The organism is Actinoplanes couchii (assembly GCF_016862075.1).
Lineage (GTDB): Bacteria > Actinomycetota > Actinomycetes > Mycobacteriales > Micromonosporaceae > Actinoplanes > Actinoplanes couchii.
The window spans coordinates 1-56062 of record NZ_BOMG01000122.1; the positions used below are offsets into that span (position 1 = coordinate 1).

The 56062-nt window shown below is 69.8% G+C and carries 54 protein-coding genes and 1 pseudogene (1 of these 55 cut by a window edge); 37 read left to right on the top strand and 18 right to left on the bottom strand.

Annotated elements, in window-relative coordinates:
* The first annotated feature begins 254 nt into the window (after window positions 1-254).
* Both Aco03nite_RS47930 and Aco03nite_RS47935 read left to right on the top strand, forming a co-directional pair.
* Window positions 255-791 carry a transposase gene (locus tag Aco03nite_RS47930; protein ID WP_203809030.1) on the top strand — a complete coding sequence of 179 codons (537 nt, stop codon included), beginning with the start codon at window positions 255-257 and terminating at the stop codon, window positions 789-791.
* Between the two features lie 90 nt (window positions 792-881).
* Window positions 882-1037, top strand: a complete 156-nt coding sequence (locus tag Aco03nite_RS47935) for a hypothetical protein (RefSeq protein WP_203809032.1) — start codon at window positions 882-884, stop codon at window positions 1035-1037.
* Window positions 1038-1085: 48 nt separating this feature from the next.
* Here Aco03nite_RS47935 and Aco03nite_RS47940 read toward each other — a convergent pair whose 3' ends face one another.
* Window positions 1086-3602, bottom strand: a complete 2517-nt coding sequence (locus Aco03nite_RS47940) for a helix-turn-helix transcriptional regulator (protein ID WP_203809034.1) — start codon at window positions 3600-3602, stop codon at window positions 1086-1088.
* 64 nt (window positions 3603-3666) lie between these two features.
* Here Aco03nite_RS47940 and Aco03nite_RS47945 point away from each other — a divergent pair, with 64 nt between their 5' ends.
* Together Aco03nite_RS47945 and Aco03nite_RS47950 are read left to right on the top strand one after the other, a co-directional pair.
* Window positions 3667-4599, top strand: a complete 933-nt coding sequence (locus Aco03nite_RS47945) for an NADP-dependent oxidoreductase (protein WP_203809036.1) — start codon at window positions 3667-3669, stop codon at window positions 4597-4599.
* 13 nt (window positions 4600-4612) lie between these two features.
* Window positions 4613-5488, top strand: a complete 876-nt coding sequence (locus Aco03nite_RS47950) for a sulfotransferase domain-containing protein (RefSeq protein ID WP_203809038.1) — start codon at window positions 4613-4615, stop codon at window positions 5486-5488.
* Between the two features lie 59 nt (window positions 5489-5547).
* On the opposite strand, the gene Aco03nite_RS47955 is transcribed toward Aco03nite_RS47950, so the two are convergent.
* A complete protein-coding gene (locus tag Aco03nite_RS47955) occupies window positions 5548-6132 on the bottom strand; it encodes a TetR/AcrR family transcriptional regulator (protein ID WP_203809040.1) in 585 nt (194 codons plus the stop codon).
* An 86-nt stretch (window positions 6133-6218) separates the two neighbouring features.
* Between Aco03nite_RS47955 and Aco03nite_RS47960 the strand changes: the two genes are divergently transcribed.
* The gene (locus Aco03nite_RS47960; RefSeq protein ID WP_203809042.1) at window positions 6219-6800 is read left to right on the top strand and encodes an RBBP9/YdeN family alpha/beta hydrolase; all 582 of its coding nucleotides are present in this window, start codon (window positions 6219-6221) and stop codon (window positions 6798-6800) included.
* Window positions 6801-6851: 51 nt separating this feature from the next.
* Window positions 6852-7553 (top strand): type 1 glutamine amidotransferase domain-containing protein, encoded by a 702-nt coding sequence (locus Aco03nite_RS47965; RefSeq protein ID WP_203809044.1) that lies wholly within the window; start codon window positions 6852-6854, stop codon window positions 7551-7553.
* A gap of 388 nt (window positions 7554-7941) precedes the next feature.
* Here the strand turns inward: Aco03nite_RS47965 and Aco03nite_RS47970 are convergent, their stop codons facing one another.
* Genes Aco03nite_RS47970 through Aco03nite_RS47980 form a run of 3 tightly spaced genes read right to left on the bottom strand, consistent with a single transcriptional unit; the run spans window position 7942 to window position 9102 of the window.
* On the bottom strand, window positions 7942-8148 hold the full coding sequence (locus Aco03nite_RS47970) for a tautomerase family protein (RefSeq protein ID WP_203809046.1): 207 nt from the start codon (window positions 8146-8148) through the stop codon (window positions 7942-7944).
* 28 nt (window positions 8149-8176) lie between these two features.
* Window positions 8177-8368: a hypothetical protein gene (locus Aco03nite_RS47975; RefSeq protein WP_239146038.1), complete on the bottom strand. Its 192-nt coding sequence runs from the start codon at window positions 8366-8368 to the stop codon at window positions 8177-8179.
* Window positions 8368-9102, bottom strand: a complete 735-nt coding sequence (locus tag Aco03nite_RS47980; RefSeq protein ID WP_203809048.1) for an SDR family oxidoreductase — start codon at window positions 9100-9102, stop codon at window positions 8368-8370. The genes Aco03nite_RS47975 and Aco03nite_RS47980 overlap by 1 nt, the downstream gene beginning before the upstream one ends.
* Window positions 9103-9214: 112 nt before the next feature.
* On the opposite strand from Aco03nite_RS47980, the gene Aco03nite_RS47985 reads away from it, so the two are divergent.
* Window positions 9215-9982, top strand: coding sequence for a TetR/AcrR family transcriptional regulator (locus tag Aco03nite_RS47985; RefSeq protein ID WP_203809050.1), 768 nt, complete (start codon window positions 9215-9217; stop codon window positions 9980-9982).
* A 176-nt stretch (window positions 9983-10158) separates the two neighbouring features.
* Window positions 10159-10974, top strand: coding sequence for an SAM-dependent methyltransferase (locus Aco03nite_RS47990; RefSeq protein ID WP_239146039.1), 816 nt, complete (start codon window positions 10159-10161; stop codon window positions 10972-10974).
* Between the two features lie 737 nt (window positions 10975-11711).
* Here the strand turns inward: Aco03nite_RS47990 and Aco03nite_RS47995 are convergent.
* Window positions 11712-12941, bottom strand: coding sequence for a helix-turn-helix domain-containing protein (locus Aco03nite_RS47995; protein ID WP_239146040.1), 1230 nt, complete (start codon window positions 12939-12941; stop codon window positions 11712-11714).
* Window positions 12942-13152: 211 nt separating this feature from the next.
* Between Aco03nite_RS47995 and Aco03nite_RS48000 the strand changes: the two genes are divergently transcribed.
* The 4 genes and pseudogenes from Aco03nite_RS48000 to Aco03nite_RS48015 all read left to right on the top strand — a co-directional run bounded on the left by Aco03nite_RS48000 (window position 13153) and on the right by Aco03nite_RS48015 (window position 18688).
* On the top strand, window positions 13153-13464 hold the full coding sequence (locus tag Aco03nite_RS48000; protein WP_203809052.1) for a hypothetical protein: 312 nt from the start codon (window positions 13153-13155) through the stop codon (window positions 13462-13464).
* Between the two features lie 607 nt (window positions 13465-14071).
* Window positions 14072-17404: pseudogene (locus Aco03nite_RS53810) on the top strand (family 78 glycoside hydrolase catalytic domain); the annotation flags it as partial.
* Window positions 17405-17425: 21 nt separating this feature from the next.
* Complete coding sequence (locus tag Aco03nite_RS53815; RefSeq protein WP_275415992.1) at window positions 17426-17761, top strand: alpha-L-rhamnosidase C-terminal domain-containing protein; 336 nt, start codon at window positions 17426-17428, stop codon at window positions 17759-17761.
* Between the two features lie 51 nt (window positions 17762-17812).
* Window positions 17813-18688, top strand: coding sequence for a LysR family transcriptional regulator (locus tag Aco03nite_RS48015; protein ID WP_203809058.1), 876 nt, complete (start codon window positions 17813-17815; stop codon window positions 18686-18688).
* Here Aco03nite_RS48015 and Aco03nite_RS48020 read toward each other — a convergent pair.
* Window positions 18678-19286, bottom strand: coding sequence for a TetR/AcrR family transcriptional regulator (locus Aco03nite_RS48020; RefSeq protein WP_307837687.1), 609 nt, complete (start codon window positions 19284-19286; stop codon window positions 18678-18680). The genes Aco03nite_RS48015 and Aco03nite_RS48020 overlap by 11 nt on opposite strands.
* An 84-nt stretch (window positions 19287-19370) precedes the next feature.
* Between Aco03nite_RS48020 and Aco03nite_RS48025 the strand changes: the two genes are divergently transcribed.
* Window positions 19371-20924, top strand: a complete 1554-nt coding sequence (locus Aco03nite_RS48025; protein WP_203809062.1) for an MFS transporter — start codon at window positions 19371-19373, stop codon at window positions 20922-20924.
* Window positions 20925-20948: 24 nt separating this feature from the next.
* A complete protein-coding gene (locus Aco03nite_RS48030; protein ID WP_203809064.1) occupies window positions 20949-22079 on the top strand; it encodes an FAD-dependent monooxygenase in 1131 nt (376 codons plus the stop codon).
* A gap of 38 nt (window positions 22080-22117) precedes the next feature.
* On the opposite strand, the gene Aco03nite_RS48035 is transcribed toward Aco03nite_RS48030, so the two are convergent.
* Window positions 22118-23074 (bottom strand): AraC family transcriptional regulator, encoded by a 957-nt coding sequence (locus Aco03nite_RS48035; protein ID WP_203809066.1) that lies wholly within the window; start codon window positions 23072-23074, stop codon window positions 22118-22120.
* Between the two features lie 53 nt (window positions 23075-23127).
* Between Aco03nite_RS48035 and Aco03nite_RS48040 the strand changes: the two genes are divergently transcribed.
* Complete coding sequence (locus Aco03nite_RS48040) at window positions 23128-23985, top strand: NAD(P)H-binding protein (RefSeq protein WP_203809068.1); 858 nt, start codon at window positions 23128-23130, stop codon at window positions 23983-23985.
* A 184-nt stretch (window positions 23986-24169) separates the two neighbouring features.
* Here the strand turns inward: Aco03nite_RS48040 and Aco03nite_RS48045 are convergent, their stop codons facing one another.
* Window positions 24170-24850, bottom strand: coding sequence for a TetR/AcrR family transcriptional regulator (locus tag Aco03nite_RS48045; protein ID WP_203809070.1), 681 nt, complete (start codon window positions 24848-24850; stop codon window positions 24170-24172).
* A 102-nt stretch (window positions 24851-24952) separates the two neighbouring features.
* Here Aco03nite_RS48045 and Aco03nite_RS48050 point away from each other — a divergent pair, with 102 nt between their 5' ends.
* Together Aco03nite_RS48050 and Aco03nite_RS48055 are read left to right on the top strand one after the other, a co-directional pair.
* A complete protein-coding gene (locus Aco03nite_RS48050) occupies window positions 24953-26086 on the top strand; it encodes an FAD-dependent oxidoreductase (RefSeq protein WP_203809072.1) in 1134 nt (377 codons plus the stop codon).
* Between the two features lies 1 nt (window position 26087).
* On the top strand, window positions 26088-26924 hold the full coding sequence (locus tag Aco03nite_RS48055; RefSeq protein WP_203809074.1) for a VOC family protein: 837 nt from the start codon (window positions 26088-26090) through the stop codon (window positions 26922-26924).
* Between the two features lie 54 nt (window positions 26925-26978).
* Here Aco03nite_RS48055 and Aco03nite_RS48060 read toward each other — a convergent pair whose 3' ends face one another.
* Window positions 26979-30221 carry a S8 family serine peptidase gene (locus tag Aco03nite_RS48060; protein ID WP_203809076.1) on the bottom strand — a complete coding sequence of 1081 codons (3243 nt, stop codon included), beginning with the start codon at window positions 30219-30221 and terminating at the stop codon, window positions 26979-26981.
* 204 nt (window positions 30222-30425) lie between these two features.
* Between Aco03nite_RS48060 and Aco03nite_RS48065 the strand changes: the two genes are divergently transcribed.
* The 8 genes from Aco03nite_RS48065 to Aco03nite_RS48100 all read left to right on the top strand — a co-directional run bounded on the left by Aco03nite_RS48065 (window position 30426) and on the right by Aco03nite_RS48100 (window position 37530).
* Window positions 30426-31145: an FtsX-like permease family protein gene (locus tag Aco03nite_RS48065; protein WP_203809078.1), complete on the top strand. Its 720-nt coding sequence runs from the start codon at window positions 30426-30428 to the stop codon at window positions 31143-31145.
* A 135-nt stretch (window positions 31146-31280) separates the two neighbouring features.
* Window positions 31281-31802, top strand: coding sequence for an RNA polymerase sigma factor (locus tag Aco03nite_RS48070; RefSeq protein ID WP_203809080.1), 522 nt, complete (start codon window positions 31281-31283; stop codon window positions 31800-31802).
* Window positions 31795-32997: a sialidase family protein gene (locus Aco03nite_RS48075; protein ID WP_203809082.1), complete on the top strand. Its 1203-nt coding sequence runs from the start codon at window positions 31795-31797 to the stop codon at window positions 32995-32997. Before Aco03nite_RS48070 ends, Aco03nite_RS48075 begins: the two co-directional genes overlap by 8 nt.
* Window positions 32998-33067: 70 nt before the next feature.
* Window positions 33068-34126: an acyltransferase family protein gene (locus Aco03nite_RS48080; RefSeq protein ID WP_203809084.1), complete on the top strand. Its 1059-nt coding sequence runs from the start codon at window positions 33068-33070 to the stop codon at window positions 34124-34126.
* A 142-nt stretch (window positions 34127-34268) separates the two neighbouring features.
* Window positions 34269-35456: a cytochrome P450 family protein gene (locus Aco03nite_RS48085; RefSeq protein ID WP_203809086.1), complete on the top strand. Its 1188-nt coding sequence runs from the start codon at window positions 34269-34271 to the stop codon at window positions 35454-35456.
* A 93-nt stretch (window positions 35457-35549) separates the two neighbouring features.
* Window positions 35550-35747, top strand: a complete 198-nt coding sequence (locus tag Aco03nite_RS48090) for a hypothetical protein (protein WP_203809088.1) — start codon at window positions 35550-35552, stop codon at window positions 35745-35747.
* A 42-nt stretch (window positions 35748-35789) separates the two neighbouring features.
* Window positions 35790-36452 (top strand): response regulator transcription factor, encoded by a 663-nt coding sequence (locus Aco03nite_RS48095; protein WP_203809090.1) that lies wholly within the window; start codon window positions 35790-35792, stop codon window positions 36450-36452.
* Window positions 36439-37530 (top strand): sensor histidine kinase, encoded by a 1092-nt coding sequence (locus tag Aco03nite_RS48100; RefSeq protein WP_203809092.1) that lies wholly within the window; start codon window positions 36439-36441, stop codon window positions 37528-37530. The genes Aco03nite_RS48095 and Aco03nite_RS48100 overlap by 14 nt, the downstream gene beginning before the upstream one ends.
* Window position 37531: 1 nt before the next feature.
* Here Aco03nite_RS48100 and Aco03nite_RS48105 read toward each other — a convergent pair whose 3' ends face one another.
* A complete protein-coding gene (locus tag Aco03nite_RS48105) occupies window positions 37532-37687 on the bottom strand; it encodes a PNPOx family protein (RefSeq protein ID WP_203809094.1) in 156 nt (51 codons plus the stop codon).
* Between the two features lie 733 nt (window positions 37688-38420).
* Between Aco03nite_RS48105 and Aco03nite_RS48110 the strand changes: the two genes are divergently transcribed.
* The 6 genes from Aco03nite_RS48110 (at window position 38421) to Aco03nite_RS48135 (ending at window position 43231) form a co-directional block, all read left to right on the top strand.
* Window positions 38421-39335, top strand: a complete 915-nt coding sequence (locus tag Aco03nite_RS48110; RefSeq protein WP_203809096.1) for an ABC transporter ATP-binding protein — start codon at window positions 38421-38423, stop codon at window positions 39333-39335.
* Complete coding sequence (locus Aco03nite_RS48115) at window positions 39332-40087, top strand: ABC transporter permease (RefSeq protein WP_203809098.1); 756 nt, start codon at window positions 39332-39334, stop codon at window positions 40085-40087. Before Aco03nite_RS48110 ends, Aco03nite_RS48115 begins: the two co-directional genes overlap by 4 nt.
* Before the next feature lie 86 nt (window positions 40088-40173).
* Window positions 40174-40851: a response regulator transcription factor gene (locus Aco03nite_RS48120; protein WP_203809100.1), complete on the top strand. Its 678-nt coding sequence runs from the start codon at window positions 40174-40176 to the stop codon at window positions 40849-40851.
* Entirely contained in the window at window positions 40848-42275 is a 1428-nt protein-coding gene (locus Aco03nite_RS48125) for a HAMP domain-containing sensor histidine kinase (RefSeq protein WP_203809102.1), read from the top strand. Before Aco03nite_RS48120 ends, Aco03nite_RS48125 begins: the two co-directional genes overlap by 4 nt.
* 126 nt (window positions 42276-42401) lie before the next feature.
* On the top strand, window positions 42402-42806 hold the full coding sequence (locus Aco03nite_RS48130; RefSeq protein WP_203809104.1) for a heme biosynthesis HemY N-terminal domain-containing protein: 405 nt from the start codon (window positions 42402-42404) through the stop codon (window positions 42804-42806).
* A gap of 92 nt (window positions 42807-42898) precedes the next feature.
* The gene (locus Aco03nite_RS48135; protein ID WP_203809106.1) at window positions 42899-43231 is read left to right on the top strand and encodes a hypothetical protein; all 333 of its coding nucleotides are present in this window, start codon (window positions 42899-42901) and stop codon (window positions 43229-43231) included.
* A 370-nt stretch (window positions 43232-43601) separates the two neighbouring features.
* Here the strand turns inward: Aco03nite_RS48135 and Aco03nite_RS48140 are convergent, their stop codons facing one another.
* Both Aco03nite_RS48140 and Aco03nite_RS48145 read right to left on the bottom strand, forming a co-directional pair.
* Window positions 43602-43811 (bottom strand): hypothetical protein, encoded by a 210-nt coding sequence (locus Aco03nite_RS48140; protein WP_203809108.1) that lies wholly within the window; start codon window positions 43809-43811, stop codon window positions 43602-43604.
* 277 nt (window positions 43812-44088) lie between these two features.
* A complete protein-coding gene (locus tag Aco03nite_RS48145; RefSeq protein WP_239146042.1) occupies window positions 44089-44268 on the bottom strand; it encodes a hypothetical protein in 180 nt (59 codons plus the stop codon).
* A gap of 457 nt (window positions 44269-44725) precedes the next feature.
* Here Aco03nite_RS48145 and Aco03nite_RS48150 point away from each other — a divergent pair, with 457 nt between their 5' ends.
* Complete coding sequence (locus Aco03nite_RS48150) at window positions 44726-45580, top strand: helix-turn-helix domain-containing protein (RefSeq protein WP_203809112.1); 855 nt, start codon at window positions 44726-44728, stop codon at window positions 45578-45580.
* Window positions 45577-45798, top strand: coding sequence for a DUF397 domain-containing protein (locus Aco03nite_RS48155; RefSeq protein WP_203809114.1), 222 nt, complete (start codon window positions 45577-45579; stop codon window positions 45796-45798). Before Aco03nite_RS48150 ends, Aco03nite_RS48155 begins: the two co-directional genes overlap by 4 nt.
* A 97-nt stretch (window positions 45799-45895) precedes the next feature.
* On the opposite strand, the gene Aco03nite_RS48160 is transcribed toward Aco03nite_RS48155, so the two are convergent.
* Window positions 45896-47182 (bottom strand): MFS transporter, encoded by a 1287-nt coding sequence (locus tag Aco03nite_RS48160; RefSeq protein WP_203809116.1) that lies wholly within the window; start codon window positions 47180-47182, stop codon window positions 45896-45898.
* 28 nt (window positions 47183-47210) lie between these two features.
* On the bottom strand, window positions 47211-48722 hold the full coding sequence (locus Aco03nite_RS48165; RefSeq protein WP_203809118.1) for a family 20 glycosylhydrolase: 1512 nt from the start codon (window positions 48720-48722) through the stop codon (window positions 47211-47213).
* Window positions 48723-48872: 150 nt separating this feature from the next.
* Between Aco03nite_RS48165 and Aco03nite_RS48170 the strand changes: the two genes are divergently transcribed.
* Entirely contained in the window at window positions 48873-51275 is a 2403-nt protein-coding gene (locus Aco03nite_RS48170; RefSeq protein WP_203809120.1) for a glycoside hydrolase family 2 TIM barrel-domain containing protein, read from the top strand.
* Entirely contained in the window at window positions 51272-51835 is a 564-nt protein-coding gene (locus tag Aco03nite_RS48175; RefSeq protein ID WP_203809123.1) for a GNAT family N-acetyltransferase, read from the top strand. The genes Aco03nite_RS48170 and Aco03nite_RS48175 overlap by 4 nt, the downstream gene beginning before the upstream one ends.
* 13 nt (window positions 51836-51848) lie before the next feature.
* Here the strand turns inward: Aco03nite_RS48175 and Aco03nite_RS48180 are convergent, their stop codons facing one another.
* On the bottom strand, window positions 51849-52460 hold the full coding sequence (locus tag Aco03nite_RS48180) for a TetR/AcrR family transcriptional regulator (RefSeq protein ID WP_203809125.1): 612 nt from the start codon (window positions 52458-52460) through the stop codon (window positions 51849-51851).
* Between the two features lie 35 nt (window positions 52461-52495).
* The gene (locus Aco03nite_RS48185; RefSeq protein WP_203809127.1) at window positions 52496-53950 is read right to left on the bottom strand and encodes a glycoside hydrolase family 43 protein; all 1455 of its coding nucleotides are present in this window, start codon (window positions 53948-53950) and stop codon (window positions 52496-52498) included.
* 157 nt (window positions 53951-54107) lie between these two features.
* Here Aco03nite_RS48185 and Aco03nite_RS48190 point away from each other — a divergent pair, with 157 nt between their 5' ends.
* Entirely contained in the window at window positions 54108-54680 is a 573-nt protein-coding gene (locus Aco03nite_RS48190; protein ID WP_203809129.1) for a hypothetical protein, read from the top strand.
* Between the two features lie 70 nt (window positions 54681-54750).
* On the opposite strand, the gene Aco03nite_RS48195 is transcribed toward Aco03nite_RS48190, so the two are convergent.
* Window positions 54751-55314 carry a TetR/AcrR family transcriptional regulator gene (locus tag Aco03nite_RS48195; RefSeq protein WP_203809131.1) on the bottom strand — a complete coding sequence of 188 codons (564 nt, stop codon included), beginning with the start codon at window positions 55312-55314 and terminating at the stop codon, window positions 54751-54753.
* Window positions 55315-55379: 65 nt separating this feature from the next.
* Here Aco03nite_RS48195 and Aco03nite_RS48200 point away from each other — a divergent pair, with 65 nt between their 5' ends.
* Window positions 55380-56062: the start of an FAD-binding protein gene (locus Aco03nite_RS48200; RefSeq protein WP_203809133.1), read on the top strand. 946 nt of this gene lie beyond the right edge of the window; only the first 683 of its 1629 coding nucleotides appear in the window; it begins with the start codon at window positions 55380-55382; the stop codon falls past the right edge of the window.

Genomic DNA, 56062 nt, shown 5'->3' on the forward strand with positions numbered 1-56062 from the left:
GTCAGGGTGCACGCCGATCCGCCCTGACGGCGAATCAGCTATTCCTGACCTGCTCCGCAGGAGTTCGTTTCCTCTCCGGCCTGAAGGACTCCGTTGGCGAATGATCAAAGTGCCTGATTCCGCCTGTTGGCATGATTGTCGGGTTGATCGGGTGGAAAGGGTTGGGTGTGTCGCTGCAGTCGTGGGATGACCGTGGGGTGCCGGAGTGGACTGCGCGGGTGGTCCGGGCGTCGTTCCCGAAGGGAACTCTGGCCATGCGGATCCGTGACGCGCTGGGCCCGGTCTTCGTCGATGAGACGTTCGCGCAGGCGTTCCCGGCGGGTGGTCGTCCGGCGGCGTCGCCGGGGGCGTTGGCGCTGGTGTCGGTGTTGCAGTATGCCGAAGGGCTCAGTGATCGGCGGGCCGCTGACCAGGTTCGGGCCAGGATGGACTGGAAGTATCTGCTCGGGCTGGAGCTCGACGATCCCGGGTTTCGACTTCACGTTGCTCGGCGATTTCCGGGCCCGGCTGATCAAGCACGGTATCGAGGAGAGGGTCCTCGACGTCGTTCTGGACCGGTGCTCGCAGCACGGTCTGCTGCGGGCCGAGGGCCGGCAGCGCACCGATTCCACGCATGTTCTCGCGGCGGTGCGGGCGCTGAACCGGATGGAGTTCGTCGGCGAGACTCTGCGGGCGGCCCTGGAGGTCCTGGCCGCGGCCGCGCCGGGATGGCTGACACCGTTGATCGATGCCGGCTGGACCGAACGTTACGGCTCCCGTATCGATTCGTACCGGTTCCCGAAAGGCGATGACGTGCGGGCCCGCTGGGCCGAACAGGTCGGCCGGGACGGCTGGACCTGGAACAGGCGGCGGCCACCCTGATCGAGGGCCGCACGGCGGTGGTGGTCGCCCACCGCCTGAGCCAGGCCCGCGCCTGCGACCGCATCGCCGTGCTCGACGCGGGCACGATCGTCGAGACCGGAACACACGACGCGCTGATCGCCCACGGCGGCATCTACGCCGCGCTCTGGTCTGCCTGGTCACGCGCGGAACTCTGAGGTGGAGAACGCCGGCTGGCGTGCCCGCACCGTCTGCCGGCAGCTGCCTCACGCCCCCGGTGAATTGATCTCCAAGGACATGAGCTGCGTGCGGGTGGTGATGCCGAGCTTGGGGAAGCTGCGGTAGAGGTGTGACCCGACCGTGCGGGGCGAGAGGTAGAGGTGTTCGCCGATCTCGCGGTTGGACAGCCCTCGGGCCGCGAGCCGGACGACCTCGCGTTGCTGCGGAGTGAGCGTGTTCAGCGCCTCGCCGACGGCGGCGCCGGGACCTGCGGCCGGACCGCGCGGGTGGTCGGTGGTCAGTCCGGCGGCGCGGGCCTCGGCACGGGTACGGTCGGACCACGGGATGGCGCCGAGACGGTCGAAGAGGGCAAGGGCTTCGGTGAGCGGTGTGCGGGCCTCGGTGATCCGGCGCCGGCGGCGTAGCCATTCGGCGAGATCCAGGGTGGCCTGGGCGTACTCGAACGGCCAATGACGAACGGTGGGATCCGCGAGGGCCGCCCGCAGGTGTTTCTCCGCCTGTTCCGGACCGGCGAGCAGGCCCCGGGCCCGGTGCAGAATCGCCTGCAGACGTGGGCTGTCCATGCCCGGCGCGTTGCGCTCGACGATCCGTGCGGCTTCCTCGTGGTTGCCGGTGTGTGTGGCGGCCGCCGCCAGGTCGGCGAGCAGCGGAAAACTGACGTGGTAGTGCACGGGGGAGCCGTCGGCGGTGAAGGCGCCCCGCAACTGTTCCCACGCGCCGGCGAAGTCGCCGTCGGCGATGGCCGCGGTGCCGAGCGCGCGCCGGGCGGACACCGCGACGGCTCGGCTCTCCAACGGGTCGATCAGGGCGAGGCCGTCGGCGACACGGGCGCGGGCCTGATCGGTCCGGCCGCGCAGGGCCAGCACGGTCGCCTCGGCGACGGCCGCTGTGGCGACCGCGTGATCCAGGCCGAGGGCGTTCCCGGTCGCGGTGACGAGGTCGCAGGCGTCGAGGGCCTGCTGCCAGCGGCCTCGCTCCAGGTAGGCGTACGGCGCCGCGCCGCCCAGGCAGTCCACCGGGGAGCCGTGCGCCGGTGGCCTCTGCGCGACTTCGTCGAAGAGCCGTACGGCCACCGAGGTCTCGTCCAGCAGCCAGGCCATGACGGCGGAGTGGCTGAGCGACTCGGGCAGCGCACAGCCTTCCTCACCCGGACCGGGAAGCGCAGCGAGCAGGTCACCGCGCCCCGCGACGGGGTGCGGGTCACCGACAGCGGCGAGCCACTCGCGCAGGCCGGGACGGGTCGGGCCCAGGGCGGACACCAGCGCCTGCAGCCGGCGCCCCTGTTCGTCGTCACCGGACTGGTAACGCACGACGGTGGCCGCGGCCAGCAGGTCTCCGGCGACGACCGGATCGAGGTCGAGCAGCGGAACCGCGGCTCGGACCAGTCTTTGGAAGACGACCGGGTGCCGGTTCGTCATGCCGGCCAGCATGCCGACCCGGAGTGCGGCCTGGGCGAGCAGGTGCGGGTCGCCGGTCTGTTCCCGTACGGCATCGGCGAGGCTCTCCACCCAGATCAGATCCCCGGTGGCCACCGCCGCCTGCGCCGCCCGGATCAACAGCCGCACCCGCTCCGCCGGCTCCGGAGCGAGTGCGGCGGCGTGTTGCAGCGCCCTGGCCTTCGCCGCATGGCCGCCCTTGCGGCGGGCTTGGTCCGCGGTCTGCTCCAATGCTGCCGACACCGTCGCGTCAGGCCCGGGACTGGCGGCGGCCAGATGCCAGGCACGGCGGTCGGGTTCGAGCCCCGGCGTCGCGGCGAGCGCGGCATGCACGGCACGACGCTCCTGCGGGTCGGTGCCGTGATAGACGACGGATCTGGCCAGCGGGTGGTGTGCCCAGGCGGGGCCGGTCCTTTCCCCGTTCGCGTACGCGAGAAGCAGGGTCTCGCGCTCACGACCGGTGAGCTCCGCCACGCGCGGGGCGAAGTGCCGGTGCCACCGCTCGGAAACCGGCAACGGGCCCAGGGCGAGGACGGCCGGCGTACGGGCGAATTCGATCAGAGCCAGGGGGTTGCCGTCGGCCTGCGTGAGGATCTCGGACCGGTCCGGGCCGGTCGGGGCGGACGGCTGGCGGTCCAGAAGCTGCGCGGCCGCGCGCGGATCCAGCGGGCCGAGCGTGACAGCGGGGAATCCCTGAACCGGCGGCTCTCCGCTGTGCGCGATCACGATCCGCACCCGGGTGCCGCTCAGGCGCCGGCCGGCGAAGGCCAGGGCGTCGAGGGAGGCCCGGTCGATCCACTGCGCGTCGTCGACAGCGATCAGCACGGGCTGCAGCAGGGTCAGTGCATCCAGTACGGCGAGGCCGACGGCGAAGGGGTCCACCACGGACAGTGATTGCCGGAGCAACTGGTGCAGGGCCGCGTGCGGCAGGACCGACTCCGCCTCGCTGCCGACCGCACGGAGCACCCGGGTACCGGCGTCCTTCGCCGCGCGGATCGTGTGCTCCAGCATGGTGGTCCTGCCGGAGCCGAGGTCTCCGGTCACCAGCAGCAGCGGATCGGCGCCGGCCGTCAACCTGTGCAGCTCCGCGGCCCGCCCAATGATCATGACTGCATGATGCAGTCAGGCGACTGATACCTGCAAACGCCCGGTCTCCGTACGGTTTGATCCCGTGCGAGCGATCAGATACGACCGGTACGGCCCACCCGAGGTGCTGCGCCCCGTCGACATTCCCGAGCCGGTGGCACAGCGAGGGCAGGTGCTGGTGCGGGTGCATGCGGCCGGGGTGCACCCGGTCGAGCTCGACGTCCGTGCGGGAAAGCTCCGCCGGGTGTTGCGTGGCCCGTTGCCCCGCGGGATCGGCGCCGACTTCACCGGCGTGATCGAGGCGGTCGGTGACGGGGTCGACCCGGCGCGGGCCGGCGAACGGGCCTGGGGTGTGATGCCGCATCTGACGGTGGGCAGCACTGCCGAACTGGTCGCCGTGCCCGCACCTCTGGTGACACCCGCGCCCGCGTCCATCAGCCTGACCGAGGCGGCGGCGCTGCCCGCTGCCGGCACCACCATCCTGCGCGCGCTGACCGGGAAGATCCCGGTCGGTGAAGGCACCCGCCTGCTCGTTCGTGGTGCCGCCGGTGGCGCCGGCGTGCTGGCGGTGCAACTCGGCCGGAAACTCGGGGCGCACGTGACGGCGCTGGCCCGGGCCGAGCATCTCGGGCTCGTCTCCGGGCTCGGCGCCGACGTCGCCCTCGACTACCGGACGACGGAGGTGGCCGGGCTCGGCACCTTCGACGTCGTTCTCGACCTGGTGGGCAAGGACTTCGGGGCGTACCGCAAGGTCGTGAAGCCCGGGGGACGCCTGATCGCGCTCGCCATGGATCCCGACCACCTGGTGCGGTCGTTCGTCTCGACCCTCCGGCCGGGAATTGTGGCCTTCACCAACAACCCGGGAACGGCCGAGCTGACGGCCCTGACCCGGGCGGTCGACGACGGCGTGTTGCGGCCGGTCGTCGCGGAGGTGCTGGCGATGCAGGACGCGGCGCAGGCACACCGCCGACTCGAACACGGTGGCGTCGCCGGACGGATCGTTCTGGAACTGAGTTAGATATGGAGAAGAAGTGAACCTTGCTGTGTACGCGGATGTCACCTATGACAGCCGCCGCTGGGCCGCCCTGCCGTTGCGTGCCGACGACATCGTCATCTCGGCGCCGGTGAAGTCCGGGACCTCCTGGCTGCAGACGATCTGCACGTTGCTCCTCTTCCAGGATCGGGAACTGCCGGCCCGGCTGGGAGCACTGTCTCCCTGGCTGGAGTCGAACGACAGCCCGGTCGAGGACGTCGTCTCCGCGCTGGAGGCCCAGGAGCACCGGCGGGTCATCAAGTCGCACACGCCGATCGACGGCATCCCGGTCGTACCCGGGATGACCGTGGTGGCCGGGGTGCGACACCCCCTGGACGCGGCCGTCTCGTGGTACCACCACCTTCGCAACATCGACTTCCCCGCGCTGATGACCCGTCTCGGGCTGCCGCCGTCGTACGATCCCAGCCCGACCGGAAGCGCGCACGACTACCTGACGTCCTGGATCGCCGAGAACGACCCGTCGGCGCCGGAGCAGTCCACGCTGACCAGTCAGCTGCGCATGATCCGGACCGTCTGGGAGCGGCGCGACGACCCGGGTGTCGTCCTGGTGCACTACGCCGACCTGTCCGACGACCTCGAGCGGGAGATGCGCCGGATCGCCGAGCGCCTGGGTGTCGAGGTGCCGCAGAGTCGCTGGCCGGCCCTGGTCGAGGCGGCTTCCTTCAAGCGGATGGCCGAGCGGGCCGACGAGCTGGTTCCCAGTCAGCCGCTGAAGAGCAGCCAGGCCTTCTTCCGGGGCGGCCGGTCCGGTGACGGGACCGGCCTGCTCAGCGACGACGAGCTCGCTCGGTATCACGACCGGGCCCGCGCCGAGCTGCCCACCGAGCTCTACACCTGGTTGCACCGCCCTTAGCTGAGGATGCCGCGGTGGTCGGCCGGGCCGGTCCGGCCGACCACCGCATCCAGGCCCACCTACTTCTTGAAACCGGCGAGCAGCTGCTGTACGTGATCGGCGGCTGCTGATGCGTCCAGCGGCAGGTGTCCGACGAGCAACCGGTACCAGAAGACGCCGAAGATCTGGTCCACGGCGAGGTCGAGGTCGGCACCCGTGCGGATCTCGCCCCGTTCGCGGGCCCGCGTCAGCAGCCGTAGTACCACGTCACGGCGTGATTGCACCCAGGCCCGGAAGGGGTCTTCGAAGCCGGCGTCGAGCTGCGCCTCGGCCATCAACCCTCGCAGGGCGCGCACGCGCGGGGCGAAACGAGCCCCCTGGTACAGGTGCTCGACGAAGTCGGTCAGGTCACCGGCGAGAGATCCGGTGTCCGGCTCGGGCATGCGGCGCGCCACGGTGGTGGTGTACGCCTCCATGACCAGGGCGGGCTTGGAACTCCACCATCGGTAGATGGTGCTCTTCGCGACCCCCGCACGCTCGGCGATGCCCTCGATGGTGATTGCCTGGTAGCCGTGCTCCTCCAGTAGTTCCGTTGCCGCCGTCAGCACCGCGCCGTGCGCCTCGGTGCTGCGAACGCGCCCACCCGTACGTGCCAAAGCCCACATCCCCGCGTCGATCACGTCCTTGTCCGGGCTCCAACCTATGCTACGGTCAATCGAAACGCGACGTCGCGTTTCGATTGGAGAACCTCATGAGCACCATCGTCATCTCGCACGCCTACGGCAACGACGAGCACAGCGTCTGGTACCCGTACCTGCGCGAGCAGCTCCAGCAGCGCGGCCACACCGTCGAGGTTCCGAACCTGCCCGACGCGCAGACCCCACGGCTGCAGCCGTGGCGGACCGCATTCGCCGAGCGGGCACTGGCCACCCCGGCCGGCGAGACCGTGCTGGTCGGGCACAGCATCGGCGCGGTCAACATCCTGCGGTTCCTGGAGCAGCACGATCCCGAGCGCGACGGAGTCTTCGCTGGCGTGGTGCTCGTGGCGGCGCCCGCACACGAGGTCGGCTACGACGCCCTCGCCGAGTTCTTCACCGAGCCCTTCGACTGGGCGACGATCCGCCGGTCGGCCCGGCACTTCCACGTGCTGGCCGCCGCCGACGACCCGGTGCTGACGCCCGACCCGTTCGAGCACGTCGCCATCCACGTCACCGAGCTCGGCGCCACCGGCACCGTCCTGCCCGGCGGCAGCCACTTCGGTGCGGGCCCCGACGACCACATCGAGGTGCCCGAGGCCGTCCGTCTCGTCCTCGACATCACCGGCAAGAGCTGACGGCGACCCCCTGCCCGGTCGCATTCCCCTCATCTTCAGGAAAGACTCATCATGACCAAGAAGATCCTCTTCGTGATCAGCGCCGCCGACCACTGGACTCTCAAGGACGGCACCCGCCGCCCCTCCGGCTTCTGGGCGGAGGAGGTCGTCCTCCCGTACGAGAAGTTCAAGGCCGCCGGTTACGACATCGCCGCCGCAACCCCCGGTGGCGTGTCGCCGACCGTCGACGAACTGAGCCTCAGGCCCGAGTACGCCGGCGGCGAGGAGAACGCCATCCGGATGCGTGCCGCGCTCGCGGAAGCGGCCGAACTGGCGAAGCCGATGCCCATCGAGGACGTCGACCTCACCGAGTACGACGCCGTGTTCTACCCCGGCGGCTTCGGCCCCATGGAAGACCTGTCCTCCGACACCGCCTCCGCGAAGCTGCTCGCCGGCACCCTGAAATCCGGGAAGATCCTGGCCCTGGTCTGCCACGGCCCGGCCGCCCTGCTGGCCACCGTCGACACCCGGGGCGCCTCGCCGTTCCACGGGTACCGCCTCACCGGCTTCAGCAACGCCGAGGAGGCCCTCGGGGGAGTGTCCGACCAGGCCAAGTGGCTCCTACAGGACCGCCTGGAACAGGAACTGGCCGCCGATTACGTCGAAGGCGCCAGCTACCAGCCGCACACCGTCACCGACCGCAACCTCTACACCGGGCAGAACCCGGCCTCCGCGGCCCCGCTCGCGGACGAGGTCCTCAAGGCGCTCGCCTGAGCCGGCCGTGGGTGCGGCGGCAGCAATGTCCCCCAGAACTGGATCGTGAATCCGGACTCCGGGACGCAGGTCCGCGACCCGGCGACGAACCCAGGCCTGGACAGCAATCACGACTGTTGTCTGATGCAGCATGTCCAGAACGGGGACGGGGAACACCGCCGGCGCCGCCGGCGACCAAAAGCGGCTGTTCGACGGCGAAGTGGTCGCCGACCGTGCGTGGCCGGGAACCGATGCGGCGCTGTTCGTCTTGAACCTCCTCATCCGGGCCGACCGGCATGGCGAGCACCAGTACGGGGCACCGCCGCTACCGGGGACGCCCCGTTTGGATTCCTCGTCGACGAAAACGGCGTGCGGTCGGTGGATTGCTCCGGCCGCACGCCGCGCCGGATCAGCTGCGGCCGAGCATTTCGGCCGTCAGAACGTTGCCGCCGAGGCCCCAGCCGCCCTCGACGACCTCGTCGACCAGGACCAGCGTGGTGGCGCGGGCGCGCTCGCCGTAGACATCGGCGTACGCGTCGGTCACAGCGTCGATGAGCTTCTTCTTCGATTCCGGGGTCAGGGTCTCGGCCGGAACCTTGAGGTTGGCGAATGGCATGGCGTTTCTCCTTGCTCGGTGGTGGTTTTCAGAGCGAGGCATTCAAGGGCAACAGGCCCTCGATGCCAAGTCGGTGGTAGAACTCGGCCCGGATGCGGTCGGCCACGGCGGAGACGACCTCACTGCCGTCGCGGCTCGGATCGACGTGGGTCCGGAAGGGGCGACGGTCGTCCGGCAGGCTTTCGCCGGTGACCGGGATGGCTTTCCGGTCGGAGGCCATCAGATGATGCCACCGTTGACGCGCACGACCTGGCCGTTGACCCATCGTCCGCCCGTGCCTGCGAGGAAGGCAGCGACTTCGGCGATGTCGGCGGGGGTGCCGAGCCGCTCCAGCGGCGGCTGCTTGGCCAGACGCTCGATCGTCTGCTCGTCCTTGCCTTCGAGGAAGAGTTTCGTAGCGGTGGGCCCGGGCGCGACCGCGTTCACCGTGACATCGCGGCCGCGGAGTTCCCGGGCCAGAATCAACGTCATGGCCTCGACCGCTCCCTTGCTGGCGGCGTACGCGCCGTAGCCGGGGAACTGCAGACCGACCACCGAGGTCGACAGCATGACGATCGCGCCGCCGGACCGAATGCGGCGAGCGGCCTCGCGGGCAATGACGAAGGACCCGCGGATGTTGGTCCGGTGCAACTCGTCGAGGGCGTGGAGATCGAGGTCGGCGATCGGCGAGAGCGCCAGCCGTCCCGCGGAGTTGACAACGACATCGACCCCGCCGAAGGCCTCGGTAGCGGCAGCGAACAGCGCCGACACGTCGTGCTCGTCGGCCACATCCGCCTGCTCGGCGATCGCTCGGCCCCCGGCGGCGGTGATCTGGTCGACCACCTCCTGCGCCGCCGTTCCATTGCCGGCATAACCAACGACGACGGCTTGCCCGGCCTCGGCGAGAGTGGTCGCGATCGCGCGGCCGATGCCTCGTGACGCGCCGGTGACGACGGCTACCCGTTGACCTGCCATGACACTCACCTTCCTGCTTCATAGTGATGCTATGTATTCACCGTATCGCTGATAAGACGAAGCTAGCACGACGCCCGAATCGCCGCTAGCGATGTGACGTATCATTGATTTCATGCGAGAGCGGAATGAAGCTGCCACCGACGGACGACGTCGCCGCAGCGGCGCCACAGGGACGGCAAACGACGCCATGGTGCGCGGAGCTCTCGTCGAGGCGGCCCGGCGTCAGATCGCCTCAGCCCGAGAAGGTGACATCTCCACCCGGGCCGTGTGTGACGAGGCCGGTGTGACCCAACCCGTGCTCTACCGGCTCTTCGGCGACAAGAACGGCCTGCTCGACGCCGTCGCGGATGATGCCTTCGAGCGCTACGCCCGGCGTAAGCAAGCCCTGGAGATTTCCGACGACCCCGTCAAAGACCTTCACACCGGGTGGCGCGACCACATGTCCTTCGCCGCCGAGAACCCCGCCGTCTACCAGCTGATGTTCGTGCCCCGGCCGCACTCCGCGTCCAACGCCTACCGGCGGATTCTGGAGCTGCTCGAGGCGACACTGCTGCGCTGTGCCGCCACGGGCACACTCGCGACCACGCCGCGGCTGGCTGCTCAGCTGATTCTGCCGGCCAACATCGGTGTCGCCCTGAGTCACATCGCCCAACCGCACCTGTTCGACGACCCGGCTCTGTCCGATCGTACCCGGGAGGCGATCTTCGCCGCGGTGCTCAGTAGGCCGGCGGATCCAGGCCCGCCCAGCCGGACGTCGCCGATGCGGACCGCCGCGTGGCAGCTGCGCGCTCAGCTCACCCTCACCGGAACCGACAAGCTCGCGCCGGTCGAGGCGGCATTGCTCGACCACTGGCTCGAACGTCTCGACGAAACCCCCTGACCGGGAAGGCAACCAGCCCGGACGAATAGACCTCGGCCGCAGACGAACCCGCACCCAGGCAAGCGCGGGCCTGCCCCGAACCGATCCGGGCCGTGCCGGTGTGGCCGTCGAAGAAAGTCCACCAGTCGATCGAACAGCGTCTGGCGTAATCCGGACTGTCGTTGTTGGATGATCACGTGAACGACAGCAGCGCAGCCGCCCCGGGTATCGACCCGACCAAGCCGCATCCCGCCCGGCGTTACAACTACTGGCTCGGCGGCAAGGACAACTTCGCCGCCGACCGGGCCTCCGGCGACGAACTGGAGAAGCACTTCCCGAAAGTACGGCTGGGCGCGCTCGCCAACCGGGCCCTGCTGCAGCGGGCCGCCCGGTTCCTGACCGCCGAGGCCGGCATCCGGCAGTTCCTCGACATCGGCACCGGCCTGCCGACCGCGGACAACACCCACCAGGTGGCGCAGCGGCACGCCCCGGAGAGCCGGGTCGTCTACGTCGACAACGATCCGCTGGTGATGGTGCACGCGCGGGCCCTGCTGAACAGCAGCCCGGAGGGGCACACCGCCTACATCGAGGCAGACCTCAACGATCCGGAGTCGATCCTGCGGCATCCGACGCTCACCGACACCCTGGACATGACCCAGCCGGTCGGGCTGATGCTGATCGCGGTGCTGCACTTCGTGCACGGCGACGGGGCCGCCCAGCCGATCGTGCGGCGGCTGCTGGACGCGCTGCCGCCCGGGAGCTACCTGGTGGCCACGCACGCCACCTCCGACTTCGGTACTCCCGAGCAGCAGGCCCTCTACCAGGATCTGGTACGGAGCGGGCGTTCCGACGTGTGGACCCGGCCGTACGACGAGTTCGCCGCTCTGTTCGAAGGTCTGGAACTGGTCGAACCGGGCGTGGTGCCGGCCAGCGAGTGGCGCCCCGAGCCCGGCGCGAACATCCCGGAGCGCACCGACATCAACGTGTGGACCGCGGTCGGCCGCAAGCCCTGACCGGCCGGGCTCACCAGCGTCGTGGGTGTGTCAGCTCGCCGGGGCCGGCGGCCTGCAGGGTGCGTTCGTGCCTGGTGCGGTAGTCGCTGCTCTCTCCGGGTCGCCCGCGAGCTGATCAGCCCTTTCTCAAACAGCAGATCGGGCCGCGAGGTCGTCGAGCACCTGCTGGCCGGCGTGCGAGGCCAGGCGCGAGTTCTGTGAAGCGACGACCTGCCAGCGGCCGCCACGCTGGGTTGCGGCCGGCTGACCGGTCACTATTCCGAGGGCGTCATATGAGACGGGGTATCGGTGTCCGGGTGAGGTCGGTGGGCGCTTGCCCAGGCCTCCACCTCCTCGGCATCCCAGACCTTGCCCTGGTTCAAGCGCGCGATCGGTGCCGGGAAGCCGGCCCGCCTGACCAGCTGAGAGACGCGCTGGCGGCTGATACCGCCGAGACAGACGGCAAGCTCGCCGGCACCCATCAAGCGAATCGAATCCTCAGGCATCGTGGCGACCACCCATCGTTGACGAAAGGGAGCATTTGATTCCGGATCGACGGGGCTGGCCGTCTCACGGTTTTCGGGCGACACCGGCCCAGAAGTGGGTTCCCCGGAGGGAACGTGAAAGTGGCCGGCCCGGCGCTTCGGACAGCGACGGGCCTGGAAGTGTCGGAAGGTCCAAGCCTGCCGCCGCTGTGATCGAAGTTAAGGGCGGGCGGGAGCAGCCGGGGGCACAGTTTGTGCCCCCTACCTATGCGGCTAGCAGGCCGATTTTGACAGCGAGTTCGGATGCGCGCCGGCGCCGGGCCGGGCTCTTGGACTCGGCCTCTTCGAGGACGATCCGCTTGGCGAACCCGTTGTATTTGATGGTTTCGGGCGCAGCCTCGTTGGCTTTTCCAGAGTGGCCAATGCGGCGTCGGGCTGCCTGTCGAGGTGGTAGCCCCGGGCCTGTTCGACCCGGTGTCGGGCGCGCCGCGGACGAGACGGAATGGTCACCGCGTCTGCCGCCGCCGACTGCCGAACCGACTCGCCGCCCTGACGCAGCTCCACAGCCACCGTCACCGCGTGAGCCCCCATGATCGCTTGCGAGAACGAGGTGACCGGATGGTAGTAGCCTTCCGACAGTTTGCCGGCCATCGCGCGGGCGGTTTCCCAATACCTCCAGGCGGTGCCGGTCGCCCCACGCCGGGCGGCGGTGTAGCCGGCTTCGAAGGTGAGCGCCCCGGTGATCGCCAGTACGTCCGGCGGCACCTCCTCATCGCGGATCAGGGGTTCCAGGTATCTGAGCGTCGCCAGGTTCACCGCGTCGGCGGCATCGAAGTGCGCCGGCCCCGCGTCGCGGTGTGCCTGGGTGGTCAACCACGCGGCCATGCCGATCGCGTGCGGGTCCTCCAATTCCTGGGCCGCGACCATGCCGCGCTCGGCCACCCGCCACAGCAGGGCGGCGTCCGGCTGGTACGACACGAAGAACTGGCTCAGCGAGTAGACCTCGGCCAGCACGGCCTGCGCCGCTCGCCGTTCCGGGCCGGTGTCGGCCTGCCGGACGGTGATCTGCGCGTCCCGGAGCAGGCCCGGCAGCAACGCACCCACCACCTCACGATGGTTGGGCGCCGAGTGCCGCGCTGACCACGCACGCGCCAGCCGCGCACGAATGTGAGCGATCGATGACGCCTCCTGCACCGCGGCGACCGGGAAGGCGTCCACCGCCGCCTTGACGGCGGCGAGGCGCGGATGACCCGGACCGACGAACAGATCGGCGTGCAGCGACTGGTCACCAGCGAGGTCGGCCACGTTGTGCACCCGAAGCGACTCGGCGAGGGCGAGAACGACTTCCAGCTTCGGTGTCTTCAAACGGCCGGTCTCCAACCCCTTGATCCACGATCCGGACTTGCCCACCAGAGCACCGAGCTGGTCTCGGGTAAGTCCCCGGCGCACGCGGAGAATCTGAAGTCGCTGGCCGAATGCCAGCGGATCGGCGTACGGGTCCATCGGCGCTCCCCTGGTAGCGGTCAGGGTGCGGCGGCCGGCCGCTACAACCGGCCGCCTAATTCGACGGTACGCCACATGAACGATCCTCTGGACACACAGAAGCGCCCACCCGCACCCTCGCCGAGGTCACCCAGCAGTCCGACACCGTCTCCCGCACGATCGCCGACGCCGTCGGCGCCGAGATGACCCTGCAGCGCGCCGACCCGCTGCCGTGCACCGGCCGGGCGGGGAGACCGCCGACGACGGACGCTGGTACCTCAGCTCCGGCTTCACCGTCACCGTCACCGCCGACGACCTGGCCGCCGCCTTCGACCGGATCAAAGCCGCGCTCACCGCCCAGGGCTGGGAGTTCACCAGCCAGAGCAGCTTCGCCGACGGCACCCGGATCCAGCTCGACGCCCGCCAGCCCACCATCGGCCACACCGCGTCACTGACGACCACCAAGTCGGGAACCCAGATCGCGGTGTTCCTGTCCAGCCGCTGCGCCATGCCGGCCCCCGGTGAAGACCCTGCCGAGGACTGACCCAGCGACATACCGGGATACCGCGCGGTGGCGCTGTCGCCGAGGATGGCCGGCGCCAGGACGAACACCGCTGGCGCTGGCGGGCCCGACAGTAGGCCGTCAAGCACGTCGACCGCGGCTGGCTGGCCGAAATGATCGCCCCGGATCGCCAGGCCTGGATTTCGCTGTGGAGGGCAATTAGGCCCGTATCGTTGAGAGCTTTTCCGATGCTTTCACGGCCGGAATCTTGGTTATACAAAATCGGCAGGGCAGACGCCTCGAATCCCGTGGGTGCTGCATTAAAGGTATTGACAAGTATTATGCCATCATAGGCGCCGATTATGGTTTCGAACTTGTTTCCTGGATATTTCGGACAGCCTCTGGCGTCGGGCAATGTTCGAACCCTAAAGTCTGCGGTTAACGGCCGGGTACCACACAACTTCGATCCGCTATTCGATTGAATCGATTCAAAACCTAGTGGGGACACCCTTACCCTCACGCGGGAGGAAGCCTTGTGAAAACACATACCAGCAGGCGAAGGGGCATGTCCTTCGCTGCGGTGACGGCGCTCGTCATCGCCGGAGTCTCAGTTCCGAGCGGGGGAGCCGGCGCGTCGTCCGCTACGACGGTGGGTCGGCTGGAGGTCAACGCCAGCCCGTCGCCGCTCGGTATCGACGATCCGCAGCCCACGTTCTCCTGGATTCTCAGCTCCTCGCAACGCGCTGTCCACCAGCGCAAATTCCGGCTGGTGGTCGCGACGACCGCAGCCAAAGCGGCCGCCGGAAAGGGCGACGTCTGGGATTCGGGCCTCGTGGTCTCCGGTGACACCTCCGCCGACTATGCCGGACGCCGGGCCCTGAAATCGCGGACCCGCTATTACTGGAGCGTCCAATCCCAGACCCCGAATACCACCCGGTGGGCGGCCCCGGCATGGTTCGAAACCGCCTACCTCGACGCCTCCGACTGGAAAGGTCAGTGGATCTCCGGCGAGCCACGCCCGGTCACTGTTCCCACCCCCGCCGACGGCGCCTCCGACGACGCCTGTTGTCTGCGGGCGAGCACCACCCTCGCGCAAGCCGCCCCTTCCGGTACGACCAACATCAAGGTCGCCTCCACCTCGGCTATCGCCGTCGGCGGCGGTCTCGTCATCGGCGCCGGTGAGACCGCACAGACCGTCACCGTCGAAACGGCCGGCACAGCGGCCACCAGCACCGTCCTGGCAGCCACGGCGGCCACCGGCTCGACCACCCTCTTCGTGGCCTCGGTCAACGGCTTCACCACCGGCGCGCCCATCACCATCGGCGAGCAGACCGGCACCATCACCACGGTCGGCACAGCCCAGGGCCAGGCCCGCACGTTGGCCGCCGCCGCCGACGCCGGAGCGACGAACGTCAAGGTGAACAACGTCAACGGCTTCACCGTCGGCGTGTCCGTGCTGATCGGCGCCGAGATCCGCGTCGTCACCGCCGTCGGTACCGCCGGCGAAACCGGCACCGGCATCACCCTGAGCGAGCCCCTCGGCGCCGCGGCAGCCGTCGGCACCACGATCCGCAGCCTCGGCACCGGCATCGGCATCACCCCCGCGCTGACCACGGCGGCAACTTCCGGCACCGCGGTGACCAGCCCCGGCACCGGAGTGACGATCAGACCGGCGCTCGCCGCCGCCCAACCGGCCGGAACCCCGGTGACCGGCACCACCACGCCCACCGAGATCCGCCGCCCGCCCGGCAGCTCCCCGAACGCCGGTTCCTGCAAGCCGATCCGTCCGACGTACCTGATGCGCAAGGCCTTTGAAGTGGCGCCTGTCAGCAGACACGGCGCCGTCACCAGCGCGCGGCTCTACTCGGTGGGCCTCGGCTGGAATCAGCCGACGGTCAACGGACAGAAACCGGACCAGGACGCCTATCTGAACCCCGGCTTCACCGACTACGAGGACACCGTCCAGTACACGACCGACGACGTCACCAAGCTCATCAAGCAGGACAAGCGGTCGCCGAGGACCAACGTCGTCGCGACCGAACTGGGCGCCGGGCGCTACGACTCGGAGTCGCAGCCCAGCAACCACCGCTTCGAGACGGCGCAGTGGCGCAACCTCGAGACGCTGCGCGCCGACCTCTGGGTGCGGTACGCCGACGGTACCGAGCAGCTGATCCGATCCGACAACACCTGGAAGACCAGCATCGACGGGCCGACCCGTTACAACGACTTCGACACCGGCGAGACCTACGACGCACGCCGTGAGCTGCCCGGCTGGAACACCGTCGGGTTCTCGGACAAGGCGTGGAAGAACACCCGTGCCGTCGCCGGCCCGAAGGGTCAGCTGGTAGCCCAGCAGACCGAGGCGACCACCAAGATCCGCGAGCACGCCGGGCCGTTCCCGCGCTGGTCGCCCGCGACCGGTGTGCACGCCTTCGACACCGGCCGCCAGCGCACCGGCTGGGCGACCGTGAAGATCTGGGGAGCCCAGCCGGGCCAGGTCATCCGGATCGTCTACGTCGAGCGCCGTAACGACGACACCACCAAGGACGACCCCACCGTTCCCGGGACCGGGCAGGACGGCGCGTTGCAACTGGCCGGGAACCTGCAGCAGGAGTATTACGTCTCCGACGGCACCGGCACCGCGGCCCAGCCCGAGGTGTACGCCCCGAACTGGAACTTCGCCGGCTTCCAATGGGTGCAGATCGACGGCTCGAACGGCACCGCCCTGCCGGGCACCGTGCAGGTCGACGTCGCCTCAGTGCAGGAGCTGCGCACCGACTTCACCGAGATCGGGACCTTCGCGTCGTCGGTGCCGCTGCTCAACCAGATCTACGCCAACGTCCGCGGTTCGGTCGCCGGGGACTGGATCGCCGGTTACTCGATGGACACCCCGACCTACGAGAAGGACGGCTGGACCGGAGACGCGCAGATCATCCTGCCCACCGTCGCGAACATCTTCGACATCCAGCGGTCGCTGCAGAAGTCCGCACGTGACGCGGTCGACTCCCAGCTGGCCAATGGCCAGATCGGCCTGCTCATCCCGGGCGCCCAGGGATACGGCTACTGCTCACCCACCGATCCGGCCACCGACCCGAACGACTACACGCCGTGCGGTAACTCGCCGTCGCTGAACGTCTTCAAGCCCGACGGCGGCGGCGCCACCCCCATCTGGGACGCGTTCCTGCAGGTCGTGCCGGCCGAAGGACATCTGCGGTACGCCGACCTGGAGCCGATCCGCACCGCCTACGACGCCATGACGAATTACATGGACCGCAACATCCAGGGCGGCCGGCCGTACGAGCAGGGCTCGGGTGGCTGGTTCGTGTGGGACGGATCCAACGACTGGACACTGAACTCCGGCCTGGGGGACTGGGCGTTCGTCACCGGCGCCGAGGGCAACGCCGCCGAGGGCACCAACCTCAACGTCGGCGGTTTCCAGGCGGCCTCCTCGACCGCGTTCACCGCGTACCTGGCCACCAAGACGGCCGAAGCAGCCCGGCTGCTGCACGCCGACACCGGGAACCCGCGCTACCTGCGGGACGCCACCAAGTACGAAACGCTGTTCCAGAACATCCGCAAGGACTTCAACGCCCGCTGGTGGGACACCACCCGCGGCTTCTACGCCGAGAACACCACCCAGGAACTGCGGCAGGGTTTCCAGGCGTGGGCGATCGGTTTCGGTCTGGTCGAGGAGAAGAACAAGCGGGCCCTGCAGGAGAAGCTCGCCTAAGACGTGGCGGTCACCCGCACCGGGCACGCGATGATCGGGTTCGTCGGCATCCGGTGGATCTGGCCGGTGCTCTCCGAAGCCGCCCACGCCGGTGTCCCGTACGCGAAAGAGGCACTTTTCAAGGTCGCGCAACAGACCACCTATCCGTCGTACGGCTACCACATCGGCCTCGGCTACACCGGTGTCGGCGAGTACTGGGAGTCCACGACCCGCACCCGTAACCACCAGTTCCAGGGCTCGATCGGGCAGTGGTTCTACGAGGAACTCGCCGGCATCAAACCCGCCGCGGCCGGCTACTCGAAGATCACCATCCAGCCACTGCCGGGCGGCCAGTACGGGGTCGAGCACGCCGCCGCCTCGGTCGACACCGTCCGCGGCCTGATCAGATCCGGCTGGACCCAGGCTAAGGACGGCAGCCTGAAGCTCGACGTGACCATCCCGGCCAACACCACCGCGACCGTGTACGTGCCCGCCACGGCGAAAGGCAAGGTGACCGAGGGCAACCGTCCCGCCCACCAGTCCACCGGTGTGCGCTACGCCGGCCACCGGCTCGACGCCGAGGTCTACGAGGTCGGCTCCGGCACCTACTCCTTCCGCGTCACCGCCTGATACAACACTCGGGCCGGTCCACCGGGCCGGCCCGAGCCCAGGGAAGCACCAGTGGACATCGATCTCAACCTGCTCAGACCCCTGCACGCACTGCTCACCGAACGCAACGTCACCCGCGCCGGGCACCGCGTGGGTGTCAGCCAGCCGGCGATGAGTGCCGCTCTGCGCCGGCTGCGGACCCACTACGGCGACCCGCTGCTCGTACGCTCCGGCGGTGAACTGCAGCTGACCCGCCTGGGTGAACTGCTGCTGCACCGCACGGCCGAAGCCCTCGCGGCCGCCGAACGGGTCCTGACCGTGCAGGGTGACTTCGACCCCGGCAGCAGCACCCGGCGGTTCACCGTCATCGCCTCCGACTACGCCGTGGCCGTCATCGGCGCCGCCCTGGCCACGTCGCTGCGTGCCGCGCCGGGAGTCACCGTGGAGTTCCGTCAGCACCTGGACAACGCCGACGACGATCCGGAAACGATCCTGCGCGACAACGACCTGGTGATCCTGCCCCGCGGGCACCTGGACGGCTTCCCCTCGGCGGACCTGTGGCAGGACCGCTGGGTGTGCCTGACCGGCGACGACGAACCCGCCGACCTCACCACCCGACGCTGGGTGGCGGCGCACCACGGCTCCGGGATCCCGCTCGCACCCGTCGCCCGGCTGAGCGAGACCGGCCACCACATCCGAATCAGCGTGCTGGCGCAGAGCCACCTCGCACTGCCCATGATCCTCGGCAGCTCCGGCGATCTCGTCGCCCTCGTCCAGCAGCGCCTCGCCGACCAGTTACCCCAGGGCACATTGACGGTACGGGAGTCGCCGTTCCTGATCCCCGACCTGCACGAGGCGATGTGGTGGCACCCGGCACACCACGACGACGCGGGAAACCGCTGGCTCCGCACGCTGGTCGCGGCGAGTGCCCCCGCGCTCAGGAGGTGAGTGGGGCGGAATCGGTCATGGCCAGGAGACGGTTGCGAGCCCTGGTCATCCTCTCGGGCGTCTCGTCACCGAAGGCGGCCGCCGCGGCGATGCCCTCGCAGGCTCGCTGAACGATGTGAGCGATGTCGGGATCCATGCCGTCCAGGGTGAATTGCTGGTCCCACCAGTCCCGGTCCTCGCCCATGAGGTCGGCGATGCCCTGAACTCCTCTGATGCCGTTCCAGGCAGTGGTGGAGACGAGGTATTCGGCCGCATCGGTCTCACCGCCGCACAGGGCGCGCACGTATGCCCGCAGCATCTTGCCCGGACGGTTCTCCGACAGGTCGAGATGGCGCATCACATGGTTGCGGAACTGCTCGTTGATGTCCTGGGCAACGGCGAGGATCAGCTCGTCCCGGTTGGCGAAGTGATGCAGTAGCCCGCTCTTGGACACCTTCGCCGCCGCGGCCACGTCTGCCAGAGACATCGCGGTGCCACGTTCTGCCAGGAGTCGTGCTGCTGCGTCCAGGATCGCCCTGCGTGTCCGTTCGGAGTTACGGCTCGCTCTGCCGCTGACTTCGGTCATGCAGGCCATCCTATAGTCCGCACTGTCGACCATAAAGCCTGTTAAAAACCTCACTGTGAGATGTACAGAAGATGGATTGGTTTGTTCTACCGACCGATTGGTCTGTACGGTGATGGCATGGATGATGTGGCCTCCGCGTCTGTTCGCGGGTCGACCAACGCGCTCAGCGCCCGCCGGCGATGGGCCGCACTAGCCGTGCTCACTCTCGCCGTTACCCTGCTGGCCATCGACGGGACGGTGCTCGCCCTGGCGGTGCCCTCCCTGACGGCCGCACTGGAGCCGACCACCACCCAGCTGCTGTGGATCGGCGACATCTACTCATTCGCCCTGGCCGGGCTCCTGGTGACCATGGGGAACCTCGCCGACCGGATCGGTCGGCGGCGACTACTGCTCATCGGCAGCGTCGCGTTCGGCCTCTCCTCGGCGATCGCGGCCTTCGCGCCGACCGCGGAGCTGCTCATCGCCGCCCGCCTGTTGCTCGGCATCAGCGGCGCCACGATCATGCCGTCGACCTTGTCGATCGTGCGCAACCTCTTCGACGACCCGCAGCAACGGACCCGCGCGATCGCGATCTGGTCGGCCGGCGCGACCGCGGGCGCAGCGCTCGGGCCCCTGGCCGGCGGCGCATTGCTGGAGCACTTCTGGTGGGGCTCGGTGTTCCTGGTCAACCTCCCGGTCATGGTGATCGTGGTGGTGCTCGGCCTGTGGCTGCTGCCGGAGTCCCGCAATCCGCAGAGGCCCACGATCGACTGGCCCTCGGCCGCACTCTCCCTCCTGGCGATCGTCCCGTTGGTGTACGCGGTCAAGCACACCATTTCAGCCCAATTCGATGGTCAATCCATCGCCGCAGCCGGCATCGGCCTGCTAGCGGCCGCCATCTTCGTACGGCGACAGCGGCGGCTGCCGCAGCCGCTGCTGGACGTCGAGCTGTTCGCCAATCCGGCCTTCACCGGCGCCATCGCCGCCGCCGGTACCGCGATCTTCGCCTTCAGCGGGCTGCTCTTCTTCTTCTCTCAATACCTGCAGCTCGTGCGTGATCTGTCACCCCTGAAAGCAGGGCTGGTCGAGCTACCGACCACGATCGCCTCCATCGGCGTCGTCGTCGTGGTCGCGATCCTGATGCGGCGCCTGGGCCCCGGACGTGCCATCGCGGCAGGCCTCGCCACAGCGGCCGCGGGGCTCGCCCTGCTCACTCTCGCACTGGGCCACGACGGCTACGTCGGCATCGTCATCGGACTCACCATCATCGGACTGGGCGTCGGCGTCGCCATGACACTGTCCAACGAAGCCGTGGTCACCGCCGCCCCCAAGGGACGCGCCGGCGCCGCCGCCTCCGTCGCCGAGACGACCTACGAACTCGGACTGGCCCTGGGCATCGCCGTGCTGGGCTCGGTGCAGGCGATCATCTACGGCTGGAACCTCACTCTGCCCTCGGGAACACCGGAGAACCTCCGGGACGCCGCCAGCGAGTCGCTCGCCGTCCTGCTCCGGCACTCCGACAGCAGTGAAGCGCTGACATCCGGGGCGATCACCGCCGCTCAGGATGCCTTCGCCGGCAGCGTGCAGACCACCATCGGCATCTCGAGCGTCCTGGTCCTGCTCGCCGCCGTCATCGCCTGGCGACTGATCCCCTCACCCCGCCATCGGCACGCCGACCAGACACATCCCTGAACCATCCTCGAAGGAGCATCGGAAATGGACATCACCATCGTCGGAGCGGGACTCGGCGGAATGGCAGCCGGCATCGCCCTCATCCAGGCCGGCCACACCGTGACCCTTCTGGAACGCTCACCCGAGCCCCGCATGTCCGGCGCCGGCATCGGCGTCGCACCCAACGGCGTCCGCGCCCTGGACCGCCTCGGCCTGGGCGACGCCATCCGCGCCCAGGCAGTCCTCGGCGACGGTGACGGCACCACCCGCGACCGGGACGGCCGCCCCCTGCTGCGCATCGACCAGGACGCCGTCATCACAGCCCAGGGCGACCCCGTGGTCTCCCTGCCCCGGCGCACCCTCGCCAGGATGCTGATGGAAGCCCTCCCCGCCGGCGCCGTACACACCGGCGCCAACGTCCTGGAGATCCGAGCAGACGACGGCATCGTCATCACCGACACCACCACCCTGCGCGCCGACCTCGTCGTCGCCGCCGACGGCGCCCGCAGCCGCACCCGGCGCGCCCTGTTCCCCGATCACCCCGGCCTGCGCCGCTCGGGGGAGATGGCCGTGCAGGCCATCGTCCCCGGCCAGGGACACGACGTCACGCCGGTCATCGGCGAGTTACTCGATCGCCACACCGGCGGCCGCTTCGGCTGTCTGCCGATGGCCGACGGCAGCATCTACTGGTACGCCCTGTGGAGCGCACGCCAGGGCACCCCGGCAGACCCGGCCGACCTGCTGCACTGGCTGCACCGGCAGCGCGCCGACTGGCACCCGGCCGTCGCCCGCCTCATCGCCGCCACCGCACCGGAGGCGATCCATGTCTCGGAGACCGCCGGACTCGCCCGGCCGCTGCCGACCTTCGCCGTCGACCGCGTCGCCTTCCTGGGCGACGCCGCCCATGCGATGACCCCTGATCTGGGCCAGGGCGCGGGCCAGGCCTTCGAAGACGCCGTTTCGCTCGGCGACGCCTCACGCGGCATCGGCGCCGAACAGGTCACCGCGATGTTGCGCCGGTACGACGCCGAGCGCCGGCCGCCCACCTCCCGCATGCAGAGCACGGCTCGGTTGACCCGTCGCATGTCCACCCTCCGCGGCGTACCCGGCCTGGCTCGCGATGTGGCGATCCGGATGGTCCCGTCCCGGCTCGCCACGCGCCTGATGACCGAGTAGAAGACCGGTTCCGCGCGGCCGGAGGCCGCAGGGGCTTCTCATCCGTGTGCAGGACGGGCATCTGAATCCGGCGTACGCCCGAGCAGCTTGCTCGGGCGTACGCCGTGGACGCGCTGGAAAGCGGTGCTGAAGGCGAACGGGTCCGCGTAACCGAGTCTGCGCGCCACACTCGCGACGGTGGCCCCTGGCTCACGAAGCCAGTCGGCGGCGAGTGTCATCCGCCAGGTGATCAGGTAAGCCAGCGGCGGTTGACCGACCAGGTCATGGAACCTCCGGGCGAAGCCCGCTCGTGACATGCCGGCCTCGGCCGCCAGGGACGCGACTGTCCAATGCTGCGCGGGGGATCCGTGCATGCGGCGCAGCGCCACCCCGACCGACGGATCGGAGAGCGCCCGGTAGCCGGGTAACGGCTTGACATCGTCACGGGTGAACCAGGCTCTGAGCGCGCGGACCAGCAGGAGGTCGAGCAGCCGGTCGAGAATCACCTGCTGCCCTGGCTCCTCCTGGTCGACCTCCGCTGCGAGCACCTCGAGCAGGGGCGTCGTACGGTGCTCCCCGGGGACGACCGCAACTGTCGGGAGAGTCTCCAACAGGCGCCGAGATGCCGCGCTGAGCAGCGGGAAGTCGGCGGTGACGAACAGGTCCGAACCTTCGGTGTCGAAGCCGAACGTGCGCGGGCCCAATGCGAGATCGCTGGAGGAACGGTCGGCGGTCCAGTACCGGTTCGAGCCGTCGACGAACACCTGGGGAACTGTTCCCATCGCGTCGGCCGCAGTGAACGGCTGACCTCCCCGGATGAGAACCACCGCCTGCTGCGCCACATGAACCGGCTCGGAACCGTCCGGCTCGATCCAGACCCCTCCGCGCAGCGGCACGCCGAGCACCAGCGGGGCGGGCTGGACGAATCGGATGCACCACGGAGGCTGCGCGACCGACTGACAGAAGACCGCACCGGTGGCACGGACGCCGGCCAGGTAGTCATCCAGGAGGTCCATGCTGAGACGATCTCACATGAGAACTGGAGGATCTTCCATGGGGGAATCCATCAGTGACCGCTGAAATGGATCGCATGGCAAAGTCATCAACTCTCGTTCTGAGCTCCCGCGGCAAGACCGGCCGCCGCGTGGCCGATCGCCTGGAAGGTCTCGGGCACTCCGTACGCGCGGCATCCCGGACCGGCCGGACCGTGTTCGACCTCGCGGCTCCCGACACGTGGCACCACGCTCTCGAAGACGTCGGTGCGGTCTATGTCGTTCCGATGAGTGGGGAGGAGCCTGCCGACCCGGCCGCGGTCGCACGGTTCATCGAGCAGGCCGAGAAGGCCGGCGTGCGGCGTGCGGTGTTGCTGTCGGTCCGCGGGGCGCAAGGTGCCGTCGATGCGGGACAACAGGAGACGGAAGAGGCGCTACGAGCGTCGGGACTGGAGTGGACGATTCTGCGGCCGGCGTGGTTCGCGCAGAACTTCAGCGAGGGAATCTTCCTCGAGGAAATGCGCTCCGGTGTGCTGACTACGCCGGCCGGCGACGGCAGTGAGGCCTTCATCGACCTCAAGGATGTCGCCGACGTCGCCGTCGCCGCACTCACGCAGCCCGGGCATGCCGGAAAGATCTATGAGCTGTCCGGACCGGAAGCGATGTCATTCGCGCAGGCCGTGCAGATGATCACCGCGGCGGGCGGACCGGTGGTTCGCTACGAGTCGGTGGACCCGGGCGCCTATGTCGCAGCGCAGTTGGCGGCAGGCGTGCCGGCCGAGGTCGCCGAGGTGGTGGCGGAGCTGTTCGGGGCGATCCGTGAGGGCTCCGGCGACTACATCAGCCATGGTGTCCAGCAGGCACTGGGACGTGGGCCGCGTTCGTTCAGCACATTCGCGGCGTCGGCGGCCGACGCGGGAGTCTGGGCGTCCTGATCCACCCGGCGGGCGGGGCGGCGACATCGACGAGCGATTCGCCGTCCTGGCCCGTTGTTTCTACGTGCGATTACTCGATATGCAGGTATGACGCGAGATGGCAGATAGTCGACGGTGACGAACGACCCGAGCCTCAGTCCGGTGGGGCAAGCTGCGTCGAAGGCGCCGGTACGGGCGGGCGGGGTCAGGCGGCGAGGATGCCGTCGAGGATCACGTCGACGGCGAAGTCGGCGCGCTCGGCCGGGGTGCCGGAGACCAGTTCGGCGCCGAGCCGGGTGATGTGCGGGGCGGCCGCCGGGTCGACGCCGGCGATGGTGGCGGTGATGGCGTCGACGTCGGCGGTGGCGTGCCGGGCCGGTTTCGGGGTGCTCTGCTCGACGGCGGTCGCGGTCTGGCCGAGCAGCAGCAGGTCGACGCCCCAGGCCGCGGCCCGGTCGCTCGCCCCGCCCGCGTGCAGCTCTTTCAGGAGTGCCTCGACCAGGGCGGTGAAGTGCGGCCCGCTGGGCTGGGTGGACAGCGCCATCCGGGCGATCTCGGGCCGGGCGTGCAGGACGTCGCGGTAGCCGAAGAGCAGGGCCTTGACCCGGTCGCGCCAGTCGCCGGCGGGTGGGTCGGCGGCGACGACCGGGGCCAGCAGTGCGTCGAGGATCTGGGCGTGCAGGTCCTCGGCGTCGCGCACATACACATACAGCGAGGCGTGGCCGGTGTCGAGGTCGGTGGCGATGCGCCGCATCGTGACCTTGCCCAGGCCCTCGGCGTGCAGGATCGCCAGGGCCGTCTCGATGATGCCCTGCCGGGTCAGGGCGGCCTTGGCGGGCCGCTCGCGGCGGCTGCGCACCACCCGGCCGTTCCCGTTGACGCTCATGCCGCAGACGCTATCACGACCGTGGTCGTCAACGACCATGGACGTTACGACCATGGTCGTGTTACGTTTTCGCCGTTCCCGAGAGCAACGGAGGAATCAGCCATGTCCCGATCGACAGCGATCGTCGGCGCCGGCCTGTCCGGCCTGGTCCTGGCCCGCATCCTGCAAGAACACGGCATCACCGCCACGGTGTACGAGAGCGATGCCGGCCCCGCAGCCCGCCGCCAGGGCGGCCAGCTCGACATCCACCACGACTCCGGCCAGCAGGCGCTCCGGGCGGCCGGCCTGCACGACGAGTTCCTGCGCCACGTCCACCCCCAAGCCGAGCACGCCCGCATCCTCGACCGCGACGGCCACGTCCACCTCGACGCGGCAGGCGGCGGGGGCCGCCCCGAGATCGACCGGACCGCGCTGCGCGACCTGCTGATCGGCTCACTCGACCCGGGCCGGATCCGCTGGGGCCACAAGGTCACCGCGGCCCGCACCCTCGACGACGGCCGCCACGAACTCACCTTCGCCGACGGCACCGCGACGGCCGCCGACCTGCTGATCGGTGCGGACGGCACCTGGTCACGGGTCAGGCCGCTGCTCTCGGAGGCCGTCCCGGCGTACGCGGGAATCACGCACTTCGAAGTGGAGATCCCGGACGCCCGGAACCGCCACCCGGACCTCGCCGCGACCGTCGGACCCGGAATGATCTTCGCGCTCGGCGGCGACGACCGGGCGATCCTCGGCCACGGCGGCGACCACCTGGAACTCGGCGTCTCCTTCCGGGCCCCGCAGGACTGGCTGCGGACCTCCGGTGTCGACCGGGCCGACCCGGCAGCCGCCCGCGCCGCCCTGATCAGCAAGCTGTCCGGCTGGTCCGGCACCCTGACCGACCTCGTCCGGGCGTGCGACGACACCATCACCGCACGACAGATCTTCGCCCTGCCGCCCGGGCACTCCTGGCCGCGCGTTCCCGGCCTGACGCTGGTCGGGGACGCCGCCCACGTGATGTCCCCCTACGCGGGCGAGGGCGCCAACCTCGCCCTGCAGGACGGCGCCGAACTGGCGCTCGCCCTGATCGAGAACCCCGGCGACCCCGAGAAGGCCCTGGACCGGTACGAACAGGCGATGGTCCCGCGGGCCCGGGCCGCCGCCGAGATGTCGGCAGCGAACCTGAACCTGATCTTCGGCCCGGACGCGGCCCGGCAACTCGCCGCGTTCTTCTCCACCCCGCATCCGGAGGCCTGACATGCACCGTGCCCTCGCCCTCGGCGCCGTCGAGGTGAGCGTCGCCGACCTCGGCCGCAGCATCACCTACTACACCGACGTGATCGGCCTGCGGGTTCTCCACAGCGGCCCGGACGCGGCCCACCTCGGCGTACCCGGGCGGACGCTCGTCGTGCTCCGTTCCCGGCCCGGCGCGGCACCGGCGCCGCGCGAGGCCACCGGCCTCAGCCACTTCGCGCCCCAGGTTCCCGACCGGGCCGATCTGGACCGCTTCGTCACCCACTACCTCGAACTCGGCCTGAAGTACCAGCTGGCCGACCACTCGCTCGCGCACTCGATCTACGTCACCGATCCGGACGGTCACGGGATCGAGATCACCACACCGCGCCCCCGCGAGCAGTGGGAATGGGCGGGTGACCAGCCCGCCATCGTCGCCCGTCCGATGCTCCCGGCCGACTTCACGACCGGCGAGCCGTTCACCGGCCTGCCCCGCGACACCACGATGGGGCATGTGCAGCTCAAGGTGTCCGACGCCGGGCTCGCCGACACCGAGAGGTTCTACTGCGATCTGATCGGTACGACCGTCCAGGGCCGGCTCGGTGACATTTTCCTGGCGGTCGGCGTCACCGAGCACCGGGCGCTGCTGGTGCTCACCAACCGGTTCAGCCCGGTCGGTGGCGGTGGCGCGGCGGAGGACGACGCCCGCCTGCTCGGCGTCGAACTGCACTGCCCCGACGTCGCGGCGCTGCAGGCCCGGCTGACCGCCGCCGGATACCCGCATCTGGCCGACGCGCAGGGGCTGCTGGTGAACGACCCGTCCGGGAACACGCTACGGTTCCGGCCGCCGCCCGTTTCGTGAGCGGGATCCACGGTGGCCGGGCCCTCACCTCGTTGAGGACCCGGCCGCCGCTGCTCAGCTGACCAGATACGCCCGTACGACAGTGATGGTCGTGGTGTTGCCGGCCTGGTCGATTGCGTGCACCCGCAGCGACACCGCACCCGGCCCGGCCGGGTTGGTGACCGTCAGGACCCGCCGGTCGCCGGAACCGGCCACACGGGCCGGTCGCCAGGTGCGGCCGTCGTCGGTGGAGAACTCGGCGGTGAGCCGGCGGGTGGGCCGGGCCGCCGAGCCCGGCTGCGGCTCGACGGTCACCGGCACGGCGAAGCTGCCGGCCGGGGCCGTGTTCTGCTCGTCCAGGTCAGGGCTGAACCGCACCGTGGACAACGGCAGCCGCTGGTCCCCGGCCGCGGAGGTGAACGTCCAGACACCGGCGACCGAGGTGGACAGCCGGTGCGGGGCGCCGCGGGCCGCCGACATCTCCAGCCGGTACGGCGTCCGGGCGGCCGGCACCGGGAACTCGGCGTACCCGGCGGCCTCCTCGCCGATCAACGTGCCGTTCGCGTACAGCGCGGCGCGGCCCCGGTCGAACTGCGACCAGCCGGGGTGCCCGCCGCCGTCGCCGAACAGCGGCGCCGCCGCCACGATGACGTCGTCCCGGCGCACGACGGCGTCGTTACCGGCCACCGACGGCGCGAACACGGCGCGGTTCCAGTCCTGCCGGTAGGTTCGGCCCGCCGTCAGCCTGGTCGCGGGTGCGGACGAGCCGGTGATGGTGTCGGGGAAGGCCTCCGGGGTGGGCCGGTGGCGTTGCTCGAAATCGGCCGCCCACCGCAGGTCGCCGTCGGTGTTCAACCATTCGGTACGCCGGAAGGGAACCGCCGACCGCAGATCCGCCGTCCAGTTGCCGAGCAGGGCGGTGACCGGCCGGTTCGTCTTGACCACGGTCACGTCCCCGGCCGCCTCGCGCGGATAGTGGGCGTCGACGCGGGCCATCGCGCCGGGCGTGAGCGTCCTGGTGAACCCGGTCCAGAAGGTGCCCGCGCGCTGATAGGTGGCCTCGTACGAGTACGGGCTGCCGGTGAAACCACCCGCACCGTCCGGACGGGCGTACGCCGAGTTGATCAGACCCCAGAACCCGTCGGCCCGGCCACCGCCCACCTGCGCGGTGAAGGTGTCACCGGGCACGGCCGACGTCACGGTCACACCGGTGCCGACCTCGCCGCGCGCCCAGCTGGCGTGCACGGCGAGCATCGCCTGACCCGCGTCACGGCGCGGCGGCGTGATCACGACCGGTCTGCCCCGGCGGGCGTCGAGGTCGACCGTGGCGGCGCCGTCCACCACGAGCGTCGGCTGCACCAGCAGCGTCGTGTCGTTCTCGCCGTAGACCTGGCTGTACAACGCGTAGTCGCCGCGGGGCAGCCGCAGACTGCCGCCGCCGTCACCGGCGTAGGCCTCGAACACCGCGCCGGTCGTCAGCGACGTGAGCACGGTCCAGTAGTTCGCCGACTCCTGCCCGTCGCGGCCGGTGTGCCGCAACGTGACCGGGTAGCTCTCCGCCTCCCGGTTGACCGCGACCGGCGTGACCACGACGACACCGTCACCGGTGGCGGTCACCCGGCCGGTGATCTCCCCGAACCGGCTGCCGGCGCTGGTGTCGGCGGTGACCGTGACCTGCGCGGTGCCGCCGGCCGGCACCGTCACCCGCGGCACGGACACCGCGAACGTGTCCCGGTCGGCGTCCACCGCCAGGCTCAGCGTGACGTCGGCGGTGCCGCCGTTACGGTAGGTGAGCGTCCTGGCGATCGGCGGCTCGTCGTGCGGCCACCGCTGAAGCCCGTAACTGAGGCTGCCCTCGTCGGCCGAAACCGCCTGACGGGTCGCCCGGTCCACATCGAGGCGTCCCGCGCCCTGCGCGAAGACACCGGCCCCCGCGGTGGGCTCGGCCGCACCCATCAGCACCGTCTTGCGCTGCCGCGGCGACCAGTCCGGGTGCTGCTGGGTGAGCAGCGCGGCCGCCCCGGCCACGTGCGGCGCGGCCATCGAGGTGCCGTTGCCGGAGATGTAGCCGTCGGCGGCGGGCGCGCCGAAGACACCGCCCTCCGCGGCCGCCGCCACGATCTCCACGCCGGGCGCGGTGATGTCCGGTTTGATGGCCTCGTCACCCAGCCGCGGGCCCCTGCTGGAGAAACCGGCGATCTGGTCCTCGTCGTCGACGGCGCCGACGGTCAGCGCCGCGTCCGCGGTGCCCGGCGAGGCCACCGTGTAGTCGCCGTCGAGGCCCATGTTGCCCGCCGCCACCACGAACAACGTGCCGTGGGCCGCGGTGAGGTCCTCGACCGCCTGCTCGAGGGGGTCGATGCCCGGCGCGTCGTAGCCGCCCAGACTCATGTTGATCACCGGGGCGAGCGGCGCGGCCCACTGCATGCCGGCCAGGATCGCCGAATCGTCGCAGAACCTGTCCTCGCACACCTTCCCGATCACGAGGCGGGCGCCCGGCGCCACCCCTCGGTACGCGCCGCTCGACGCGGCCCCGGTGCCGGCCACGATCGACGCGACGTGGGTGCCGTGCCCGTAGACGTCGTCAACGGTCGGCGCCGCGGTGAAGTTCTCCCGCGCCACGATTTTGCCGGCGAAGTCCGGATGGGCGGCGTCGATGCCGCTGTCCAGTACGGCCACGGTCACGCCGGTGCCGTCCAGGCCCCGCTGCCAGGCCGCCGGCGCGCCGACCTGCGGAACACTCACATCCAGGGCGAGTTCGCGTTTGCCGTCGAGGTAGATCCGGTCGAGGCCGGCGCTCAGCCCGTGCCCGGCGGTCATCGCGGTCCACAGCTCGGCCCGGCTGGGCACGGCCGAATGCACCGCCAGGGCGCCCACACCGCTCAGGTCGCGGGTGACGCGGGCCGCAGGGGCGATCGCCGTTCGGCTCGCGGTCCGGCCGCCTTTGGCGTACGCGACGATGAGCGGCAGCTCGGCCCGGCCGGTGTAGCCGAACTCCCGCAGCTGGGTCAGGTCGAACAGCCGCCGGTCGACCCGGCCCGCGTGCAGCAGCGGCAGCGCGTCCAGTGGAATCACATACCGGTGCTCGCCGAGGCGCTGGCTGGTGAAACGCACCCGCTCGCGGCCCGGCGCGGGATGCACGCTGACGGTGTCGTCGGTGAAGGTGACCTCGTCACCGGTGATCAGTGTGACCACCGTCGTGTCGTGTGCGGCGGCCGCCGGGACGGGTGCGGCAGCGGCGGGCACGGGACTCACCGCGCCGACGGCCGCAGCCACCGTCACGGCCAGTAACGCCGCGGACGATCTCCTGAATCGCATCGATCAGCCTCTTTCCTCGGCGGGTGATCCAGGCCACAGGCGTGAAGAGATGATGCCGCCCCACGTCAAGACATCGGCAGCCCGCCATGAGTGAAGTTGTCATCGTCCATTGTCGACGGTGGTCCTGCACTCCGCCAACCAGCAACGACGTGTTTGTGATGCACCGCATGCCCCGCCGGGAGACAGCTCCCGGCGGGTGGTTTCATGCGCCCGAACGAACCGCCGAGGCCCTCACCCGCGGTGCAGACCGGCCGCGGCGAGGATCGCGGAGAGCCGGTCGTGGTCGGCCCCGTCCAGGGGCTCCGGCAGGTCGCGGGCGGTGAGCAGATCACGGGCGGCGTAACCGTCACCGGACGTGACGGCGCCGACGCCTTCGCCGTCGGTACCCTGCCGAAGAAGCTGCCGCTCGACGGCGGCGTGACGGTCAACCTGCCGAAGAAGACCCGCCCCGCCGTCCTGACCGGAACCTTCGCCCAGGACATCGGCACCGCCGTCCTGCTGACCCCCGCCGCGGCTCCGGCCGCCCTGTCCCGGGTCTCCGAGGTGCGTGTCACACTCGGGGCGACGGTGATCCTGCTGCTGATGGGCCTCGGCCTGCTGCTCGACGTCGCCGACCGCCTCCACGACCGCCGCAAACTGATCGGCGCGCTCGCCGCCATCGGCGCCTCCCGGGCCACCATCGTCTGGTCGTCGGTCGCGCAGGCGATGGTTCCGGTGCTGGCCGTCCTGGTCCTGGCCGTGGCAACCGGCGCGATCGTCGGCACGGTCCTGATGCGCATGGACGGCATCCCGGTCCGCTTCGACCCCGGCCCACTGCTGACCCCGGTCGTCGGCGGCCTGACCCTGATCCTGGTCTGCACGGTCGCCGGTCTGCTCCCCGCGGCCCGGCGCCTCACCAGCAACGAGGAGCTGCGCCAGGAGTGAACGGCCGATCGACACCGGTACCGGCCGCCGCTTACAGTCGCTGACGCTTCGGCGGAAAAATGTCGGCGGGTGACGCAACCCGGCGGTGGAGCTGTTGGTCCTTCCTCTGACAGACGCCGACAGGGGGAGGGCGATTTGAGTGCCGAGGAATCGGTGCGGCAGGCGTACGAGGCCTACTACCAACGGCTCGTGACGCAGATCGCCGGGCTGGTCGGGAACCTGGCCGAGGCCGAGGACGCGGTGCACGAGGCGTTCGCCCGGGTCCTCGGGTCACCCGCCTCGTTCCTGCGCGCCGACGACGCCGAACGCTGGCTGCGGGTGGCCGCCCTCAACGTGGCCCGGACCCGCTACCGGCGGCGGTGGTTGTTCGACCGCCTGGTCCGGTCCGGGCGGGTCGAGATCGCGCCGTCCGCGGTGCCCGGCGTGTCCGGCGACCGGGTGGCCCTGCTCACCGCCCTGCGCCGGTTGGCCCCACCGACCCGCGAGGTGGTCGTCCTGTACCACCTCGCGGACCTGCCGGTGGCGGAGGTCGCCGCCACCCTCGGCATCCCGGAGGGCACGGTCAAAGCCCGGTTGGCTCGCGGGCGGGCGGCGCTCGCCCGGTTCCTGTCCGACGACGAGCCGGCCCCGATGACCGAGGAGGTCCGCCATGCTTGACTCCCAGTTCGACAGGCTGCGGGCCGAGGTCGGCGACGCGGTGCGCCAGCCCGACTTCGATTCGGTACGCGACCGGGCCGCCGTCCGGAAACGCCGCCGTCGTACCGTCGCAGTGGTTGTCGCAGTGGTCATCGCCGCGGGCTTCGGCTTCGCCGTGAACCGGGGCCCGGCCGCTCCCGACCAGGTGGCGACCGTCGACCCGGAACCCGGCTATCCTCGGCTGATCTGGCTGACCAGCGCCGGGAACGATCTGTACGCCCTTCAGGAACCGCGCCCGGACAGTGCCGCCGAGCTGCACGTGTCGCCGGACGGCGGCGCCACCTGGGAGTCCCGGGACCTGCCGCCGATGGCGGCGGACGCCGACCCGTCCCGGGAGGGGACGTTCACCGCGCTGTCCACCGGGCTGGTGCTGTGGCGGGAGAACAACGTGGGCGCCACCGAGCGGGACAGGTTCTGGATCACCCGGGACGGCGGCCGGAGTTGGACCCGGACGGAGATCGGGATCCAGCCGGTGGACGCCGTCCCGGACGGAGTGCAGCCGGTAAGCTGCGCCCTTCTGGGGGTCGCCACCTGCATGGTGGGGGTGGTCGACCCGGACACCGGCCGGTTCGGGCCGTTGCGTAACCAGCCCACCGGGTTGAGCCGCGAGTTCTCGGGGGATGGCGATGTCATGGTGCCGTTCGACGGGCGACTGTGGGTGCCCGGCGTCGACTCGGACATGGAACGGCCGGCGGTGGCGAGCAGTTCCGACCGTGGCCGGACCTGGCACACCCACGTGTTCACCGACGCGGTCCCGGACGAACCCAGCCCCGGCACCTACTTCGTGCCGCAGTTGGCCGCCGGCTCCGGCGCAGTGGCTTACCTGCTGACCTACCGCTCGAAAGACCTGACCGCCGTGCACCACACCACCGACGGCGGGCTGACCTGGCAGGCCGGCGACCCGATCCAGGGCGCCTTCAGGACCGGTTTCGTCGCCGCCGACGGTACTCACGTCGTCCCTCGTCATACCGACTTCGTCGCCGGTCAGGGCACCGGCCGGTACACGCCGGTCACCCTGCGCGGATTCCCCGGAAACCCTCTGTACCGGGTGCGGGTCAGCCAGTCCGGAACGACGGCACCGTACGTCGTGGTGACGGAGACCGCCGCGTACCGCTCGCAAACCGGCCTGACCTGGCAGCAAATCCCCCTCCCTTAACCCCAGCAGGTCCTCGTCCGCCCCTGGCCACACCAGGGGCCGACCCTGCACGCCCTTTTGGAGTTCCGCTATGTCACCCGTTCCCGGCCTGACCGGGATCCGTGGCCTGCTCGCCCTGTACGTGGTGGTCCACCACTGCTGGCTGCTGGCCTTTCCCGGTTACCCGCACAACACCGGACCGGCCTGGCTCGGCTGGCTGCTGCACGGCCGGCTCGCCGTCGTCGCGTTCATCGTTCTGTCCGGGTTCTCCCTGGGTCTGGCCCCGGCCCGGAACGGCTGGCGACTCGGCGGCCTGCGCCGCTACCTCAGCCGCCGGGCCCGGCGGATCCTGCCCGCCTACTGGGCCGCCCTGGCCGTCAGCGCCGTGATCGCGGTCCTCGTGCCGACCCTGCCGCTCAGTTCACCGCCGACACCCCAATCCCTGCTGGTGTACGGCCTGATGCTGCAGGACATCGTCGCCGCACCCGCACCCAACGGCGCGTTCTGGTCGATCGCCGTGGAAGCCGGTCTCTACCTGGTGTTCCCGCTCCTGTTGCTGCTGCGCCGCAAGGCCGGAGCGGTGGTGACCCTCGCCGTGGCCACCGTGCCGGTCATGGTTCTCGGCCCGCCCACCGCCGGCCGGTACACCGTCGAACTGGCCCCCCTGTTCACCCTCGGCCTGCTGGCCGCCGGAGTCGTCCACGCCGGCGACCGGATCCGCGGCCTGCCCTGGTACAGCCTGTCCGCGCTGGCCGCCGCTCCGGTGCTGACAGTGATCGCGATCCGTGGCCCGGAGTGGGCGGTGGCCCACTACTTCTGGCTGGACCTGGCCGCCGGCCCCGCCATCGCGATGTTCCTGGCCGCCGTCGCGACCCGCCCACCCGGACGCCTGCTGAACCACGGGCCGCTACCGTTCGTCGGCGGCTTCTCCTACAGCCTCTACCTGATCCACATGCCGATCGTCGCCCTGACCCACACCCTGACCACGGGTTCCGGCCCGGCCGCCTTCAGTTTCACGGTGGCGGTGGCACTCCCGCTCTGCCTGATGTCGGCCCACCTGCTGGCAACGTTCTGCGAAGCCCCCTTCCTGGTACGCCGCCCCGCCGACCCGCCCACCCGGCGCTTTGCTCTCCGGGCGTCCAGGAGCTGATCGCCGCCGAGGAACTGGTGGCTGGCCCGGAAGACGCGGTTTCGCGGAACCCGCGAAGGCGGCCCCTGGCTCTCCGGCCACATTAGACATAGCTTCGGCGAAAGGGCTCGAATCACACCATTCTCAATCATGGAGGCAAACCATGACGAATGATGATCTCAACGACCCGGCGTTCATCGCGAATCCGCATCCGACCTACGCGGGATGGCGTGCCGACGACCCGGTCCGGCGGGTGCGCCTCACGACCGGCGAGGACGCCTGGATGGTCACCGGCTACCGCGAAGCACGGGCGGCTCTGGCCGAGGACCGGCTCTCCAAAGCACCCCGCGACGTCGCCTCCTACACCGAGGCGGACCTCGCGACCAACCGGCACATGCTGGCCTCGGACCCGCCCGACCACACCCGGCTGCGCAAACTGGTGACGGCGGCGTTCACCCACCGGCGAATCGAGGCGATGCGGCCGCGGATCGTGGCGATCGCCGACGGGCTGCTCGACGAGATGACCGGAGACGGGCCGGTCGACCTGATCGGCGCGTACGCGTTCCCGCTGCCCGTCCAGGTGATCTGCGAGTTGCTCGGTATCCCGGTGAGCGACCGGGACAGCTTCCGAACCTGGTCCGCGGCCATCGTCGCGGGTGCGGACGCCACCGGCGAGGTGATCGGGCCGGGACTGCAGGACACCGTCGAAGGGCTCACGGCGTACCTGAAGGATCTCGTGGCTCTGCGACGGGTCAGTCCGGGCGACGACCTGCTGTCGGCCCTGGTGAGGGTGCGCGACCGTGAAGACCGTCTGTCCGACAACGAGTTGACGTCGATGGCGTTCCTGCTGCTGGTCGCCGGCCACGAGACCACCATGGGACTGATCAGCAACGGCACGTTCGTGCTGCTCGAGGACCGCGAGCACTGGGAGCGGCTGCGCGCCGACCGTGGGCTTCTCCCGAACGCTGTCGAGGAGTTCCTGCGGTACGAGAGTTCGGTCGAGACGTCCACCGGCCGGGTGGCGGTCGAGGACTTCGTGTTCGCGGGGCACCAGGTGCGCAAGGGTGATCTGGTGATGGTCGGGCTGCTCGCCGCCAACCGGGATCCGGCCCAGTTCGAGGCGCCCGACGTGCTCAGCTTCGAACGTACCCGCAATCAGCATCTTGCCTTCGGGCACGGCATCCACCACTGCCTGGGCGCACCGCTGGCCCGCCTGGAGGCCGTGATCGCCTTCGACCGGCTGCTGGCGCGTTTCCCGGAGATGCGGCTGGCCGCCGCACCCGGGGACCTGCCGTGGCGGTCCAGCGCCATCATCCGCGGCCTTCAGCGCCTGCCGGTGCTGTTGCGCTGACCGCCCGGTGATCTTTACGGTCTCGCAACGGCCACTGACATTGACTGGCTTCCGCCGGTTCCGAGGGACGGATCCGGTAGAGAGGTGAACGTCATGAGGGCGAAGAAGATTCTGGCCGGTGCCGTGCTCACCGTCGCGCTGGCCGGCGGCGGGGTCGCGCTGGCGGCGTCGATGGCCAGCGCCGGCGGGACCACCGCCCCGGCGATCGGCGAGATCGGTCAGCCGGTCGACGGGCCGGTTCCGCCCGGTGTGTCGTTCGAGATGTCCGAACCCGGGATCCTCACGAAGTAGTAGCGCGAAGTAGCAGGTAGCAGGTAGCAGAAAGGCAACACCATGAGAGTGCTCCTGGTCGAGGACGAGATCCTCCTCGCCCGAGCGATCCGCAACGGTCTGCACCGGGCCGGCCTGACGGTGGACGTGGTCCACGACGGCGAGTCCGCGCTGGAGTCGCTGCGGTCGCAGCCGTACGAGGCGGTGGTCCTCGACCGGGACCTCCCGGCACTCTCCGGCGACGAGGTGTGCCGGCACATCATCACCGACCATCCGCAGGTCGGGGTGCTGATGCTGACCGCGTCGGCGACCCTCGCCGAACGGGTCGACGGCCTGAGCCGGGGCGCCGACGACTACCTGACCAAGCCGTTCGAGTTCCCGGAGCTGGTGGCCCGGCTGCGCGCCCTGCAACGCCGCTCGGGCCACCGGGCACCACCCCAGCTGACGTGCGGCGACGTCAGTCTGGACCCGTTCACCCACCAGGCGTTCCGCGCGGGCGTCCCGCTGGCGCTGAGCCCCAAGGAGTTCCGCGTGCTGGAGCAGCTGCTCCGGGCGGACGGCGGTGTCCTGAGCGCCGAAACCCTGCTGCAGAAGGCGTGGGACGAGCACGCCGACCCGTTCACGAACTCCCCTCGGGTGGTGATCTCCACGTTGCGCCGCAAACTGGGCCGGCCATGGCCGATCGAGACCGTCCCCGGCGTCGGATACCGCGTTGTCGCGGCGTGAGGTCAGCACCCGCGTCATCGGCAGCATGATCGCCGTCGTCGCGGGCCTCGCCCTGGCGATGGCCACGATCATCACGCTGTTGATGACCTTGGTGCCGGACACCCTGGTCAGCGGTGTTCCGTCGGTTCCGGCCGACTCCGCCGCCGCACCGCTGGAATCGGCCCCACCGGAGACGATAAAGCCTTGGCAGGAGCTGGAACGGCTGCTGACGTTCTCGATGATCGCGCTGGTCCTGGTGACGGCGGTGGGTGCGGTGGCGGTGCGCTGGACGGTACGCCGCGCTCTCGCCCCACTGTCCGCGATGATTGTCGCGGCCGAGCGGGCGGCGGCCACCGACCTGGGCGGCCGGATCCCGGTGGGCCGGGTCCAGGACGAGGTCACCGACCTGGCGGTCACCTTCAACACGATGCTGGCGCGGCTGGACGCCGCGTTCGAGGCACAGCGCCGGTTCGCCGCCAACGCCTCGCACGAGCTCCAGACGCCGCTGGCCACCACCCAGGCGATTCTCGACGACGCTCTCGCCGACACACCGGAAGGACCACAACGACAACTTCTTCACGATTTGCGTACGTTGAACAGCCGCAGTTCCCGGACCGTGCGCACCCTGCTGGACCTCGCCGACGCACAGGCCGGCCGGGGACATCATGAGCCGGTGGATCTGTCCGCGATCGTCGGGGAGGAGGTGACGGCTCACGAATCCGCCGCGCGTGCCCGGGACGTGACGATCCACCACGACCTGGAGCCGCTGGTGACGGAGGGCGACCCGGCCCTGATCCGGCTGATGGTGCGCAACCTGATCGACAACGCGGTCCGCCACAACCACCGGGGCGGCCGGGTGGAGCTCTGTGTACGTACCGGCGAAGGGCTTTTGATCGTCAACACCGGATCGCCGCTGACCGTCGAGGAGGTGGCCCGGATCGTCGAGCCGTTCCACCGCGGCGCCGGCCGCCTGCGCAGCGAGAGCACCGGTCTCGGCGCCGCCCTGGTGGCCGCCGTCGTCAACCGGCACGGCTGGCGACTGCACCTGCGCCCCGGGGCGGACGGCGGCCTGGTGGCCGAGGTCCGGATCCAAGTGTGACTTAGGCGGCGTGCGGGTCGAGGAGGTGCGGTGGGGCCTGGAGGTTCAGCCACCAGGCCGGGTCGGCCGGGAGCCCGGCATTCGACGTGGTGAGGGCCAGGTCGGCGCCGTCCTCGATGTGGTCGTTCGTGGCTCGTGCCGGCGATGGGTTGCTCAATCGTTGAGACACTGGCCGGAGGGGAATTTCCCGGTTACCTCGTCGATGGGTCCACGCCCGTCCACGGGGATTAATTCAGAGTGCCCGATGATGCAGGAATCGCCGACTCCGACCGCATAGATCAGGGAAGACGGGGGAGCGGGGTCGTTCGGGCGGGCCAGTCGCACCAGGGCGTCACCATATCCGGCATCCGCGAGATTCTTCTGGGCTTGGCGGACGTCTTCATCGGTGGGTGGATGCCTGAACTTGTGTTTGTTGCAACTCGGATCCGTCGGGGTGAGGCACAAGCCTCCACTGGTCGCGATATGGGAAACCCTGGCTTTTTCTCCAAACATCCCGTCGCCCGATTCGGGGAGGTTCCGCTGCCCGAGCGCGGGAACCGGACGTCCGCAGTAGTCGTTCCATCCCGAGCAGACGAAGCGGTATCCCGTCATCGTCGGAGCCGCCGGCGACGGGGCCTCATACGATGCCGATCGATTCCCGACCCGGTGATTCACCACAAGGGCTCCAGTTGCCATCACGGCAGCAACAAGGAGCGCACATCCTCCGACTATCCCGTATCTACGCATTCTGCCTCGCGGTCTGATCGAGCAAGCGAAATGACCGGTGGTAAATCGTATCCCCTGAGGGTTGGAACCTCTCGATTTCCCGGAAATCACCCCCGTGCCGGCCTCACAGAGTTCTTTAAGAACCTCTCCGAAGAAAACCAGCGGGCCGCTGCACCATCTCCGGCATGACGAGAATCGAGGTACGGGGGCTCACCAAGCGGTACGGCCCCGACACTGTTGTCGACGACCTGACGTTCACCGTGGAGGCGGGGCAGGTCACCGGGTTCCTCGGGCCCAACGGCGCCGGGAAGACCACCACCATGCGCATGATCGTGGGGCTGGCCGCGCCGGACCGGGGCACCGCCACCATCGGCGGCCGCCACTACGGGTCGCTGCCGGTGCCGTTGACCGAGGTCGGGGCGCTGCTCGACGCCGCGGCCGTGCACGGCGGGCGGACGGCACGGGACCATCTGCTGGCGCTGGCGGCCAGCAACGGGCTGCCACCCGGGCGCGTCGAGGACGTACTCACCCGTACCGGAATGGCGGGTGTCGCTGTGAAAAGGGCCGGAACCTTCTCGCTCGGGATGCGGCAGCGGCTGGGGATCGCCGCGGCCCTGCTCGGTGATCCGCGGGTGCTGATCTTCGACGAGCCGGTGAACGGCCTGGATCCGGAGGGGATCCGCTGGGCACGGGAGCTGATGCGGGCGCTCGCCGCCGAGGGCCGGGCCGTGCTGGTCTCCAGCCATCTGATGAGCGAGATGGCGCAGACCGCCGACCACCTGATCGTGATCGGACGCGGCCGGATCATCGCGGACACTCCGGCGAGCGAGTTGACCGGGGGCGCGGGCGGAGGTTCGGTACGGGTCAGGGCCGCCGATCCGGGCACGCTGGCGCTGCGGCTGTCCGCCGCCGGTGCGACGGTCCGCGAAGGCCTGGAGGCGTCGCTGACCGTCGCCGGGATGAGCGCGGAGGAGATCGGCCGGCTCGCCGCCTACCACGGCCTGGCGCTCATCGAGCTGAGCCCGGTGCGTGCCTCGCTGGAGGACGCCTATCTGCGGCTGACCAGCGAGAGCGTCGAATTCCAGGGGGTGGCCGCGTGAACCGGGTCCTCACCGCCGAATGGATCAAACTGCGGAGTCTGCGGTCCACCTGGTCGATGCTGGCCGGCCTGTTCGCCGTGGGGCTGGGCATCTCCCTGCTGTCACTGAACCGTGTGCACGACGCCTACGCCGAAGCCGGCGCGGACTGGGATCCGACCAGACACAGTATGACCGTGTACGTCGTCGCCCAGCTGATCCTCGGCGTGCTCGGCGCTCTGGTGGTCACCTCGGAGTTCGCCACCGGGCTGATGCGTACGACGCTGACCGCCACGCCCGCCCGCCATCGCGTACTGGCGGCCAAGGCGGTCCTGGCCGCCGCCGTCTCGCTGGTCGCGGGGCAGGCGCTGATGCTCTGCGTGTTCCTTGTCGGACAGTGGGGCTTCGCCCGCAACGGCGTGCCCCGGGCGTCGCTCGGTGACCCGGGTGTGCCCGCCGCCGTCGCCGCGGGCGGCCTCTACCTGGCCGTCATCGGGCTGCTCGGCGTCGCGCTCGGCACCATCATGCGGGCCACCGCGGGCGCGATCGTCACCCTGGTGGGCATCGTCTTCATCATTCCCGGGATCGCCGGTGTCTTCCCGTCCTGGATCCGTCAGGTGTTCGTCTTCTGGCCGACCCTCGGCGGTGCGGCGGCGCTCGGCACCGTCCCGGACCCCGATTTCCCGCATCCGTGGTGGGGTCTGGGCGGGATGGCCCTCGGGGGCGCCGCGGTCCTGGCGGCGGCGTTCGTGGTTCTCCGCCGCCGCGACGTGTGAAGTCGTCGTGACGTGTGATGTCGTCGTGACGTGTGATGCCGTCGTGACGTGTGATGCCGGCGTGACGTGTGACTAGGCTGACCGGTATGACGGCGCAGCGGCTCCTGGTGGTCGACGACGAGGACACCGTCCGGGAGCTACTCGCCGCGACACTACGGTTCGCGGGTTTCCGGGTCACGTCGGCGGCGACCGCGCGGGAGGCCATCGCCTCCGCCACCGCGGACCCGCCGGACCTGGTGCTGCTCGACGTGATGCTGCCCGACATGGACGGTTTCGAGGTGGTCCGGCGGCTCGGCCCGCAGCGCACGCCGGTGCTCTTCCTGACCGCCCGTGATCGGCAGGCCGACAAGGTCACCGGGCTGTCGCTCGGCGCCGACGACTACGTGACCAAGCCCTTCGACCTGCCGGAGCTGATCGCCCGGATCCGCGCGATCCTGCGGCGCACCTCGGGGCAGCCGGGCGCCCTGCTCACCGTCGGCCCGCTCACCCTCGACCCCGAGGGCCACCGGGTCACCCGGCACGGCGAGCCGGTGCGGCTGTCGGCCACCGAGTTCCGGCTGCTGCGCCACCTGATGGAGAACGCCGGGCGGGTGGTCACCAAGGCGCAGATCCTCGACCGGGTCTGGCGCGACGACTTCGGCGGCGACGCCAGCATCGTCGACACCTACATCTCCTACCTGCGCCGCAAGATCGACAACGAGGAACCCAAACAGATCAACACCATTCACGGCGTCGGGTACGTCATGAGAGCCCCGCAACAATGAGCCTGCGCCTGCGTCTGCTGCTGATCACCGCCGCGCTGCTGCTGACCGGGCTCACCCTGACCGGCGCGGTGGTCGCCGACCGGATGGAGCACTACCAGGTCCAACGGCTGGACACCCAGCTGCGCTCGCTCACCGACCTGCTCGCCCGGCTGCCCGTCACCGGCCCGCGCGCCACCAGCAGCACCCTGCTCGACCCGGCCCTGGACGTGATCGGCGCGCCCTACCTGGTCTACCTCGGCCCGGACGGCACCCCCACCGACGGGGTGCTCTCCACCCGTCTCGGCCGGGACACCCTCCCGTCCACCGCCGGTCTGCGGACCGTGCCGGCCGACGGCACCGCGGTCTTCCTGCCCGCCGCCGACGGCTCGGGCCGCTGGCGGGCCACCGCCCGGCCCACCGCCGCCGGGGACCGCACGGTCATCGCCGCGGCCCCGATGACCGACGCCGATGCCGCCGTCGCGCAACTGCGCGAGATCAGCCTGATCAGCTCCCTGATCCTGCTCGCCGTGCTCACCACCGCGGGCTGGTTCGCGCTCGGCCGCGGACTGCGCCCGCTCCGCCGTGTCGAGAGGACCGCCGCCGCGATCGCCGCCGGCGACCTCACCCACCGGGTTCCCGGCCTGGCCCCGCCCCGCACCGAACTCGGCCGGCTGGCCGCCTCCCTCAACACCATGCTCGGCCAGCTCGAACGGGCTTTCGCTGCCCGGGCCGCCTCGGAGGCCCGGATGCGTACCTTCGTCTCCGACGTCAGTCACGAACTGCGCACCCCCCTTTTCGTCATCAAGGGCTCGACGGATCTGCACCGGATGGGCGCCCTCACCACCGCCGCCGACACCGATCAGGCCATGCGCCGCATCGGCCGGGAGGCCACCCGCCTCACCGCGCTCACCGAGGACCTGCTGCTGCTCGCCGAACTCGACGACGCCCCGCAGGCCCAGCTCGACCCGGCCCCGATGGACCTGCGCACCCTCGCCACCGACGCGCGGCACGATCTGCGCGCCCTCGACCCCACCCGCACGGTGTCGCTGACCGGGCCGGACGGTTCCGGCCCACCCGGCCCGGCCCCGGTCCACGCCGACGAGGCCCGGCTACGGCAGGTCGTCACCAACCTGATCGGCAATGTGGCCGCGCACACTCCGGCGGGCACGAGCGTCCGGATCGGCGTCGGCACCACCCCGGGCGGGGTGATCCTGGAGGTCGCCGACCAGGGGCCCGGCCTGACCGCTGCCCAGGCCGACCGGGTCTTCGACCGCTTCTACCGTACGGATCGCGCCCGCAGCCGCACCGATGGCGCCAACGCGGGCCTCGGCCTGGCGATCGCCCGCTCCCTGGCCCGGGCCCACGGCGGCGACGTCGACGTTCGTACGGCCCCCGGCGAGGGCGCCTGCTTCCGTCTCACCCTCCCGCCGTTGGAGGCGCTTTAGTGGGGCAAACGGGAAAGACGGTACGCCGGATCCGCGGTCGACGACGGCGTGGACACCCGGTGCGACAGTGTTCTGGCAGGTCGGGGGCATACTCGCTGGTGTAGATCAACGGGTGGGGGCGAGATCATGGGTGACGACGGGCCGATAGCCGAGCCGGGTTCGCGGGTCGATCTGGGCCGGCGCAGGGTGACGGTGCGCCGGTTGCGGCTGGTTCTGGAGTACGAGCAGTGGGGCCCGGAGTTCGTGCACACGATCGCCGGAACCGACGAGCAGGAACGGGATTGGCTCGACGCGCTGGCTGATTCGGGACAGATCCGGTACACGCCGGGCCGCACCGTGGAGCAGTGGCGTGAGCTGCGCGAACAACAGGGCCGATACACGGTGGAACAGGCGATGAAGGTGTTCCACGAGGGCGATCCGTCCCGGGCCCGGGACCTGATGGACGAGGCTCTCGCCCTCGGAGGACTGCTCGAACGAGAATGGGAACGCACACACACCTACCTGGCCGGCGGCCCGGCCCCGGCGGACTGACCGCGCGGCAGTGAGGTGGAGCACGCGCCGAGAAGCGATCAGCGACCGTGACCACCCTCAGGAGCCGAACGGCATGGAGGCCGGCACCAGCGATGACGACTGCTGACCGCCTGAGGATCTCCTTCATTCTCGGGTTGTTCGCTCTGGCGCCTCTGCTCGGCACCATCTTCAACACGATGGTCTTCTGGGAGAACCACGGGACGATGTATCACCTGATCACCCTGCAGAAAGTCGTCTTCTTCGGCGGCGACCTCGGTATCAGCCTGATGATCGGGCTCGACACCGAACTGGACGACGTCCCGTGGGGCAAGCTGGGCCTGTTCGTGCTCTTCCTCGCGCTCGGTGGCCTGCTCGGGTGGGTTCGTTACACGGTCGAGGAGAACTACGGCCTGACCGGCCCCGATCCGCTCAAGCATGCCGAGTAGGTGCGCATTTTTGGGGACGTGCTGGGCCGCGGCTGAAGTTCGAGGAACGGTCACCGGACGAGTTTCGGCGTCAGGCACCTTCGAGCGCGCGTCCCGCGGTGGGCGGGCCGAGGCGGCCGCCCGTCTCGACGGCCGGTACCTGTCCACCGAGGTCGCCGCCGGCCTCACCGGCCGGATGCTCGCTCTCTCCGCCGTCACCGGGACCGCGCCTCCGTGCGCGACTTCCGGTACCAGTCGAAACCTCGTGCCCTCGTGCCGTTGTTCATGCCTGATGGCCCAGTTTCATGGTCACGTCCGGGTACCGGTGGCTCCAGTGCGAGCAGGCTCTCCCGGCTGCGGTCGCGCTCGGCCAGGAAACTGCCGCACATCGTCATCCGTTTTCAGCGGCGCCGGGGGTGCAGGCGTTTGCCTCCGAGTCGCCGGGGAGAGGGATGCCTCGGTCGATCAGGAACTGCCAGATGGTTTTGGCGAGCGGTTCGATCTCGTGTTCTTCGATCGAGGCGTAGTCGTCGGCCAGCAGCAGGTCGGCGACGCTGCCAGCGGCACGCCACAGTGGTTGTTCGATCGGCATCTTGCTCAAGTCCTCTCGTCAGGGTCGCGGTAGGTGATAGGTGAGGAACCAGGGTCCGATAACGGTGGCTCGCCAGACCCGGCCCATGCACGGCGACGCCGCTAGGGCGGGGAGGTCGGGGCGTTCCGCACGTTGATGGATGCGCTGGCGTGACAGGTTCGTCCCGGACAGCGATCTCCCGAGCGCCCATGACCACCAACTGTCTGTAGCGTCAGCCGTCGTTGCCTCCGGTCGCATCTCATGCCGGTCCCTCCCCGGGCTCCGGTGCCCGCGCTGTCGCGCTTGCTCATGCCGTCGGTGCAGATTCGTCTGACCAGCCGAGGAATCGTTCGTAGAGGTCGGGCGGCAACCCGCCCGAGCCGGTCGCCCAGTCGTCGATCGCGTCGATCAGGCACGAGCTGAGATAGACCATGAGGCCGGCCGGGAAACGCTGGTACTGCTCGGCCAGTTCGGCCTTGGCGACCACGCACGGCCACGCCTTGCCGCAGGCGTGACATTGCCACGAGGGGCGTCTTCCCTGGTGTTCTGTCCGAGGAACTAACATGGTGGGCCGCCTCTCGCGCTCTGTTGCTGCTCTGGCCTGCACTTTTGCTCGGCCCTGTCCTCATGTCGGCGAGCCGCGTCCAGCCTTCTTTCCAAGCACTCCCAGGGAAGGCTGCAGGAGCAGCGTGGCCGACCGAAGATCTGCCACCACTTGCGGGAACGTCGTGCATGCATCGCGCCTCCCTTACGGGTCGCGTCCGACGAACTTCTACGAACCAACGGAGATCAACTTGACTCGATCCGATTGCGTTTGCAAGAACGTATGCTTTGCAAGTTCAATATGCAAGCCTGCAAGATGTGCAAGGCGCTAACGAGGGATGCCGGGCTACGGCTGTACGTGCAATTTGCAACACTTGGCGCACCTGGTACAGGAGGTGACAGTGGGTTCAGCGAGCAGCCGCAGCCTCGGTGCTGCCCTGCGTAAGCTCCGCACCGAGCACGATCCGAAGCTGACGTTGGATGACGTCGCGCAGCATATGGAATGGTCGGAGTCCAAGGTCAGCCGTATCGAGCGGGGCCTGATCGGTATTCGCGCCCGGGACGTGCGTGACCTGGCGACGTTCTACGGCTGCAACGATCGCGACATGGTCGACTACATGGTCCGACTCGCGAGCGCTGGACGCCGGCACAACGACTGGCACCAATACACGGACGTCCTGCCCCGGCAGTTCGCGACATATCTCGGGTTGGAACCCGAGGCTCAAAGTCTGCTCTCCTGGGAGCCGAACTTCGTGCCCGGCCTGCTGCAAACAGAGGCCTATGCGCGCGAACTCGTCGCTGTGTACCGCAAGGGCCAAGGCGAAGCCGAGGTGGCTCGACGAGTCGAGGCACGGATGGAACGCCAGGCACTGCTGAGGGGACCGGACGCACCGCAACTCCACGCGGTGATCGGCGAGAGCGTCCTGCATCAGATCGTGGGGGATCGCCAGGTCACACAGGACCAGCTCGCCTACCTTCTGGAAGCCACCAGGCGTCCGAACATCGTCGTGCAGGTACTTCCCTGGGCGGCCGGCGCACCGATGCCGACCGAGGGCGGCTTCCAGATCTTGCGATTACATGACGCAGCGGCCGGTGAAGTCGTTTGTGTCGACCTCCGTTCGCGAGTTCAGTTCATCGACAACCCGATCGAAGCCGGTGGCTACCGGGACGCCTGGGAGGATGTACTGGCAAAGGCATGTCCACCACGCGACTCGATCACCATGATCAAGGCGGCAGTCGAGGAGTTGAAGGAATGAACAAGAAGACGTACGCCGAGACCTTCGACCGCACCGCGGTCGTCTGGCGCACCGGTACCCGCACCAACGGTGGCGGCAACTGCGTCGAGGTCACCGATCTGCCGGATGGTGGCTTCGCCGTGCGCGACAGCAAGGACCCGGACGGCCCGATCCTGTTCTTCACCCCAGGCGAGCGCGCCGCGTTCGTCGCTGGTGTGCGGGAAGAGAACCTCCTTTAAAGGTTCGCCCGGAAGCGGCATGCAGACCGCACGGAAGAGAACGGTCCTGACCCACGTTCACGCGGGTCAGGACCGTTCTCTGAATGCCGCGGGGTGGTCAGTGGGCTTCGGGTGAGGCGTGGGAGGTGTGGACCTTCGCGGCGATGGTGAGGCCGCCGGCGACCGTGCAGATGGCGGCGACGATGAAGACGAGTGGGTAGTTCTTGTCGTCTCCGGTGACGCCTACCAAGAGCAGGCCGGTGGCGATCAGTGGGGCGATCGCGTGGGTGAGGCCTGTGGTGTAGTTGGCGATGCCGAGGAAACGGCCGCCGTCGGTGTCGCGTTCTGGGAGTACGTCCAGGATCAGGGCCTGTTCCAGGGCGGCGAAGGTGCCGATGCCGATCGACGCGATCATCGAGCCGGCTACCAGGACCGGGGTTGCCGGGCCGAAGGCCTGCAGCAGCGCGCCGACGGCGAACAGGATGCCGCCGATCATCACGAACAACTGGCGGCGGCGTAGCCGGTCGGAGAGGAAGCCGCCGCCGATGGCGCCGATCATGGAGGCGCCGACGCCGAGGACGGCCAGCATCGCGACGAAACCGGCGGTCTCCTTCACGCTCTGGCCGAGGCGGTCGGCGAAGAAGAAGGCGGTGAACGTGGTCGCCAGCATCATGCCGGTGTTGAACAGGGCCCGGCCCAGCCACAGCCAGGCGAAGTCGGGGTAGTGGCGCGGGTTGAAGACGAAGGTGCGCAGTAGCCCGGTGCCGGCCGGTTTCGCGGCCAGGACCATGTCGCGGCTGTCCTTGTCACCGACGAACAGTACGAACACGACCACCAGCAGGAAACCGACGCCGGCGGGGACCAGCATCAGCAGGTAGCTGCTGCTCACCAGGGTGGAGGCGAGGCCCGCGCCGAGCACGGGGGCGATCATCTGGGTGGATCCGGCGAGCCCGGCGACCTTGCCGCGCTGCTGTTCGGGGAGCCGGTCGGCCTGGGTGTAGAGCAGGGCGCTGACCACGGTGCCCCAGCCGATCGAGGCGAGCGTCCAGCCCACGCCGAGCATCAGGACGCTCGGTGCCCACGCCATGACGAGCATGGCGAACAGGCCGAGGGCCGCGCCGGCGAGCAGGTAGGGGCGGCGGCGGCCGAGGCGGGAGCGGGTGCGGTCGCTGAGCACGCCGAGGATCGGGGACCAGATCAGGCCGGCTATCGAGGCGGTGCCGGTGAGGTAGCCGAGGTATTCGGCATTGCCGGGCGCCAGCTGTTCGACACGCAGGGACAGCGACAGGGCGATCGGGGTGATGAAGGCGAGGTAGGCGCCGAACGACGCCAGCACCATCAGCCAGATGTATTTGGGCCCGACCGGCTGGCGTACGGCCTCCGGGGCGCTCGCGGAAAGGGTCATATCTGATGGCTCCTTGATGCGTTGAAAGTTACTTCCAGTCGACGGTCGTGGTGGCGAAATAGGTCCAGTCGCGGTGGCGCCAGGTGGGGGACTGGGCGGCGAGGCGGTCGCGGTAGTCGGCCCACTTGCTGCCCTCGGGGGACCAGGCGCGTTCGGCGAAGCCGGGCAGTCGCGAGGTGATCAGGAACTGGGCGTCGGCGGCGCCGGAGACGGTCTCGGCCCACAGGGCGGCTTCGACGCCGGCGATCCGGTCGGTGCCGACCCCGTCGAGCAGGGTCGCCGGATCCCAGGCGAACAGTTCCTCGAGGGTGCGCGGCGGATAGTGCCGGTAGCCGACCCGGTCGCGGACGGCGTGCTGGGCCGGGTCGGCGGCGTCACCGGCATGGGGCCCGTCGAAGTAGGCGATGCGGGTGGGGGAGAGCAGCACCCGGGCGCCCTGGGCGAAGCCGCGGCTGAGGTCTTCGCGGGCGGTGCGGAAGAACGCGGTGAGTTTGGCCAGGGTCTCCGGCGGGATCGTGGACTGCGCTGCCGCGTCCTGGTCGCCGACGGCGTCGGCGAAATCGGCCCAGTACTGGAAGATCTCGCCGCTGTGCAGGCCGGGCCGGGTGGTCTCCTGCCAGCCGATCGGCGTCTTCCCGGTGGCGCGGACCTTCTGCAGGGTGGCGGCGACGTGCTGGTGGAACAGGTCGTCGGGCATGCCGAAGGCCTCGTCGCCGCCGATGTGCAGGTACGGGCCGGGCGCGATCTCGGCCAGATACTTGACGATGGTGTTCAGGAACGTGTCGACGCCGGGGCGGTTCGGGTCGAGGTAGGCGGTGGGGAACTCGCCGTCGGGCTCGAACACGCCGAGTTCGGGGTAGGCGCGCAGGACGGCGGCGCTGTGCCCGGGCGTGTCGAGTTCGGGGATGACCGTGACGTGACGGCCCCCCGCGTACGCGATGAGGGTCTTGATCTCCTCGATCGTCCAGGACTCGGCGGTGGTGAGTTCGGGATACTCCGGTAGCGCCAGGCGCCAGCCCTCGTTGTCGCTCAGGTGCAGGTGCAGGACGTTGAACTTGTACAGCGACAGCATGTCGACGATGCCGCGAACCGTTTCGACGCTCTGGAAGCAGCGGGCCACGTCGAGGGAGAAGCCCCGCCAGGCCACCCGGGGTGTGTCGACGATCCGCTGGCCGGGCACGGTGACGACGGGTCCGCCGTTGAGGAGCTGGCGCAGGGTGGTCAGGCCGCGGTGCAGGCCTTCGGCGGCGGTGGCGCGGACGACGGCGCGGTCGCCGGTGATCTCCAGGAGGTAGCGCTCGTCGGCGGGGGAGTGCCCGGACGGGCTCACGCCGATGGGTTCCGGCAGATCCCGGAACTCGTCGAGGTGGTCGGTGAGTTCGGTGATGATGGTGCCGTGGTCGGCGATGGTGAGTCGCGGGCCACCGTCGGCGGCGAGGTCGTCGACGAACTGCCGGATTCCGGGGCCGCTGATCGTGGTCCCGGCGTGCACGGTGAGGGCACCTGTCGTCGTGGTGCGGTGGAAAGGTTCAGGGATCATCGTGGTCCTCCGGACCCGCCTAAAATTGTTCAGAAGTTCAAGATTGGGGGACGCTAACATGTGCCGGACGAAGGGGGAAGGGTTTGCATTCGTGGCAGCTCCGGCGTACAAAATCTGCAATGTAGTTAAAGATTCACGGCGGGAGCGCACATGATCCGAACCTCGTTCAACGCCGGGTGGACCGCCGGCCCGAAACTGCCGCTGTTCGCCGCGATCGGCGGCAGCCGCGACAGCAAGCCGGTGACGTTGCCGCACGACATCGTCCGTGACCTGCCGCGCTCGGCCGGCAGCTCGCAGGGCAACCACACCGGGTACTTCCCGGGCGGGCTGTTCGAGTACGCCAAGACGTTCGACGTGCCGGAGGAGTATCGCGGTAAGACGGTGATCGTCGAGTTCGAGGGCACCTACCGCGACGCGATGGTCTCCCTCAACGGCGACTTCCTCGCGCAGCGGCCCAACGGTTACACCGGTTTCGCCGTCCGCCTCGACCCGTACCTGGTTTACGGCGAGCCGAACACTCTGACCGTCGAGGTCCGTGCTCACCAGGACAGTCGCTGGTACAGCGGCGCCGGCCTCTACCGCAACACCCACCTGATCGTCACCGACCCGGTGCGCCTCGCCCTCGACGGCGTCCGGATCACCACCCCCGACGTGGACACCGAACGCGCCGCCGTGGTCGTGTCGGCGACGGTCGAGAACGACACCACCCGGGTGCGGACCGCCCGGGTCGCCACCTACATCCTCGACGCGGACGGCACCGAGGTCGCCACCGGCACCGCGCCCGTCACCGTCGTTCCGGGCGAGCCCGCGACCGTGCCGATCCGCGTCTACGTGCCCGAACCCTCGCTGTGGAACGTCGACACCCCCACGCTCTACACCGCCGTGACCACGATCGACGACGGCGATGCTGTACGCAGTACGTTCGGTATCCGCACCCTGCGCCTGGACCCCCGGCACGGCCTGCGGATCAACGGCGAGCCGGTGAAACTGCGCGGCACCTGCCTGCACCACGACAACGGCCCGCTCGGCGCCGCCACCGTCACCCGCGCCGACGAACGCCGCGTGGAGATCCTCAAAGCCGCCGGATTCAACGCCATCCGCAGCGGCCACCACCCGATCAGCCGGGCACTCCTGGACGCCTGCGACCGGCTCGGCATGTTCGTCATGGACGAGACGTTCGACGTGTGGACCCAGGGCAAGTCCGCTTTCGACTACTCGCTGAACTTCCCCGAGTGGTGGGAGCGCGATGTCGAGGCGATGGTGGCCAAGGACTTCAACCACCCGAGCGTGATCCTGTACTCGATCGGCAACGAGATCCCGGAGACCGGCCGGCCGCTCGGTTCGACCTGGGGGCGCCGCCTGGCCGGGAAGATCCGGGAGCTGGATCCGACCCGGTACGTCACCAACGGCATGAACGGCTTCGTGTCCGTCCTCGACCGGCTCGGTGCCATGATGGCCCAGGCGGCCACCGGCGACGTCGACGTGAACGCGATGATGGCCTCGGCCGGCGAGCAGATGCGCAGGGCGAACGCTTCTCAGCTGGTCACCGACGCCACCGAGGAATCGGCGTCGGTGCTCGACGTGACCGGATTCAACTACGGCGACTCCCGGTACGACCTGGACCGCGAGCTGTTCCCGAACCGGATCCTGGTCGGCTCCGAGACCTTCCCGGAACACATCGACGTGCTGTGGCGACTGGTCACCGAGCACTCCCACGTGATCGGCGACTTCACCTGGACCGGCTGGGACTACCTCGGCGAGGCCGGGATCGGGCGGATCGCCTACCCGGACGACGAGGACCCCGCCGCTCTCGGCACCGCCAACCCCTACCCGTGGCTGACCGCGAACTGCGGCGACATCGACATCACCGGGTTCCGGCGCCCCATGTCCTACTACCGGGAGACCGTCTTCGGACTGCGGCACACGCCCTACCTGGCCGTGCACCGGCCGCAGCACCACGGCAAAGCCACCCGGCGCGGCCCGTGGGCGTGGAGCGACTCGGTGGCCGGCTGGACCTGGGACGTTCCGGCCGGCTCGCCGGTCACGGTCGACGTGTACTCCGATGCCGATGAGGTGGAGCTGCTGGTCAACGACGTCTCGGCCGGGCGTGTGAAGGTCGGCGTGGAGAAGGCGTTCCTGGCCCGGTTCGAGACCACCTACCAGCCCGGCGAGGTCGTCGCGGTCGCCTACCGCGACGGTGCCGAGCAGGGGCGTTCGGTGCTGCGGACCGCCGGCGAGGAGGTCCATGTCGTCGTATCCGTGGACCGGAACGACATCCGGGCCGACGACACCGACCTGGCCTACGTGACGATCACCCTCCAGGACGACGACGGGACTCTCGCCGTCGACCGGGACGTCCCCGTGACGGTCACCGTGTCCGGTGCCGGGGTGCTGGCCGGGCTCGGTTCCGGGCGGCCGGACACCGAGGAGCCGTTCGGCGGTGACACCTGCACCACCTACGACGGGCGTCTTCTCGCGATCGTGCGCCCGACCGGCCCTGGTGAGATCATCGTGCGGGCCGGCACCGCGAAGGTGCGGGTGAACGCCCGGTGATCCGCCCCTACCGGCCGGGGGATCTCGACGCCGTCTACGACATCTGCGCTCGCACCAGCGGCGCCGACAATCCCACCCGGCTCATCGGCGATCTGTGGGCCGCGCCCTACGCGGTCGCCGAGCCGGAACACGCCTACGTCATCGACGACGGCTCCGGGCAGGCGGTCGGCTACATCGTCGGCACTTCCCACACCCCGGCTTTTGTACGGTGGTGGAAGGCGACGTGGCTACCGGAGGTCGAGAGCCGCCACTCGGCCGGTGCCACCCCCGACGAGTTCTCGCTGATGCTGCTGCGGAACCCCGAGCGCATGCTGGTGCCGGAACTCGACGGCTACCCGGCCCACCTGCACATGGACCTGCTGCCGCAGTGGCAGCGCAAGGGCCTCGGCCGGGAACTGATGACCACATTCCTGAACGGGCTGCGTGCGGCCGGAGTTCCGGGAGTGCATCTGGGCGCTGCCACGGACAACGAGGGCGCCCAGGCGTTCTATCTCCGGCTCGGCTTCGAGCACGTGCCGACCCCGTATCCGGGTGTGCGCTACATGTGCTTGAAACTGTAAATCCTTATCAGATTTAGTCGGCGTCGTCGATCAGCAGCGTGGACAGGAACGCGTCCAGGTGATCGGCGACGTCGACGGTCGTCGGGCTGTACAGCCACTGCAGCTGCAGGCCGTCCATCATCGCGATGAACTGACTGGCGAGGATGTCCGGCCGGGTGCCGACCTTGAGCCGGCCGGCGCCGCGCAGCTCGGCGAAGACCCCGGTCAGGTGCAGGCGCAGCTGGTCATAGCGGGTGCGGTACACCTCGTGCGCCGGATGCGCGGCGACCGCGGCCTCGGCGGAGATGATCGAGTGCAACTGGACGAGGTCGCGCCGCTCCCGGTTGCGGCCCACCTCCCGCACGTGTGCCCGCAACGCGTCCTCACCGCTGCCGGTGCTCTCGATGATCTCGGCCATCCGCTGCTCGTGGCTGGCCAGCATCGCAGTGAGCAACTCGGCCTTGCTGGCAAAATGGTGCAGCAGCCGGGTCTGGCCGATGCCGGCCCGCTGGGCGATCGCGCTCATCGTGGAGCCGTGGAAGCCGTTGTCGGCGAACACGGTCACGCACGCGTCGAGGATCTCCTTGCGGAGCTGGGCGCTCTTCGCGTACGGGCCGCGCGGGCCCCGGCTGTTCTCGCTCGTCACATCGCCGAGCATAGCCCGTACGAAAATTGTTGCTCTTATCTTGTTTGGGGTTGGTCGGTGCCGGTGTAGGTCAGCGACCGGATGCCGATGTGCCCGTTGGTGGCGGTGATGCCGATGATCCGGCCGGTGAAACCGCCGGCGATCTCGGTGGAGAGGTGACGGCCGTCGAGGCGGCCCAGTTCGACCGGCCCGGTCTCGGTGATCAGCTCGGCGATGATCTCGTCGGGCCCGGCGTAGGGGGAGACCGGGACGGCCCGCAGTGTCAGGCGGACGCGGCTCGGTTCGCTGATCGGGGCCTGTCCGAGGGTGGCGGTGAGACCGGCGGAGTGGCCGATCGCGCGGACCTGACCCGTGTCGGCCTCGATGTCGAGGCGGTGGCGTGGGCTGAGCTGGATGCTGAGGCCGCCGGTGCCGTGCCGGACGTCGAGGGTTGCGGTCATCTCGGCGGCGAGGTGCTGCTGGCGGCGGCCGGCGAATCCGGGGCCGTCGAGTCGCCAGCCGTCGTCGTCGCGGTGCAGGATCTCGCCGGGGAAGCGGCCGGGGGAGACCCACGAGGCGGGCAGGGTGTCGCCGGTGAGTTCGTGGTGTTTCACCGTGGCGGGTTCGGCGGGTTCGATCGGGGTGGTGAGCCGGGGCCAGCCGTCCACCCAGGCGATGTCGGAGGCGAAGGTCTCGCGGCCCAGCACGTGCCAAGCCGGGGTGAAACCGCGGGTGCGTACGCCGTGGTAGAGCATCGCCCAGCTGCCGTCCGGGCGCTGGACCAGGTCGCCGTGGCCGGTGTTCTGCACGGGCAGGTCGGTGCTGCGGGCGGTGAGGACCGGGTTGTCCGGGCCGGGCTCGAACGGGCCGGCCGGGGACGGGCCGCGGGCGATGGTGACGGCGTGGCCGCGTTCGGTGCCGCCCTCGGCGATCATCAGATACCAGTGGCCGTCCACGTGGTAGAGGTGCGGGGCCTCGGGGAACTGGCCGCCGGTGCCGCTCCACAGACGCTGCCGTTCGGAGAGCACCTCGCCGGTGGACGGGTTGATGACGTACTGGAAGATGCCTTCCGGCCCGCCCGAGACGGTGAGGTAGCAGGTGCCGTCGTCGTCCCAGGCCAGATCCGGGTCGATGCCCGGGACATCCGGGAAGCGGATCGGGTCGGACCACTCGCCGGCCGGGTCGGTCGCCCAGGTCAGCAGCTGTCCCTGCCCGTCCCACACGTTCGTGGTGATCACCCAGAACCGGCCGTCGTGGAACCGGATCGTCGGGGCGTAGATACCGGCTGACGACGGAGTGCCGTCGATGGTGAGCTGCGACGGGCGGCTCAGGACGTTGCCGGCCTGCTCCCAGGTGAGCAGATCGGGGGAGCGGAACAGCGGGACGCCGGGGGCGTATTCGAAACTCGAACAGACCATCCAGTAGGTGTCACCGGCCCGGCAGACGCTCGGATCCGGATGGAACCCGGCCACCACCGGTCTGCAGGCCAGACGCTCAGCACTCGACGACATCCATGCTCCCGTCAGGTCATCTTAATATTGAATATTAATACAATATTAGGAGTCGGTGGGCAAGAGGCGGCTTGCAACTCGTCGGGCATCTGTCGCTTCTGGACAGTCGGGTGAGGGGGTGCCCCGGGTGGGGGAAAGCTGATGCAATCATGATCAAATGCGAAAGTTGTTCACGATCGGCATCCTGCTCGCCTTTGTAGCGGGATGCGGCACCACGCCGGCGGTTTCGTCGAATACTGGCGAACCGCCGAGCGCGTCGGTTCCCACGGCGGATGCGAGCGCGGACACGGAAACGGATTGGATCGATTCCAACGACCCGGATGCGCCGCCCAACAAGAGCGGATCCGAGATCTCGGCCGGCGCCAAGCCGATGGGGACCGAGCGACTGATCAATACCGAGAAGTTCGATGCCCGGGTGACGGTGGCACTGGCCACCGACGTTAAGGCGGAGTACGGCGACGCCCCGTACGCGGTGGACGTCACAGTGCGGATGACCCGGGGTACGTGGACCTTCGGCGCGGCCCGCGTCCAGTTCATCTACGGCAACGGCTCAGCCCACGACCAGATCGTCGACGAGGACGCCCCGGAAACGGCCGCCGAAATCGACGCCCCCGACAGCGGTACCTGGCGGTTCCTCTACGAACACCCGGCAGCTGCCGGAGTGGGCCAAGGCGCCCGCATCGTCATCAGCGCCAGCAACGGAAAGCCCCTGGCCGCCTGGCTGACGTGACCCTCACCCCGCCCTTGGCGGCCTTCGGCGAGGGCGGGGGTCCAAGCGAAGCGGAATCCGTGCCGGGTCGTCAGGATAGGCCGTGTGGGCGGAAGAGTCTGGTGGCTCGTTCGATCGAGGACCGGATGTCGGCGGGCTGGATCGACGTCGTGACCACGCCGTAGATCATGCGGTGGGCGGTCAGCACGTCCTCCACGTCGAGTCCGGTGTCTGCCAGGCCGGCCGCCTGGGCCCGGGGCAGGGTCCGCTGGACGAGGTTGTGGAGATGCTCGCCGCCGGCGTAGTCCGGTAGGCCGCGGCGGGCGTCGACCGCCATCTCGACGAACGCGGCGGACTCCACGGTGAGTTCGACGATGCGTTTCCAGAGTCTGCCGAAGGCGTCCGGGCCGGGGTCGGCGCTGATGGCTTCGAGTTGGGTGAAGTTCTCCTCGAACACCGCGAGGGCCAGGTCGAGCCGGGTGGGGAAGTGCCGGTACAGCACACCCTGGCCGACGCCGGCGTCCTTGGCGATGGCGTTGAGTGGCACGTGGTAGCCGCGGTCGGTGAAGAGCCGGCGGGCGGAGTCGAGGATCGCCTGCCGGTTCTGTGCGGCTGCGGCCGGTCCCCTGTTGACGCGGCCGCTGGTGGTGGTCATGCTGGCAATCCTAACAACCGGACATTCTTGTCCGGTTGCTGCCGGAGTCAGGAGGCACGCCGCCCATGAGCGTCTTCGACCACACCTACGACATCGTCGTGATCGGCACCGGAGGCGCCGGGTTCGCCACCGCGCTGGGCGCGGCCGACGAAGGACTGTCCGTGCTGCTGATCGACGGCAGCGACAAATGGGGCGGCAGCACCGCGATGTCCGGCGGCGGGATGTGGATGCCGGACAACCCGCTGATGCGCCGGGCCGCAGTGCGCGACTCCCGCGACGAAGCCCTCACCTATCTGGAGGCCACCGTCGGTGACGCCTCGACCCGCGCCCGCAAGGAGGCGTTCGTCGACGGGGTCGCGGACTTCGTCACCACCGCCGAGAAACACGGCATGACCTTCGTCCGCGCCACCGACTACCCCGACTACTACCCGGAACTGCCCGGCGGCAAGATCGGCCGCGCCATCGAGGTCGAACCACAGAACGCCCGCGCCATCGGCGACTGGCGCACGACGCTCAACGCCCCGGCCGTCCTGCCCGTCAAGACCGACGACATCTGGCTGCTGGGCCGGGCCTGGTCCACACCCGGCGGCTTCGTCCGCGGAGCGCGGTTCGTGTTCCGTGCCCTCGGCGGCGTGGTCCGCGGCCGCCAACTGGCCGGCATCGGCGCCGGGCTGGCCGTCTCGTTCCTGCAGGCTGTGGTCCTCAAGAACAAGGTGCCGCTCTGGCTCGGCGCCCCGCTGGAGGAGAT

What these genes read in the sequence shown, in the direction of transcription:
- Aco03nite_RS47930 (WP_203809030.1), top strand. Translation starts at nt 255, where the DNA reads ATGCGGATCCGTGACGCGCTGGGCCCGGTCTTCGTCGATGAGACGTTC.
- Aco03nite_RS47940 (WP_203809034.1), bottom strand. Translation starts at nt 3,602, where the DNA reads ATGATCATTGGGCGGGCCGCGGAGCTGCACAGGTTGACGGCCGGCGCC.
- Aco03nite_RS47955 (WP_203809040.1), bottom strand. Translation starts at nt 6,132, where the DNA reads ATGTGGGCTTTGGCACGTACGGGTGGGCGCGTTCGCAGCACCGAGGCG.
- Aco03nite_RS47960 (WP_203809042.1), top strand. Translation starts at nt 6,219, where the DNA reads ATGAGCACCATCGTCATCTCGCACGCCTACGGCAACGACGAGCACAGC.
- Aco03nite_RS47965 (WP_203809044.1), top strand. Translation starts at nt 6,852, where the DNA reads ATGACCAAGAAGATCCTCTTCGTGATCAGCGCCGCCGACCACTGGACT.
- Aco03nite_RS47970 (WP_203809046.1), bottom strand. Translation starts at nt 8,148, where the DNA reads ATGCCATTCGCCAACCTCAAGGTTCCGGCCGAGACCCTGACCCCGGAA.
- Aco03nite_RS47975 (WP_239146038.1), bottom strand. Translation starts at nt 8,368, where the DNA reads ATGGCCTCCGACCGGAAAGCCATCCCGGTCACCGGCGAAAGCCTGCCG.
- Aco03nite_RS47980 (WP_203809048.1), bottom strand. Translation starts at nt 9,102, where the DNA reads ATGGCAGGTCAACGGGTAGCCGTCGTCACCGGCGCGTCACGAGGCATC.
- Aco03nite_RS47985 (WP_203809050.1), top strand. Translation starts at nt 9,215, where the DNA reads ATGCGAGAGCGGAATGAAGCTGCCACCGACGGACGACGTCGCCGCAGC.
- Aco03nite_RS47995 (WP_239146040.1), bottom strand. Translation starts at nt 12,941, where the DNA reads ATGGACCCGTACGCCGATCCGCTGGCATTCGGCCAGCGACTTCAGATT.
- Aco03nite_RS48020 (WP_307837687.1), bottom strand. Translation starts at nt 19,286, where the DNA reads ATGGTCGACAGTGCGGACTATAGGATGGCCTGCATGACCGAAGTCAGC.
- Aco03nite_RS48025 (WP_203809062.1), top strand. Translation starts at nt 19,371, where the DNA reads ATGGATGATGTGGCCTCCGCGTCTGTTCGCGGGTCGACCAACGCGCTC.
- Aco03nite_RS48030 (WP_203809064.1), top strand. Translation starts at nt 20,949, where the DNA reads ATGGACATCACCATCGTCGGAGCGGGACTCGGCGGAATGGCAGCCGGC.
- Aco03nite_RS48035 (WP_203809066.1), bottom strand. Translation starts at nt 23,074, where the DNA reads ATGGACCTCCTGGATGACTACCTGGCCGGCGTCCGTGCCACCGGTGCG.
- Aco03nite_RS48045 (WP_203809070.1), bottom strand. Translation starts at nt 24,850, where the DNA reads ATGAGCGTCAACGGGAACGGCCGGGTGGTGCGCAGCCGCCGCGAGCGG.
- Aco03nite_RS48050 (WP_203809072.1), top strand. Translation starts at nt 24,953, where the DNA reads ATGTCCCGATCGACAGCGATCGTCGGCGCCGGCCTGTCCGGCCTGGTC.
- Aco03nite_RS48055 (WP_203809074.1), top strand. Translation starts at nt 26,088, where the DNA reads ATGCACCGTGCCCTCGCCCTCGGCGCCGTCGAGGTGAGCGTCGCCGAC.
- Aco03nite_RS48060 (WP_203809076.1), bottom strand. Translation starts at nt 30,221, where the DNA reads ATGCGATTCAGGAGATCGTCCGCGGCGTTACTGGCCGTGACGGTGGCT.
- Aco03nite_RS48065 (WP_203809078.1), top strand. Translation starts at nt 30,426, where the DNA reads ATGCGCCCGAACGAACCGCCGAGGCCCTCACCCGCGGTGCAGACCGGC.
- Aco03nite_RS48075 (WP_203809082.1), top strand. Translation starts at nt 31,795, where the DNA reads ATGCTTGACTCCCAGTTCGACAGGCTGCGGGCCGAGGTCGGCGACGCG.
- Aco03nite_RS48080 (WP_203809084.1), top strand. Translation starts at nt 33,068, where the DNA reads ATGTCACCCGTTCCCGGCCTGACCGGGATCCGTGGCCTGCTCGCCCTG.
- Aco03nite_RS48085 (WP_203809086.1), top strand. Translation starts at nt 34,269, where the DNA reads ATGACGAATGATGATCTCAACGACCCGGCGTTCATCGCGAATCCGCAT.
- Aco03nite_RS48090 (WP_203809088.1), top strand. Translation starts at nt 35,550, where the DNA reads ATGAGGGCGAAGAAGATTCTGGCCGGTGCCGTGCTCACCGTCGCGCTG.
- Aco03nite_RS48095 (WP_203809090.1), top strand. Translation starts at nt 35,790, where the DNA reads ATGAGAGTGCTCCTGGTCGAGGACGAGATCCTCCTCGCCCGAGCGATC.
- Aco03nite_RS48110 (WP_203809096.1), top strand. Translation starts at nt 38,421, where the DNA reads ATGACGAGAATCGAGGTACGGGGGCTCACCAAGCGGTACGGCCCCGAC.
- Aco03nite_RS48120 (WP_203809100.1), top strand. Translation starts at nt 40,174, where the DNA reads ATGACGGCGCAGCGGCTCCTGGTGGTCGACGACGAGGACACCGTCCGG.
- Aco03nite_RS48125 (WP_203809102.1), top strand. Translation starts at nt 40,848, where the DNA reads ATGAGCCTGCGCCTGCGTCTGCTGCTGATCACCGCCGCGCTGCTGCTG.
- Aco03nite_RS48130 (WP_203809104.1), top strand. Translation starts at nt 42,402, where the DNA reads ATGGGTGACGACGGGCCGATAGCCGAGCCGGGTTCGCGGGTCGATCTG.
- Aco03nite_RS48135 (WP_203809106.1), top strand. Translation starts at nt 42,899, where the DNA reads ATGACGACTGCTGACCGCCTGAGGATCTCCTTCATTCTCGGGTTGTTC.
- Aco03nite_RS48155 (WP_203809114.1), top strand. Translation starts at nt 45,577, where the DNA reads ATGAACAAGAAGACGTACGCCGAGACCTTCGACCGCACCGCGGTCGTC.
- Aco03nite_RS48160 (WP_203809116.1), bottom strand. Translation starts at nt 47,182, where the DNA reads ATGACCCTTTCCGCGAGCGCCCCGGAGGCCGTACGCCAGCCGGTCGGG.
- Aco03nite_RS48165 (WP_203809118.1), bottom strand. Translation starts at nt 48,722, where the DNA reads ATGATCCCTGAACCTTTCCACCGCACCACGACGACAGGTGCCCTCACC.
- Aco03nite_RS48170 (WP_203809120.1), top strand. Translation starts at nt 48,873, where the DNA reads ATGATCCGAACCTCGTTCAACGCCGGGTGGACCGCCGGCCCGAAACTG.
- Aco03nite_RS48185 (WP_203809127.1), bottom strand. Translation starts at nt 53,950, where the DNA reads ATGTCGTCGAGTGCTGAGCGTCTGGCCTGCAGACCGGTGGTGGCCGGG.
- Aco03nite_RS48190 (WP_203809129.1), top strand. Translation starts at nt 54,108, where the DNA reads ATGCGAAAGTTGTTCACGATCGGCATCCTGCTCGCCTTTGTAGCGGGA.
- Aco03nite_RS48195 (WP_203809131.1), bottom strand. Translation starts at nt 55,314, where the DNA reads ATGACCACCACCAGCGGCCGCGTCAACAGGGGACCGGCCGCAGCCGCA.